The 57,358-nt window shown below is 71.4% G+C and carries 50 protein-coding genes, 1 pseudogene and 1 riboswitch (1 of these 52 only partly in view); of the genes and pseudogenes, 37 read left to right on the top strand and 14 right to left on the bottom strand.

What is annotated here, in order from left to right; all coding sequences use genetic code 11:
• Window positions 1-137: 137 nt before the first annotated feature.
• Complete coding sequence (locus ACFY1U_RS38885; protein ID WP_390698749.1) at window positions 138-599, bottom strand: hypothetical protein; 462 nt, start codon at window positions 597-599, stop codon at window positions 138-140.
• Between the two features lie 188 nt (window positions 600-787).
• On the opposite strand from ACFY1U_RS38885, the gene ACFY1U_RS38890 reads away from it, so the two are divergent.
• The 13 genes from ACFY1U_RS38890 (at window position 788) to ACFY1U_RS38950 (ending at window position 15,720) form a co-directional block, all read left to right on the top strand.
• Window positions 788-1,792, top strand: a complete 1,005-nt coding sequence (locus tag ACFY1U_RS38890; protein WP_055705497.1) for a substrate-binding domain-containing protein — start codon at window positions 788-790, stop codon at window positions 1,790-1,792.
• A gap of 5 nt (window positions 1,793-1,797) precedes the next feature.
• Window positions 1,798-2,868, top strand: coding sequence for an ABC transporter permease (locus ACFY1U_RS38895; protein ID WP_390698750.1), 1,071 nt, complete (start codon window positions 1,798-1,800; stop codon window positions 2,866-2,868).
• Between the two features lie 5 nt (window positions 2,869-2,873).
• Complete coding sequence (locus ACFY1U_RS38900; RefSeq protein ID WP_351476461.1) at window positions 2,874-3,785, top strand: ATP-binding cassette domain-containing protein; 912 nt, start codon at window positions 2,874-2,876, stop codon at window positions 3,783-3,785.
• A 116-nt stretch (window positions 3,786-3,901) separates the two neighbouring features.
• Complete coding sequence (iolC, locus tag ACFY1U_RS38905; protein ID WP_390698751.1) at window positions 3,902-4,879, top strand: 5-dehydro-2-deoxygluconokinase; 978 nt, start codon at window positions 3,902-3,904, stop codon at window positions 4,877-4,879.
• A gap of 4 nt (window positions 4,880-4,883) precedes the next feature.
• Entirely contained in the window at window positions 4,884-5,756 is an 873-nt protein-coding gene (locus ACFY1U_RS38910; RefSeq protein WP_390698752.1) for an aldolase, read from the top strand.
• Window positions 5,753-6,625: a 5-deoxy-glucuronate isomerase gene (iolB, locus tag ACFY1U_RS38915; RefSeq protein WP_390698753.1), complete on the top strand. Its 873-nt coding sequence runs from the start codon at window positions 5,753-5,755 to the stop codon at window positions 6,623-6,625. The genes ACFY1U_RS38910 and iolB overlap by 4 nt, the downstream gene beginning before the upstream one ends.
• The gene (gene iolD, locus ACFY1U_RS38920; RefSeq protein ID WP_390698754.1) at window positions 6,625-8,508 is read left to right on the top strand and encodes a 3D-(3,5/4)-trihydroxycyclohexane-1,2-dione acylhydrolase (decyclizing); all 1,884 of its coding nucleotides are present in this window, start codon (window positions 6,625-6,627) and stop codon (window positions 8,506-8,508) included. The genes iolB and iolD overlap by 1 nt, the downstream gene beginning before the upstream one ends.
• A 29-nt stretch (window positions 8,509-8,537) precedes the next feature.
• Entirely contained in the window at window positions 8,538-10,040 is a 1,503-nt protein-coding gene (locus ACFY1U_RS38925; protein WP_390698755.1) for a CoA-acylating methylmalonate-semialdehyde dehydrogenase, read from the top strand.
• Between the two features lie 30 nt (window positions 10,041-10,070).
• Entirely contained in the window at window positions 10,071-11,054 is a 984-nt protein-coding gene (locus ACFY1U_RS38930) for a TIM barrel protein (RefSeq protein ID WP_390698756.1), read from the top strand.
• A gap of 225 nt (window positions 11,055-11,279) precedes the next feature.
• Window positions 11,280-12,062: a TIM barrel protein gene (locus tag ACFY1U_RS38935; protein WP_390698757.1), complete on the top strand. Its 783-nt coding sequence runs from the start codon at window positions 11,280-11,282 to the stop codon at window positions 12,060-12,062.
• 96 nt (window positions 12,063-12,158) lie between these two features.
• Complete coding sequence (locus ACFY1U_RS38940) at window positions 12,159-13,202, top strand: Gfo/Idh/MocA family oxidoreductase (RefSeq protein WP_390698758.1); 1,044 nt, start codon at window positions 12,159-12,161, stop codon at window positions 13,200-13,202.
• A gap of 172 nt (window positions 13,203-13,374) precedes the next feature.
• Window positions 13,375-14,415, top strand: coding sequence for a LacI family DNA-binding transcriptional regulator (locus ACFY1U_RS38945; RefSeq protein WP_390698759.1), 1,041 nt, complete (start codon window positions 13,375-13,377; stop codon window positions 14,413-14,415).
• A 606-nt stretch (window positions 14,416-15,021) separates the two neighbouring features.
• Window positions 15,022-15,720 (top strand): IS701 family transposase, encoded by a 699-nt coding sequence (locus ACFY1U_RS38950; RefSeq protein WP_390698760.1) that lies wholly within the window; start codon window positions 15,022-15,024, stop codon window positions 15,718-15,720.
• A gap of 295 nt (window positions 15,721-16,015) precedes the next feature.
• On the opposite strand, the gene ACFY1U_RS38955 is transcribed toward ACFY1U_RS38950, so the two are convergent.
• From ACFY1U_RS38955 to ACFY1U_RS38965, 3 genes are all read right to left on the bottom strand, one after another.
• Window positions 16,016-17,194: an acyl-CoA dehydrogenase family protein gene (locus tag ACFY1U_RS38955; protein ID WP_390698761.1), complete on the bottom strand. Its 1,179-nt coding sequence runs from the start codon at window positions 17,192-17,194 to the stop codon at window positions 16,016-16,018.
• A 144-nt stretch (window positions 17,195-17,338) separates the two neighbouring features.
• Window positions 17,339-18,094 (bottom strand): CbtA family protein, encoded by a 756-nt coding sequence (locus tag ACFY1U_RS38960; RefSeq protein ID WP_390698762.1) that lies wholly within the window; start codon window positions 18,092-18,094, stop codon window positions 17,339-17,341.
• A 25-nt stretch (window positions 18,095-18,119) separates the two neighbouring features.
• Complete coding sequence (locus ACFY1U_RS38965) at window positions 18,120-18,341, bottom strand: CbtB-domain containing protein (protein WP_115912179.1); 222 nt, start codon at window positions 18,339-18,341, stop codon at window positions 18,120-18,122.
• Window positions 18,342-18,377: 36 nt separating this feature from the next.
• Window positions 18,378-18,531: riboswitch (cobalamin riboswitch) on the bottom strand.
• A gap of 106 nt (window positions 18,532-18,637) precedes the next feature.
• Between ACFY1U_RS38965 and ACFY1U_RS38970 the strand changes: the two genes are divergently transcribed.
• Entirely contained in the window at window positions 18,638-19,210 is a 573-nt protein-coding gene (locus ACFY1U_RS38970; protein WP_390698763.1) for a histidine phosphatase family protein, read from the top strand.
• A 3-nt stretch (window positions 19,211-19,213) separates the two neighbouring features.
• Here ACFY1U_RS38970 and ACFY1U_RS38975 read toward each other — a convergent pair whose 3' ends face one another.
• Window positions 19,214-19,585, bottom strand: a complete 372-nt coding sequence (locus ACFY1U_RS38975) for a ferredoxin (protein ID WP_390698764.1) — start codon at window positions 19,583-19,585, stop codon at window positions 19,214-19,216.
• Window positions 19,586-19,694: 109 nt separating this feature from the next.
• Between ACFY1U_RS38975 and ACFY1U_RS38980 the strand changes: the two genes are divergently transcribed.
• Entirely contained in the window at window positions 19,695-20,060 is a 366-nt protein-coding gene (locus ACFY1U_RS38980; protein ID WP_390698765.1) for a DUF6479 family protein, read from the top strand.
• Window positions 20,061-20,609: 549 nt separating this feature from the next.
• On the top strand, window positions 20,610-20,978 hold the full coding sequence (locus ACFY1U_RS38985; protein WP_390698766.1) for a hypothetical protein: 369 nt from the start codon (window positions 20,610-20,612) through the stop codon (window positions 20,976-20,978).
• A 464-nt stretch (window positions 20,979-21,442) separates the two neighbouring features.
• On the opposite strand, the gene ACFY1U_RS38990 is transcribed toward ACFY1U_RS38985, so the two are convergent.
• A complete protein-coding gene (locus ACFY1U_RS38990; protein ID WP_390698927.1) occupies window positions 21,443-22,753 on the bottom strand; it encodes a chloride channel protein in 1,311 nt (436 codons plus the stop codon).
• A 253-nt stretch (window positions 22,754-23,006) separates the two neighbouring features.
• Between ACFY1U_RS38990 and ACFY1U_RS38995 the strand changes: the two genes are divergently transcribed.
• Both ACFY1U_RS38995 and ACFY1U_RS39000 read left to right on the top strand, forming a co-directional pair.
• Window positions 23,007-24,398, top strand: a complete 1,392-nt coding sequence (locus tag ACFY1U_RS38995) for a glutamate decarboxylase (RefSeq protein WP_390698767.1) — start codon at window positions 23,007-23,009, stop codon at window positions 24,396-24,398.
• 200 nt (window positions 24,399-24,598) lie between these two features.
• Window positions 24,599-25,276, top strand: coding sequence for a hypothetical protein (locus ACFY1U_RS39000; RefSeq protein ID WP_390698768.1), 678 nt, complete (start codon window positions 24,599-24,601; stop codon window positions 25,274-25,276).
• A gap of 57 nt (window positions 25,277-25,333) precedes the next feature.
• On the opposite strand, the gene ACFY1U_RS39005 is transcribed toward ACFY1U_RS39000, so the two are convergent.
• The 3 genes from ACFY1U_RS39005 to ACFY1U_RS39015 form a co-directional block, all read right to left on the bottom strand.
• A complete protein-coding gene (locus ACFY1U_RS39005) occupies window positions 25,334-26,944 on the bottom strand; it encodes an MFS transporter (protein ID WP_390698769.1) in 1,611 nt (536 codons plus the stop codon).
• Between the two features lie 134 nt (window positions 26,945-27,078).
• A complete protein-coding gene (ppdK, locus tag ACFY1U_RS39010; RefSeq protein WP_390698770.1) occupies window positions 27,079-29,787 on the bottom strand; it encodes a pyruvate, phosphate dikinase in 2,709 nt (902 codons plus the stop codon).
• A 9-nt stretch (window positions 29,788-29,796) separates the two neighbouring features.
• Window positions 29,797-30,699: a universal stress protein gene (locus ACFY1U_RS39015; protein ID WP_390698771.1), complete on the bottom strand. Its 903-nt coding sequence runs from the start codon at window positions 30,697-30,699 to the stop codon at window positions 29,797-29,799.
• Window positions 30,700-30,863: 164 nt separating this feature from the next.
• Between ACFY1U_RS39015 and ACFY1U_RS39020 the strand changes: the two genes are divergently transcribed.
• The 12 genes from ACFY1U_RS39020 (at window position 30,864) to hypE (ending at window position 42,389) form a co-directional block, all read left to right on the top strand.
• Window positions 30,864-31,694, top strand: coding sequence for a universal stress protein (locus ACFY1U_RS39020; RefSeq protein ID WP_390698772.1), 831 nt, complete (start codon window positions 30,864-30,866; stop codon window positions 31,692-31,694).
• An 86-nt stretch (window positions 31,695-31,780) separates the two neighbouring features.
• Window positions 31,781-32,287 (top strand): hydrogenase maturation protease, encoded by a 507-nt coding sequence (locus ACFY1U_RS39025; protein WP_390698773.1) that lies wholly within the window; start codon window positions 31,781-31,783, stop codon window positions 32,285-32,287.
• Complete coding sequence (gene hypF / locus ACFY1U_RS39030) at window positions 32,284-34,575, top strand: carbamoyltransferase HypF (protein WP_390698774.1); 2,292 nt, start codon at window positions 32,284-32,286, stop codon at window positions 34,573-34,575. Before ACFY1U_RS39025 ends, hypF begins: the two co-directional genes overlap by 4 nt.
• A 6-nt stretch (window positions 34,576-34,581) precedes the next feature.
• Window positions 34,582-34,839 (top strand): HypC/HybG/HupF family hydrogenase formation chaperone, encoded by a 258-nt coding sequence (locus tag ACFY1U_RS39035; RefSeq protein ID WP_390698775.1) that lies wholly within the window; start codon window positions 34,582-34,584, stop codon window positions 34,837-34,839.
• Between the two features lie 249 nt (window positions 34,840-35,088).
• On the top strand, window positions 35,089-36,219 hold the full coding sequence (locus ACFY1U_RS39040; RefSeq protein ID WP_390698776.1) for a 4Fe-4S dicluster domain-containing protein: 1,131 nt from the start codon (window positions 35,089-35,091) through the stop codon (window positions 36,217-36,219).
• Window positions 36,219-36,683, top strand: a complete 465-nt coding sequence (locus ACFY1U_RS39045; protein ID WP_390698777.1) for a Crp/Fnr family transcriptional regulator — start codon at window positions 36,219-36,221, stop codon at window positions 36,681-36,683. The genes ACFY1U_RS39040 and ACFY1U_RS39045 overlap by 1 nt, the downstream gene beginning before the upstream one ends.
• Window positions 36,680-37,486 carry an FAD/NAD(P)-binding protein gene (locus ACFY1U_RS39050; RefSeq protein ID WP_390698778.1) on the top strand — a complete coding sequence of 269 codons (807 nt, stop codon included), beginning with the start codon at window positions 36,680-36,682 and terminating at the stop codon, window positions 37,484-37,486. Before ACFY1U_RS39045 ends, ACFY1U_RS39050 begins: the two co-directional genes overlap by 4 nt.
• A 1-nt stretch (window position 37,487) precedes the next feature.
• A complete protein-coding gene (locus tag ACFY1U_RS39055) occupies window positions 37,488-38,255 on the top strand; it encodes an oxidoreductase (protein ID WP_390698779.1) in 768 nt (255 codons plus the stop codon).
• The gene (locus ACFY1U_RS39060) at window positions 38,252-39,625 is read left to right on the top strand and encodes a Ni/Fe hydrogenase subunit alpha (RefSeq protein WP_390698780.1); all 1,374 of its coding nucleotides are present in this window, start codon (window positions 38,252-38,254) and stop codon (window positions 39,623-39,625) included. Before ACFY1U_RS39055 ends, ACFY1U_RS39060 begins: the two co-directional genes overlap by 4 nt.
• Window positions 39,618-40,238 (top strand): CBS domain-containing protein, encoded by a 621-nt coding sequence (locus ACFY1U_RS39065; protein ID WP_390698781.1) that lies wholly within the window; start codon window positions 39,618-39,620, stop codon window positions 40,236-40,238. Before ACFY1U_RS39060 ends, ACFY1U_RS39065 begins: the two co-directional genes overlap by 8 nt.
• Before the next feature lie 16 nt (window positions 40,239-40,254).
• Window positions 40,255-41,358, top strand: a complete 1,104-nt coding sequence (gene hypD / locus ACFY1U_RS39070) for a hydrogenase formation protein HypD (RefSeq protein WP_390698782.1) — start codon at window positions 40,255-40,257, stop codon at window positions 41,356-41,358.
• Entirely contained in the window at window positions 41,355-42,389 is a 1,035-nt protein-coding gene (hypE, locus tag ACFY1U_RS39075) for a hydrogenase expression/formation protein HypE (RefSeq protein ID WP_390698783.1), read from the top strand. Before hypD ends, hypE begins: the two co-directional genes overlap by 4 nt.
• A gap of 17 nt (window positions 42,390-42,406) precedes the next feature.
• Here the strand turns inward: hypE and ACFY1U_RS39080 are convergent, their stop codons facing one another.
• The 5 genes from ACFY1U_RS39080 to ACFY1U_RS39100 all read right to left on the bottom strand — a co-directional run bounded on the left by ACFY1U_RS39080 (window position 42,407) and on the right by ACFY1U_RS39100 (window position 49,276).
• Window positions 42,407-43,015 (bottom strand): TetR/AcrR family transcriptional regulator, encoded by a 609-nt coding sequence (locus ACFY1U_RS39080; RefSeq protein ID WP_390698784.1) that lies wholly within the window; start codon window positions 43,013-43,015, stop codon window positions 42,407-42,409.
• A 25-nt stretch (window positions 43,016-43,040) separates the two neighbouring features.
• Entirely contained in the window at window positions 43,041-45,101 is a 2,061-nt protein-coding gene (locus ACFY1U_RS39085; RefSeq protein ID WP_390698785.1) for a discoidin domain-containing protein, read from the bottom strand.
• A gap of 212 nt (window positions 45,102-45,313) precedes the next feature.
• On the bottom strand, window positions 45,314-45,823 hold the full coding sequence (locus ACFY1U_RS39090) for a flavodoxin domain-containing protein (protein WP_390698786.1): 510 nt from the start codon (window positions 45,821-45,823) through the stop codon (window positions 45,314-45,316).
• 16 nt (window positions 45,824-45,839) lie between these two features.
• Entirely contained in the window at window positions 45,840-46,571 is a 732-nt protein-coding gene (locus tag ACFY1U_RS39095) for a CBS domain-containing protein (RefSeq protein ID WP_390698787.1), read from the bottom strand.
• A gap of 11 nt (window positions 46,572-46,582) precedes the next feature.
• Complete coding sequence (locus tag ACFY1U_RS39100; protein WP_390698788.1) at window positions 46,583-49,276, bottom strand: GNAT family N-acetyltransferase; 2,694 nt, start codon at window positions 49,274-49,276, stop codon at window positions 46,583-46,585.
• 316 nt (window positions 49,277-49,592) lie between these two features.
• On the opposite strand from ACFY1U_RS39100, the gene ACFY1U_RS39105 reads away from it, so the two are divergent.
• The 7 genes and pseudogenes from ACFY1U_RS39105 to ACFY1U_RS39135 form a co-directional block, all read left to right on the top strand.
• Complete coding sequence (locus ACFY1U_RS39105; RefSeq protein ID WP_390698789.1) at window positions 49,593-50,474, top strand: universal stress protein; 882 nt, start codon at window positions 49,593-49,595, stop codon at window positions 50,472-50,474.
• Window positions 50,475-50,504: 30 nt separating this feature from the next.
• The gene (locus ACFY1U_RS39110; protein WP_390698790.1) at window positions 50,505-52,829 is read left to right on the top strand and encodes a heavy metal translocating P-type ATPase; all 2,325 of its coding nucleotides are present in this window, start codon (window positions 50,505-50,507) and stop codon (window positions 52,827-52,829) included.
• A 370-nt stretch (window positions 52,830-53,199) separates the two neighbouring features.
• Entirely contained in the window at window positions 53,200-53,490 is a 291-nt protein-coding gene (locus ACFY1U_RS39115; RefSeq protein WP_390698791.1) for a hypothetical protein, read from the top strand.
• A gap of 13 nt (window positions 53,491-53,503) precedes the next feature.
• Window positions 53,504-54,643, top strand: coding sequence for a site-2 protease family protein (locus ACFY1U_RS39120; protein ID WP_390698792.1), 1,140 nt, complete (start codon window positions 53,504-53,506; stop codon window positions 54,641-54,643).
• A 292-nt stretch (window positions 54,644-54,935) separates the two neighbouring features.
• Window positions 54,936-55,100, top strand: a pseudogene (locus tag ACFY1U_RS39125) (CBS domain-containing protein); the annotation flags it as partial.
• Window positions 55,101-55,245: 145 nt separating this feature from the next.
• Entirely contained in the window at window positions 55,246-56,271 is a 1,026-nt protein-coding gene (locus ACFY1U_RS39130) for a 6-phosphofructokinase (protein ID WP_390698793.1), read from the top strand.
• Between the two features lie 691 nt (window positions 56,272-56,962).
• On the top strand, window positions 56,963-57,358 hold the 5' end (the start) of the coding sequence (locus ACFY1U_RS39135) for a GAF domain-containing protein (RefSeq protein ID WP_390698794.1). It continues 498 nt past the right edge of the window; 396 of the gene's 894 nt are visible here — the first part of the coding sequence; the start codon lies at window positions 56,963-56,965; the stop codon falls past the right edge of the window.

Genomic DNA, 57,358 nt, shown 5'->3' on the forward strand with positions numbered 1-57,358 from the left:
GGATACCACCTGCAGTTAGCCGCGCCGAAGTGATGTTCCAGGTACGGCCGGCACACGTGGAGAAGCTGTCGCTGCCCCAGACGCTCTCCTCCTAGGACAGCGCGACCGTGAATCACTCCGCTGGCTACCGGGTGATTTCAGATGTCTCGGAAGTCGCCGACCAGACCTACGAATACGGCATCGTCACCCTTGACGGCGCCTCCTCGTGCTCCGTTGAGGGCACCACACTGCTGAACCACCTTGGCGACGCCGTCCGTGAAAGATCCGACACCGTTGTCATCGGAGGCATCGCGGTGCCGGGAGATCGGCCGACAGGTCGACCCCGTTGGGCATCGGCACCCGTAGCTCCGCTCGACCACGACATCCCGGGTCAGAGTGGGGGACAGCTTCAGCCGGCGCTCGACGAGATGGCCGATCAGGTTCACCACTGACGCTTCGTCCGTCAGCGCGGTCCTTTCCGGACGCCGGATCGAGCGGCATGAAGAGGAGCGCACGCCCGACATCCTCGAGATCACGTCGGCGGCCAGGCAGTCCATATTGTCGATACGTCCTGACAAACCTCTTGACACCGCCGACAGGGCATTCGATAGTACGGGCATCTAGAACGTACTAGTAGCACGTTCTAGAGGCTGCCGAGCCGCCCACACCCGATGGCTGCCGCAGACGACACGTTCCGCCGCACACGGCGTTCTCATCAACCGCTCGCCCGCGTCACTCGGCCGGGCGCGGCCCTCCCGAGGCCGGAACCCCATTCCCACCCTGATCAGCACAGCGAGGTGCAAGGGACATGCACAGACACCACAGAGCCGCCGCACTGGCCGCCACCGTTCTCACCGGCGCTCTTCTCGCCACCGGCTGCTCCAGCAGCTCAGGCGGCAAGAAGTCCGAGGAGACCGCGAACGGCGCGTCGGCGGGCAAGGCCACCACGCCCCGCATGACCGTCGCGCTGGTCACCCACCAGGCCCCCGGCGACACCTTCTGGGACACCGTCCGCAAGGGCGCCGAGGCCGCCGCGGCCAAGGACAACATCAAGCTCATCTACTCCGCCGACCCCAACGCGGGCAACCAGGCCAACCTGGTGCAGAACGCGATCGACCAGAAGGTCGACGGCATTGCCGTCACGCTGGCCAAGCCGGACGCCATGAAGTCCGTCCTGGCCAAGGCGGAGCAGGCCGGCATACCCGTGACCGGCCTCAACGCCGGCCTGAGCCAGTGGAAGAGTCTGGGCCTCCTGGAGTACTTCGGCCAGGACGAGACCGTGGCGGGCGAGGCGTTCGGCAAGAAGCTCAATGACATCGGCGCCAAGCACGCCGTCTGCGTCGTCCAGGAACAGGGCAACATCGCCCTGACCCAGCGCTGCGACGGCGTGAAGAAGACCTTCTCCGGCAAGACCGACGTCCTCTACGTCAACGGAACCGACATGCCGTCGGTGAAGTCGACGATCACCGCCAAGCTCTCGGCAGACAAGTCCATCGACGAGGTGGTCACGCTTGCCGCGCCGATCGCGCTGACCGCCACGCAGTCGGTCTCGGACGCCGGCAGCAAGGCGAAGGTCGCCACCTTCGACCTCAACAAGGACCTCATCAAGGCCATCCAGGAGAACTCCATCCAGTTCGCCGTCGACCAACAGCCCTACCTCCAGGGCTACCTGGCCGTCGACGCGCTGTGGCTCTACAAGAACAACGGCAACTACAGCGGCGGCGGTGAACAGCCCGTGCTGACCGGCCCTGCCTTCGTCGACAAGTCCAACGTCGACAAGGTCGCCGCCTTCGCCGCAAAGGGAACCCGGTGACGAGCATGACCCAGCATGCCGAGCCGGCGGTGACCTCACCGCCGGCCCCCGGCCCCAAGGACACCGACGGGCGCAGCGCCGAACGGTCCATGATCGTAAGGCTGTTGGCCCGCCCCGACGTGGGCGTCTTCCTCGGTGCCGTGGCCGTCTACGTGTTCTTCCTGATCGCGGCGCCGCCGGTGCGCGACGCCAGCTCGATGGCGAACATCCTCTACCAGTCCTCCACCCTGGGCATCGTGACCGTCCCGGTGGCACTGCTGATGATCGGCGGCGAGTTCGACCTGTCGGCCGGCGTCGGGGTGATCACCTCGGCGCTGACCGCGAGCATGACCGCCTACCAGCTGAGCATGAACGTCTGGGTCGGCGTCATCGCCGCCCTGATCGCGTCGCTGGCGATCGGCTTCTTCAACGGCTGGATGGTCGTCAAGACCGGCCTGCCCAGCTTCCTGGTCACGCTGGGCACCTTCCTGATCCTGCAGGGCGTCAACCTCGCGGTGACCAAGCTGGTCACCGGGAACGTCGCCACCGACGACATCAGCAACATGGACGGCTTCGACCAGGCCAAGAAGGTCTTCGCCTCCAGCTTCGACATCGGCGGCGTCCAGGTGAAGATCACCGTCTTCTGGTGGCTGCTGTTCGCGGCGATCGCCACCTGGGTGCTGCTGCGCACCAAGTACGGCAACTGGATCTTCGCGGTCGGCGGCAACAAGGAGTCGGCCCGCGCGGTCGGCGTTCCGGTCGCCTTCACGAAGATCTCGCTGTTCATGCTGGTCGGCGTCGGCGCCTGGTTCGTCGGCATGCACCAACTGTTCTCGTTCAACACCGTGCAGTCCGGCGAGGGCGTCGGCATCGAGCTGATCTACATCTCCGGCGCGGTGATCGGCGGCTGCCTGCTGACCGGCGGCTACGGCTCGGCGATCGGCCCGGTCTTCGGCGCGTTCATGTTCGGCATGGTGCAGCAGGGCATCGTCTACGCCGGCTGGAACCCCGACTGGTTCAAGGCCTTCCTCGGCGTGATGCTCCTTGGCGCCGTCCTGATCAATCTGTGGGTCCAGCGCACAGCGACCCGGAGGTGACCCGAATGACAACCAACGAAACCGGCACCCACGGCGCTGTCCTCGCGGACAGGGCCCCCGAAAAGGACTCCCCGGTCGTCGAACTGCGCAACGCGGGCAAGGCGTACGGCAACATCCGTGCCCTGCACGGGGTGAGCCTGACGGTGCATCCCGGCCAGGTGACCTGTGTGCTCGGCGACAACGGCGCCGGCAAGTCCACTCTCATCAAGATCATCTCCGGACTGCACCAGCACACCGAGGGCGAGTTCCTCGTCGACGGCGAACCGGTGCGCTTCTCCACCCCGCGCGAGGCGTTGGACAAGGGCATCGCGACCGTCTACCAGGACCTCGCCGTGGTCCCGCTGATGCCGGTGTGGCGCAACTTCTTCCTGGGCTCCGAGATGACCAAGGGCCCCTGGCCGATCCGCCGCCTGGACATCGAGGCGATGAAGAAGACCGCCGACGAGGAACTGCGCAACATGGGCATCATCCTCGACGACCTCGAACAGCCCATCGGCACCCTGTCCGGCGGCCAGCGCCAGTGTGTCGCGATCGCCCGCGCCGTCTACTTCGGCGCCCGCGTCCTCATCCTGGACGAGCCCACCGCCGCGCTCGGCGTCAAGCAGTCCGGTGTCGTCCTCAAGTACGTGGCCGCCGCCCGCGACCGCGGACTCGGGGTCATCTTCATCACCCACAACCCGCACCACGCCTACATGGTCGGCGACCACTTCAGCGTGCTGCGCCTGGGCACCATGGAACTCTCCGCCGAGCGCAGCCAGATCACGCTCGAGGAGCTGACCAACCACATGGCGGGCGGCGCCGAACTCGCCGCGCTCAAGCACGAGTTGTCCCAGGTCCGCGGCGTCGACGTCGAGGAACTCCCCGAAGAGGCCGACCTCACCGCACCCGTGGCAGTCATCAAGGAAGCCGCCTCCTGACAACCGTGGCGGCCGGCCCCGCCCACACGTCTCCGCCACCGACGGGCGCAACCGGCTGAGACGCCGAGTCCACCTCTCCACCCCCGGAGTCTCCTGAGCGAAGGGAAATCAGTGTCATGCCGTTCGAAGTGCTGACCATTGGCCGCGTGGGAGTGGATGTCTATCCACTTCAGACCGGCGTGGGGCTGGCGGAGGTCACCTCGTTCGGCAAGTATCTCGGGGGTAGCCCGACCAATGTGGCGGTGGCCGCGTCCCGGTACGGGCACTCCTCGGCTGTGATCACAAAGACGGGCAGGGACCCGTTCGGGGACTTCGTCCGGCAGGCACTGGAGAGCTACGGCGTCGACAGCCGGTTCGTCGGTACGTCGGACATCGCACCCACGCCGGTGACCTTCTGCGAGATCTTCCCACCGGATGACTTCCCGCTGTACTTCTACCGGCTCCCGAAGGCCCCCGACCTGGACATCACCGCTGGTGAGCTGGACCTGGGGGCAGTACGGGACGCGGCGGTCCTCTGGGTGACAGGTACCGGGCTCAGCGAGGAACCGAGCCGCTCGGCCACGTTGGCCGCCCTCGCTCACCGGGGCAAGGCGGGGACGACGGTCTTCGACCTGGACTGGCGGCCGATGTTCTGGGCCGACCCGAACCAGGCGCGCGGGTTCTACGCGCAGGCCCTGCGGCACACGACGGTTGCTGTGGGCAACCTTGACGAGTGCGAGGTGGCCACCCGTGAGCGTGAGCCGTATGCGGCGGCGAAGGCGCTACTGGCCGCCGGAGTGGAGCTGGCCATAGTCAAGCAGGGCCCCAAGGGGGTCCTGGCCATGGACCGGGACGGTGCTACCGCCGAGATCCCGCCGGTTCCGGTGGAGGTCGTCAACGGGCTCGGCGCCGGAGACGCCTTCGGCGGCGCGCTGTGCCACGGCCTGCTGTCGGGCTGGGACACCCGCCGCACCGTGATCTTCGCCAACGCCGCCGGCGCCATTGTCGCGAGCCGACTTTCCTGCTCCGACGCGATGCCGACCGAGGCCGAGGTCGACGCCAAGCTCGGCGAGGCGGCCGGAACATCCACCAACGACTCCCAGCAAGAGGTGTGACGACGTGCTGTCCGAGAATGTGAGCCGGATCGTGAACGCCCGGGTGGGCGACCCCGGCGCCGTCGCGGCCGCCGCTGCGCGCCGGGTGAAGGCTCCCTCCCTGCTCGGCGAGCACGGCAAGGCGATGATCATCGCCGCCGACCACCCTGCCCGCGGCGCCAACGGCGTCGGCGGGGACCCGAATGCGATGGCGGACCGGTTCGAACTGCTGGAGCGCCTGTGCACCGCGCTGGAACGGCCCGGCGTGACCGGTGTCCTGGGAACCGCGGACATCCTCGAGGACCTGCTGCTGCTCGGCGTGCTGGAAGGCAAGAGCGTCTTCGGCTCCATGAACCGGGCGGGCCTGGCCGGGTCGGTGTTCGAGATCGATGACCGGTTCACCGGCTACGACGCCGCCACGATCGCCGCGATGGGCTTCGACGGCGGCAAGATGCTCACCCGCATCGCGCTGGGCGACCCCGCCACACCGGTCGCCCTGGAGAACAGTGCCCGAGCGATCGACGAGCTCAATGACCGTCAGCTCATCGCGATGGTCGAGCCGTTCCTGTCCGCCTGGCAGGACGGGAAGATCCGCAACGATCTGTCCACCGATGCCGTCGTCAAGTCCGTCACCATCGCCTCGGGGCTCGGCCGGCGTACCGCCTACACCTGGCTCAAGCTTCCGGTGGTGGAGGACATGGGACGGGTGCTGGCCTCTTCCACCCTCCCGGCGCTGCTGCTGGGCGGCGAGGTCAAGGACGCGGACGCGGCCTTCGCCTCATGGGGCAAGGCGTTGCAGCAGCCGACCGCGCAGGGGCTCGTCGTGGGCCGGTCTCTGCTCTACCCCTCGAACGGTGACGTCGCCGGTGCGGTGGACAAGGCGGTGAGCCTGCTGTGAGCAAGTACCACCTGCCGTCGGGGGCTTCTTCCGATGGCCCCTATGACCTCCTGGTCACGCCGGAGTCGGCGGGCTGGGGATACTCCGGCCTGAGGATCCTGACCCTCAGGCCTGGCGAGGCACACGCCGTGTCCACCGGCGACTCCGAGTTCCTGGTCCTGCCGCTGACGGGCTCCTGCACCGTCAGCACGGCCGACAGCGTCTTCGAACTCACCGGTCGGACAGGCGTGTTCGCCTCGGTCACCGACTTCGCCTACCTCCCCCGCGAGTCGGAGGCCCTGATCAGCAGTGCGGCCGGCGGCCGGTTCGCACTGCCCAGCGCCCGTACCGGGCGGAGCTCACTCTCCGCCCGGTACGGGTCCAAGGAGAACGTGCCCGTGGAGCTGCGCGGTGCCGGGGCCTGCTCAAGGCAGGTGAACAACTACTGCCTGCCGGGTACCTTCGAGGCCGAGCAGCTGCTGGTCTGCGAGGTCCTCACACCCGGCGGCAACTGGTCGTCGTATCCGCCGCACAAGCACGACCAGGCCCGGCCCGGCCAGGAGTCGGAGCTGGAGGAGATCTATTACTTCGAGGTCTCCGGCGGCGAGAGCGGCTTCGGCTATCAGCGGGTGTACGGGACCAACGAGCGGCCGATCGACGTGCTGGCCGAGGCGCGTTCCGGGGACGCGGTGCTGATCCCGCACGGCTGGCACGGTCCGTCCGTCGCCGCGCCCGGCTACGACCTCTACTACCTCAACGTCATGGCCGGTCCCGGCCCAGACCGTGCCTGGCTGATCTGCGACGACCCCGCCCAAGGCTGCGTGCGTTCGACCTGGGACGCCCAGGACATCGATGACCGGCTGCCGTTCGGCGCCGAGGAGAACCACTGATGAACACGATCAGACTGACCACGGCTCAGGCCCTGGTGCGCTTCCTGGCGAACCAGTACAGCGAGCGCGACGGCCAGGAGCAGCGCCTCATCCCCGGGGTGTGGGGCATCTTCGGCCACGGCAACGTGGCCGGCATCGGCCAGGCGCTGCTGCAGGCGGCCACGACCGGCGAGGCCGACCTGCCCTACTACCTCGCCCGCAACGAGCAGGGCATGGTCCACGCCTCCGTCGCCTACGCGAAAATGCGCGACCGGCTGGCCACCTTCGCCTGCACCGCCTCCACCGGCCCCGGCTCCACCAACATGATCACCGGCGCGGCGCTGGCCACCACGAACCGGCTGCCGGTCCTGCTGCTGCCCTCTGACATGTTCGCCACCCGCGCCGCCGACCCGGTGCTGCAACAGCTGGAGGACACCCGCGGCGGCGACGTCACCGTCAACGACGCCTTCCGCGCCGTATCCAAGTACTTCGACCGCATCTCACGCCCCGAGCAGCTCATCCCGGCCGCCCTCGCGGCCATGCGGGTGCTGACCGACCCGGTCGAGACCGGGGCCGTCACCCTCGCGCTGCCGCAGGACGTGCAGGCCGAGGCGTACGACTGGCCGCTGTCGTTCTTCCGGCGGCGGGTGTGGCACGTGGGCCGCCCGGTGCCGGAGGCGGCCGCCGTCGAGCGGGCCGCCCGTCTGCTGCGCAATGCCCGCAAGCCGCTGATCGTGGCGGGCGGCGGTGCCGTGTACTCCGGTGCGGAGACCGTGCTGCGCGCGTTCGCCGAAGCCACCGGGGTCCCGGTCGCCGACACCCACGCCGGCAAGGGCGCCGTCCCCTGGGACCACCCCTACGCCGCCGGCGGCATCGGCTCCACCGGCTCGTATGCCGCCAACGAACTCGCCCGCGAGGCGGACGTGGTGCTCGGCATCGGCACCCGCTACTCCGACTTCACCACCGCCAGCCACACCGGCTTCGGCAATCCGGACGTCGCCTTCGTCAACCTCAACGTGGCCCGCCTGGACGCCGTCAAGCACTCGGCGGAGCCGTTGGTCGCCGACGCCCGGCTCGGCATCCAGGCCCTCGCCGGAGCGCTGGACGGCTGGGAGGTCGAGGAGACCTACCGCCGTCACATCCGCCGGCTGATCGCCCGGACGCGGCAGATCGAGGACGAGTGCTTTGCTCCCGAGCGGAACACCGGTGATCTGCCCGCCCAAACGCAGATCCTCGGCGCCCTGAACGAGGTCCTCGGCGACCGTGACGTGGTCATCAACGCTGCCGGCTCCATGCCCGGCGACCTGCAGCAGCTGTGGCGCGCCAGAGACCCGAAGGCCTACCACGTCGAATACGCCTATTCCTGCATGGGATATGAGGTCGCCGCCGGTGCCGGTGCCAAGATGGCCGACCCGACCCGCGAGGTCGTCGTGCTGGTCGGCGACGGCTCGTACCTGATGATGGCCCAGGAGATCGTCACCATGGTCTCCGAGGGACTGAAGGTCATCATCGTGCTTGTCCAGAACCACGGCTTCGCGTCGATCGGTTCGCTGTCGGAGTCACTCGGCAGCCAGCGCTTCGGCACCAAGTACCGCTTCCGCGACGGTGATTCGGGCCTACTGGATGGCGACGTCCTCCCGGTCGACCTCGCCGCCAACGCCTCCTCCCTCGGCGCGGACGTCCTGCACGCCACGTCGGTGGAGGAGTTCCGGGCGGCGATGGAGAAGGCCAAGGCCGCCACCCGCACGACCGTCGTCCACGTCGAGACCGACCTCTACGGCCCCAACCCGCCTGGCCACGGCTGGTGGGACGTCCCCGTCAGCCAGACCTCCGCCCTCGACACCACGCGCTCCGCTTACGAGACGTACGCCGCTCAGAAGCAGAACCAGCGCCACTACCTGTAAGTCCCGTCCCCGCAAAGGAAACCCGCACCGTGACCACCATCCAGCACTGGATCAACGGCGCTCCCGTCCAGGGCACCGCCACAGCCACCCAGCCGGTCTTCAATCCGGCCACCGGCGCCGAGCAGGCCCAGGTCGTCCTCGGCGGCGCGGCCGACGTGGACGCGGCCGTCCAGGCTGCCTCTGCCGCCTTCGAGACCTGGTCGGAATCGTCGCTCACCCAGCGCACGCAGGTGATGTTCGCCTTCCGCCAGCTGCTCCTCGAGCACGAGGAGGAGCTGGGCAGGATCATCTCCGCCGAGCACGGCAAGACCGTCGACGACGCCCGCGGCGAGATCACCCGGGGCCGCGAGGTCGTCGAGTTCGCCTGCGGCCTCGGCGACATCCTCAAGGGCTCCTTCTCCGACCAGGTCTCGCGTGGCGTGGATGTGCACAACTTCCGCCAGCCCCTCGGCGTCGTCGCCGGCATCACCCCGTTCAACTTCCCCGCGATGGTGCCGCTGTGGATGCACCCCATGGCCATCGCCACCGGCAACACCTTCATCCTGAAGCCGAGTGAGCGCGACCCGTCGGCCGCGAACTTCGTCGCCGAGCTGTACAAGAAGGCCGGACTGCCCGACGGTGTCTTCAACGTGGTGCACGGTGGCAAGGACGCGGTCGACGCGATCCTCACCCACCCCGGCATCGAGGCCGTCTCCTTCGTCGGGTCGACGCCGATCGCCAAGTACGTGCACGAACAGGCCACCGCGCACGGCAAGCGCGTCCAGGCCCTGGGCGGCGCCAAGAACCACGCCGTCGTCCTGCCCGACGCCGACCTCGAGTTCGCCGCCAACCACATCACCGCCGGCGCCTACGGCTCTGCCGGCGAGCGCTGCATGGCCGTCTCGGTCGCCGTCGCCGTCGGCGACGCCGCCGACGGACTCGTGCAGGTGCTGGAGCGCAAGGCCCGCGAGGTGAAGGTCGGCCCCGGCGACCAGCCCGGCACCGAGATGGGGCCGCTGGTCACCAAGGCCGCCCAGGAGCGCGTCGAGAGCGCGGTCGGCGTCGCCGCCACCCAGGGCGCCACCGTCGTCGTCGACGGCCGCGGTCTCAAGCTCGACGACCCCGCCTACGCCGAGGGCTTCTTCACCGGCCCCTCCCTCCTGGACCACGTCACCACCGAGATGGCGGCGTACAAGGAGGAACTCTTCGGCCCGGTGCTGGCGATCCTCCGAGTCGAGACCCTGGACGAGGCGATCGACGTCATCAACGCCAACCCCTACGGCAACGGCACCGCCCTGTTCACCGCCTCCGGTGAAGCAGCCCGCCGCTTCCAGCGCCACATCAAGGTCGGCATGATCGGCATCAACGTACCGGTGCCCGTCCCGATGTCCTACTACTCCTTCGGCGGCTGGAAGGACTCCCTCATCGGCGACTCCCCCATCCACGGCCCCGAAGGCATCCGCTTCTACACCCGCCCCAAGGTCGTCACCACCCGCTGGCCCCAGCCCAAGCAGCAGGTCAGCGCGGGCTTCAACTTCCCCACCTCCAACTAAGTTTCCGTGCCGCACTCCGAAGGACACACCATGGCAACGGCGCCACCTCCTTTCCGCACCACTGCGGGCAACCTCTGCCTGGGGTCGGCCCCCGACTCGTGGGGCGTCTGGTTCCCCGAGGACGAGCACCAGGTGCCGTACACCCGCTTCCTCGACGAACTCGCCCAGGCCGGCTACGAGTGGCTGGAGCTCGGCCCCTACGGCTACCTCCCCACCGACCCGCAGCGCCTCAAGGACGAACTCGACGCCCGCGGCCTGCAGGTCTCCGGCGGCACCGTCTTCGGTGCGCTGCACCGCCCCGAGGCCTGGGACGACATGCTCACCCACGTCCGGCAGATCGCCGGCCTGACCGCCGCCGCCGGCGCCCACCACCTCGTCTTCATCCCGCCCATGTTCCGGGACGAGAAGACGGGCGCGTTCACCGAGTCGCCCGAGCTGACCGCCGAACAGTGGGCGGGCTTCGGCAGGGCCGCCGACCGGCTCGGCAAGCTGCTGCTCGACGAGTACGACGTACGCCTCGTCATCCATCCGCACGCCGACAGCCACATCCAGACCCAGCCCGAGATCGAACGGCTGCTGAACGAGTCCGACCCCCGCTACACCAACCTCTGCCTGGACACCGGCCACGTCGCCTACGGCGGCGGCGACAACCTCGACCTCATCCGCCGCTTCGGCGAACGCGTCGGCTACGTCCACATCAAGCAGATGGACCCCGCCGTCCTGGCCCAGGTCGCCGCCGAAAACCTCTCCTTCGGCGAGGCCGTCAAGCGCGGGGTGTGCGTCTCCCCGCCCGCCGGCGTGCCCAACCCCGCCGACATCGTCACCGCACTCGCCACCCTCGACGCCGAGCTGTTCGTCATCGTCGAACAAGACCTCTACCCCTGCGCACCCGAAGTACCGCTACCCATCGCCGTCAGCACGCGCGAGCACCTGGCCGGCTGCGGCCTGACCGGCACCCGACGCCCGAGGCTGACGCTCCCTGCCGACGAGCGGCCGAGCAGAGCCCCCGAGTAACCAAGCCACCGGCTCGCGCGGTGGCCGGCCCATGGGGATCCCCGGCGCAGTTGACGCGCCGTGGCGGGCTTCTACGCGGTGCTGACGGCTTCCGCGCGAGATTGCTAGAACGTTACAGGCTTCATGGCCACCGGACACTTGACAGCGACTCATGGTGACTGGCGTACTGGTCAGAGTATATAGAACGTTCTAGTTCCCGGTCGTCCGGAGATGAGGAGAACCACGATGTACGCACTGGCGGTCTGTGCGGAGATGGTCTTCCGCGACCTTCCGATCGAGGAGCGGGCACGGCGTATCCACGAGGCCGGTTTCCAGGTCGAGATCTGGGACTGGACGAACCACGATCTCGATGCCCTCGCCCGCTCGTCCGCCGAGATCGTCTCGATGACGGGGTACGTGAGCGGCAGCCTCACCGATGACGACGGCGCCGCCGAACTGCTGCGCACGGCCGAGGAGTCGCTCAAGGCGGCCGAGCACCTGGGCTGCACTCGCCTGAACCTCCACGGAACCGGTCTGGACGGCCAGGGGCTGCCCGTGGTGCCGGTACCCGGGGAGCCCACCGGCGCGATGTGGATGGCCGCGCACCGCACACTCACCCGGATCGCCGAGCTCGGCGAGAACGCCGGGGTCATCTTCACCCTGGAGAATCTCAACACAGCCGTCGATCACCCCGGGGTGCCCTTCGCGAAGGCTGCCGACACCCTGGCGCTGGTTGCCGCCGTGAACCGGCCCGGTCTGCGCATGAACCTGGACCTGTACCACGCCCAGATCGGCGAGGGGAATCTGATCGAGCTGGTGCGCAGCGCCCACCGCGCGGGACTCATCGGTGAGATCCAGGTGGCGGACGTGCCGGGCCGCTGCGAACCGGGCACGGGAGAGATCAACTACCCGGCCATCGCCCGCACCCTCGCAGACATCGGCTACGACGGCACCGTCGCCATGGAGGCATGGGCCTCCAGCGACAGCGAGGCCGCTCTGGAACGCTTCCGGGCCGCCTTCACCGTCTGACAGGAGCGGCCGCGGGACATCTGCCCCGCCCTCGCGTCCGCGCACCACGGCAGCCGCCACCACCGAAGCCACGACGTAGATCACGGAGTATGTGCCATGACCTCCCCCCAGTCCCTCGCGGTCGGCCTCATCGGCGCCGGACGCATGGGCTCCTTCCACGCCGAGACCCTGGCCCGCCGCCTCCCCGGGGTACGACTGGCGGCCATCGCCGATCCCGCACCCGGGGCCGCGAAGGCTCTGGCCGATCGTCTCGGCTGCCCCAAGACGTACACGGAGATCGGTGACCTGCTCGACGACCCCGAGATCGAGGCGGTCGTGATCGTCACGCCCGCCCGCACCCACGCCGGACTCATCGAGGCCGCGGCACGCGCCGGCAAGTCGGTCTTCTGCGAGAAGCCGATGGCCGTCACCCTCGACGAAGCCGACCGCGCCATCAGCGCCGCACATGAGGCGGGCGTGGTGCTCCAGGTGGGCTTCAACCGCCGCTTCGACGTCGGCTTCCGCGCCGCCCACGAGAAGATCACCGCCGGTGACATCGGTACCCCGCAGCTGCTGCGTTCCCTCACCCGGGACCCCAACCTGCACGACCCGTCGCGCATCCCGCCGTGGACGATCTTCCTGGAGACGCTCATCCACGACTTCGACGTCCTGCGCTACCTCAACCCCGGCTCAGAGCCCGTCGAGGTCTTCGCCATGGCCGACGCCCTGGTCCGGCCCGACTTCAAGGACCACGGACTGCTCGACACGGCCGTGGTGACGATCCGCTTCGACAACGGCGCCATCGCCACGGCGGAGGCCAACTTCCAGGCGGTGTACGGCTATGACGTCCGCGGTGAGGTCAAGGGCTCGACCGGCATGCTCACCCTGGGTGATCTGCGCAGCAGCCACCTCACGTCCTACGGTGCGGCCGGCGCTGCCGCCGAGTGCGTCAGCTACGACCAGGATCTCTTCCACGCGGCCTACGTTGCCGAACTGGCCGAGTTCACCGACAGCGTCCGGGACAAGCGTGCTCCGTCGGTGACCGGCGAGGACGCTCGGGCCGCGCTGGGCATCGCCCTCGCCTCGATCGGTTCGATCGCCACGGGCGGTGCGGTCAGCGTGGGTGACGTCAGGGAGAGCCCGGTGACAGTGCGGCCGTAGCACCGAGCACACGACGCCGACTCGGCGGCGCCTTCTCCAGCCCGAGCGGCCGCCGCCAGGGTCGTACCTCTCCCGTCACCGTGCCGTTGCCGAGCCCCCTCCTGAAGCAACGCCCACGTGGAACGTTCTACAATCGGTCCCCAACAGACGAGACCGACCAGGAGAGGACAGCATGCCTGCGACCCCGGCGGTCCCGGACGGGAAGCGGCCGACGCTCGCCGACCTGGCGACGCGGGCAGGTGTGTCCACCGCGCTGGCCTCCATCGTGATGCGCGGGGCGAAGGGGGCCAGCGCCGCCACCCGCGAGCGTGTCCTGGAGGCCGCGCGGGAGATCGGCTACCGCCCGGACGCCCGGGCGAGACTGCTGCGCAGCCACCGCTCCCACCTGCTCGGCGTGCAGTTCGGCCTCCAGCATCCCTTCCACGCCGACCTGGTCGAGGGCATCTACGCCACCGCCGAACCAGCCGGATACCAGATCGCGCTGAGCGCCGTGACCGCCGAACGGGGTGAGCAGCGTGCCGTCGAAACCCTGCTCGACGACCGCTGCGAGGCGCTGATCCTGCTAGGCCCACAGGCCCCCGCCTCACGGCTGACGGAGCTCGCGGCGCATTTGCCGGTCGTCTCTGTGGCTCGCCACCTGCGGCCACCCGTCCCCGGCCTGGAGGTCGTACGGACCGCCGACGACAAGGGCGCCCGCCAGGCGGTCGACCACCTCGTGGCGCTGGGCCACCGTGCCATCGCCCACATCGACGGCGGCAAGGCACCCGGCGCAGCCGACCGGCGGCGCGGCTACCGCACCGCCATGAGCCGCCACGGTCTCACCGAGCACATCCGCGTCGTGCCCGGGGGCCTCACCGAGGCAGAGGGCGCCGAGGCCGCCCAGGTTCTCGCCGCTTCCCACCCGCGCCCCACCGCGGTCCTCGCCTTCAACGACCGCTGCGCGACCGGTGTCCTCGATGTCTTCCTCCGCAGCGGCATTGCCGTCCCCGGCGCCATCTCCGTCGTCGGCTTCGACGACAGCCATCTGGCCCGCCTGGCCCATATCGACCTCACCACCGTCGGGCAGGACATCCCCCGCCTCGCCCACCTCGCCGTGGACCGGGCCATCGCACGCCTGGACGGTCGCGACACCGGTACCGGGGAACAGGTGGTGGCTCCACACCTCGTGGTCCGGGGGACGACGGCCCCGCCCTCTACCGCACCGGCCACCTGAGCGTCGTCTGGGTCATCCTCGCACCGCACACAGTCCCACGCGCCTCCAACTACCTGAGGAATGGGGTACAACGGCGAACTCGGCGACTTTCTCCGCTCCCGTCGCCCCCTCCTCACCCCGAACACCGCCGGACTGCCACCGGGCGCGGGGCGCGCCGGGTGCCCAGGCCGTGAGGAGGTCGCGCCCCTGGCGTGTGTCACCACCGACTACACCCCCTGGAGCCGGGCCGCCACCCGCACCTCTCCGAAGCCGTCCCTCCGTCCCCCACGCCCTGCGTCTCGACGACGAACGCGGCTACCTCTTCGCCCTCACCCGCCCCGCGTCCCACCGCCCCGTAGCGCCGACGCACGCCCCGAGCGGAGCGGACCCGGTCCGCGGCCCGCCAGAGGCTGGAGTTCACCGCGCTTCGAGGCATTCCCGGTGACCAGGTGCGTGCTCGGCGGACGCGGCACGGAGCAAGAAGTGCCCGACACATTCATCACCTCACAGACACTCCCCACGTCGCCTTCCGCTGGCCCAGTCGCACCTAGGGACTTTCGTTTGGATCATCGTGCGGACCAAAGGAAGATGCCTGCGATGTAGAGCGATTGCTATCTGCGGGGGCTGATGCTGGACGGCCGGCGCAAGTCGATCCAGCCGATGGCGCAGCGGCTGCCGGACGGGAACATGCAGGCCCTGGAGCAGTTCGTCAACCAGTCGCCGTGGCAGTGGACGCCGGTGCGGCGGCGGATCGCCGAGCGGCTGGTCCAGGTCGTCAAGCCCGAGGTGTGGGTCATCGACGACGTCGCGTTTCCCAAGTGCGGGCGGGCGTCGGTGGGGGTGGCCCGGCAGTACTGCGGGGCACTGGGGAAGCGGGCAACCTGCCAGGTCGCCGTCAGTGTGCATGCGGCCACGGATACCGCCTCCTGCCCACTGGAATGGGAATTGTTCCTACCCGAGGAACGGGCGCACGACACCCGGCGTCGCACGGCTGCGGGCGTGCCCGATGAGGTGGGGCATGTGCCCAAGCCCCGCCTGACCCTGGGGCTGCTGGAGAGGCTGGCGGGTTGGCTTCCGTCGGTGCCGGTGATTGTGGCCGACTGCGGATACGGCCGCAGTGTCTGCTTCCGCCTGGCCCTGGAGGAACGCGGCTGGTCCTACATCGTCGCTGTCGAGCCCAAGGAGATCGCCCGCCCGGCCGGTGCCAAGCCGGAGCTGCCGCCCTACCAGGGATGGGGCCCGCCCACGTTGCCGCGCTATCGCGAGCCGGCCCGCCCCCTGCACCAACTGATCGATGCGCACACCCGCTTCGAGGACGTCACCTGACGAGAGGGCAGCAGGGCTCAGTCATCCACCGCCCTCGAACGGCCGCTGCCGATGGTGTACGCCCACGGGCAACCTCGGACGCGGCGCCAGCGGAGAACTTCAGCCTGGCAGGCGGCAAGTTCTCGATCTTGAGTTGGAGCCGCCATCGCCGCGAAGTCGCAGTCGACGGCGTTTCCAGTGCTCGCGGCGAAGTGCCAACTGCCGCATCACGGCTCGGCCGTCATCCTGATCCCACAGAATCACGGTGCCAACTATCCTCGGTATGTGACAACTAACGTCTGTGGTCACATGCAGGCTAACGCCGCACCCTCGGCATCCCCAGGCCGATCCACGAGATGATCTCCCGCTGGATCTCGTTGTTGCCGCCGCCGAAGGTGAAGATGACCGCCGAGCGGTAGCCGCGCTCCAGTTCGCCGTGGAGCACCGCACCGGCGGAGCCCTCCTTCAGCGCGCCCGCCGCACCGACGATCTCCATCAGCCAGGCGTAGGCGTCCCGGCGCGCCTCGGACCCGTAGACCTTGACCGCGGAGGCGTCCTGAGGGGTGAGGGTGCCGTTCTGGACGGCGTGCACCATCCGCCAGTTGAGCAGCTTCATCGCGTCGAGCCTGGTGTGGGTCTGGGCGAGGCGGCGGCGCACCCAGGGCAGGTCGATCACGCGGCGGCCGTCGGCGAGTTTGGTCTCCGTCGCCCAGCGCTGCACGTCCTGCAGGGCGCGGATCGCCATGGTGCCGTGCGCGGCGAGGGTGACGCGCTCATGGTTGAGCTGGTTGGTGATCAGCCGCCAGCCCTGGTTCTCGGCGCCGACACGGCGGGAGACGGGGACGCGGATGTTCTCGTAGTAGCTGGCCGTGGTGTCGTGCGAGGCGAGGGTGTTGATGAGGGTGCAGGAGTAGCCGGGGTCGGTGGTGGGGACGAGGAGCATAGTGATGCCCTTGTGGGACGGGGCCTCGGGGTCGGTGCGGGTCGCCAGCCACACCCAGTCCGCGGTGTCGCCGTTGGTGGTCCAGATCTTCTGCCCGTTGACGACGTATTCGTCGCCGTCGCGTACGGCGCGCGTCTTCAGCGATGCGAGATCCGTCCCCGCGTCGGGCTCGCTGTAACCGATCGCGAAGTCGATCTCGCCGGCGAGGATCTTGGGCAGGAAGTATGCCTTCTGCTCGTCCGTGCCGAACTGCATGATCGTCGGGCCGACCGTGTTCAGCGCCATCAGCGGCAGCGGTACGCCTGCCTGGGCGGCCTCGTCGAAGAAGATGAACTGCTCCATGGCGGTCAGCCCGCGCCCGCCGTACTCCTTGGGCCAGCCCACGCCGAGCCAGCCGTCCCTGCCCAGGCGCCGGACGGTCTCGCGGTAGAAGCGTTTCTGGGCGGCCGGGTCGCCGTGCCGGGCGTAGGCGTTGTCCGGCACCAACTCGGCGAAGTATGAGCGCAGTTCGGTGCGCAGCCGCTGCTGCTCGGGTGTGTATTCGAGGTGCACGGCGCCTCCAGGCTTCCCAGGCCGGTCCTGACGGCGCACACCGTAGAACGTGTTCCAGAAATTGGGAATGGCGAGGGGCAGGGAAAGGGCCCCGGTCGACGACCGGGGCCCTTCGCCTTGTGCCGAGAAAGCTGGTGGAACCGGTCAGTGGGCGACGGGAGTTGGCCGGGCGGCACCGTTCGTGGGCACCGGTTTCGGGGCGAGCACCCGCTCCGCCAGCACCCCGAAGACCAGCCCGAAGGAGGTCCACAGGGTCAACTGGACGGCCAGGGCCGCCAGTCGGAACTGCCACAGCAGGGTGGCGGAGAAGTCCTTGGGGACCTCGTTGAAGGACGGCAGGAACGCGTACGCGAGCCCGATGGCGAGAACGAGGAACGCGCCCGCGGCGAGCGTGGCGTTCCAGTTGCCCAGGCGGGGCGCGAGGCGCTTGCCCAGGATGACGGTGGCGACGGCCAGCAGCACGCTCAGTACCACCATCAGGAAGTACAGGGTGGTGCGTTTGCCGATGGTGTCGGGGTCGCCGACGGACGGCGGGTTGGCCGGGTACTTCAGGAACGGCACGACGTACACGGTGACCAGACCGGCGGCCGCCAGGAGCAGCGCGCTCGCGCGCGGCCCGAAGCGGCCGATGCGGCCGAGCGCGAAGCAGTACGCGAGGGCGGCGATGCCGCCGAACGCGACGCCGTAGACGAGGACACCGGTGGACAGGCCCGCGGTGGACTGCATCGTGCGGCTGACGACTTCCATGCCGTGCTCGTGCGAGTGCGCCTCCTCGTAGGCGATGGCCGCATCCACGCGCGGTTCACCGAGGAAGTAGGCGACGATCAGGGCGAGCAGGCCCGCGGCGAGTCCCGCGAGCATGCCGCGCACCAGGAGGTTGCGGACGGTTGCCGAGTTCATGGGCGGCTGTGCCTTCTCGCCGCCCTCAGTGGCAGGGGAAGCCGAGCAGGTGGCGGGCGTCGTGCACCCACTCGTGCACGTCGGATCCGTTCATCACGGAGGTGGCGCCCTGCTCGGCGCCGACGAAGTAGAGCAGAACCAGCATCAGGATGCCGAAGAAGACCGCCCAGGGGACGATCGCGCCGATCGGCAGCTTCGCCGGTACGGCGGTGGGGGTGGTGGTCGGCTGAGCGACAGACTGCGCCATGGCAGGCCCTCCTGGGGAACTCGCGTCCCGTCTCGGTGGTGCACGCGACGACGGGGCGGGTCTGACTCGCCCGGCACACACCCAGGGTGCGTGCCCGGCATACAGTGGCGCGACCGTGCCGGAATTCCACCGGCTTCCGCTGTGCCGTCGTCAATATCCACGAGACCGTACCGCGAAGCAGAGGTGGGGCCAAGGGCGCACAGGACGGCCGTGAGCGCCCCTGGTGAGCCGTTTTCGCCGCCCGATCATGGTCGGTTCAAGGATTTCGAAGCGATGTCGAGCGCGGGAGCGGACACATGACGAGCCGAGTGATCTTGATCTCACCTGCGATCACCGCGGCCCTCAGGGAGGCCCGCTTCGACGACGGCTGCCCGCTGGACGCCTCCGGGCTGCGGCAGGCACGGGCGGCCGCCGGCACGCTCCCGGCGGGGGAACGGGTGTGGGTCTCCCCCACCGTGCGCTGCCGCCAGACGGCGGGCGCTCTCGGCCTCGACGCCGTGGACGCACCGGAGTTGGCGGGCTTGGACGCGGGCCGCTGGCGTGGGGCGACACTCGCGGAGGTCAGCGAGCGTGAGCCGGAGGCGCTGGCCCGCTGGCTGTCGGATCCGGGGGCCGCGCCGCACGGCGGGGAGTCGGTGGCGGCGCTCTGCGACCGGGTGGCGGGCTGGCTGGAGAGGGTCGCGCAGACGCCGGGCCGGACCCTCGCCGTGGTCGAGCCCGAGGCCGTACGGGCCGCGGTGGTCCGGGCGCTCGGGGCGCCGGAGTCGGCGTTCTGGCGCGCGGACGTCCCGCCGCTGACGGCGATCGAGCTCAGCGGCAGGTCCGGGCGCTGGAACGTGCGGCTCGGGCAGCCGGTCGGCGCGCCGTGAGCCTCAGTTCAGGGTGGCGAGGAATTCCGTGCAGGCCTCGGCGCACTGCCGGCAGGCCTTCGCGCCGTCCTCGGCGCCCGGCTGCCGGTCGAAGGCATGCGCGCACTCCAGGCACACGGTGCGGCACCACTCCACCTGGATGCGGATGGCGGCCTCGTCCAGGCGGTTCTGCTCGGACAGCACACGACAGGTCGCGTCGCACACCTCCGCGCACATGATGCCCTTGCGTCGTACGAGTTCCTGCTCCTCCGTGCCGTCCGGGTCCACGAGGCTTGCGCGCAGAGCACACGAGCGTGCGCACTCGGTGCAGGCCTGCGCGCAGGCGAAGCGGTCCTCCAGGAACCGGAAGAGCTCCTGCTGGGTCGTCGAAGTCACACCTGGCGGGTTGCCGTCGTCAATCGCCTCAAACACCGGGGCCGCGATCCGGTCGGCCCGGTCCTGGCCGGGTCGGTTCGCACCGGGTCCCATGGGTACCCGCGAGCCCATGAGCACCTCATGGATGGACATCGCCGCAGGCCGCGGCGCACTCGGAATCGGCATGGTCGTCGTGGGGGTGGCGGTCGTGGCCCTGCTGATCGGTGCCTTCTGGCTGGGCGCCCGCATCCGCCGCCGCGAACCCGCTCCGCCCCGCCCGGAGGATCAGCCGCAACTGCCGGACGACGGGCCTGTCCGCGAGGTTCGGGAGAACCGTGAGCCCGCCGAGATCCCCCGCAGCGAGCAACGGCTGACCCCGCACGAACTGCCCGGTCACGGCAATTCGCCGAGCAGGACCAGCACGTCGCAGGCGCGGCGACGCTGGCGCGAGGGCAACAGCGGGGCCTTCGGCAGCGGCGGGCCGGGCGGCCGCTGACGGCGGCGGCCACCGTCTGCACCGACACCGGAAGCACGTGAGAGCCATGGACTCCGCGGCTGCCGTGGAAGTCCAGGAGCTGCTCGGATACGAGCGCGAACACGGCGACCGGCTCCCGCTCACGGCCTGCTGTCGGCCCGCTCGGAGCAGTTGCGCGGGCGCGGAGCCGATGTAGGGCGGCCCTGGTGCGCTGAGCGCGCCCCCGTACGGCACCCCCGGCCGACGGGGCCGGGGGTGCCGTAGGGCGATCAGCGGTGAGCGTCTCCGCGCAGGGGACGAGCGCCCGGAGCCGACCTCGCGGTGCCAGGCTGCAGAACGGGGCCGCGCCACCGAGAGCCGGTACTTCTCCCGCCGCCCGTGCTGTGCGCCTCACCTTGATCACCTCGTCCAGATCTCCGCTCCGGCCGGCGAGGCCGCCGGCGATCCGCAGCCGGATTTCATTCAACTGGTCGCGCACGAGATGACTCAGACCGGTGGTCACGGCAGCGTGGCCGAAGAGGCCGCCGCAGGCTTCTCGCCGACTTCCCGCACAGACGAGGACCCGTCACCATGATCTGTCGTCGCCATGTCGGCCGCCGGGCCGGAGCCGTCGTTCTCCTGCTCGCCGCAGCGGGCTGCTCGGACTCCGCCATGGGGCAGCTCGTCTACACGACACCCGCGAAGCGGGAGGTGAAGCTCCAGAGCCCGGCAGTCGAGGGATGCCATCGTCTGCCGGGCGGCGCCCACAGCGTGGTCAACTACACGCTCTACGACATCCGGCTCTACACCAACGCCCACTGTGTGCTGACACCGGCCGGTCAGGACCAGAGCGGTCAGATCGGCGGAGAGAGCTTCTATCTCGCGACACAGGCATCCGTCGCCTACACCCCCGGCCAGTCGCCGTGGCTGAGCTACTACGTCATCCCCGGTACCAGCTGAGTTCGCGACCGACGACTCTGAAGGCAGCACGCCGCAGGGCGGCGGCAAAGGGTGCAGCCCACACGTTCTCGACGACCAGCAGGCCGGCGGAGTCACCGGCCCCCACGGCCGCGGGGCCTCCTGCGGATCGTCCTGCCTTTGAGGCTGCGGTCCGCCAGGTCGGCCGGCAGTGAGCGAGCCTCACCCGACCGAGGTCATCGGCTCCAGGCCTGCCATCGAGTCGCGGACACTGCCCGACCGGCACACGGGATGTCGCGTCGTGCGACGGCGCGCGGCACCTGAGGTCGGCGTCGAGCGCCCTCAGTCCCGCGGCAGCCGAAGCGCCGGCGGCGCTCCGGAGCGGAGCGGACAGGTTGCCCACCGCGGCGCCCCGGCGGCCCTCCCCTGACGAGGGGCGGGGCTCGGGCGGCACGTTCGCGGACCGACTGGCCCCGGCGACTTCCCGCAGGCGTCCGCCCGCTCGCTCATGACGGCCGCGACGCCTCTGGACGAGACGATCGGCCGGCCGGCGGCTCGCGGAACGCGGGGATCCCCGGCCCCTGCGGCAGCAGTTGAACCACGACGAAGGACACCACTGCGGCCAGCACCACCAGCGCCACCGTTTCCACGTTGCCCAGCAGGAGCACGACCAGGACCACGCTGCTCACGGGCAACCGCAGGGCCGCGGTCACCGACGCCGCCATCCCGACCGCCATCGCCGGCACCAGCCCCAGACCGGGCAGCGGCGACAGCAGGACGCCGGCCGCCCCGCCCAGGAACAGGGCGGGGAAGACGGGTCCACCGCGCAGGCCGCCCAGACAGAAGGCGTACGCGAGGGCCTTGAACACGAGCACCGCGACAAGGGCGCCCACCGACCAGGCATGCGGGTGCTGCGCCAGGACGGCCAGTACGGACTCCCCGGACAGGGCGGCCTCGGCCGGCGAACGGCCGGTGACGATCGCGTAGACAGTGATGCATGCCGCCGCTGCCAGCGCGCACAGGGTGGTGTTCCGTACGGTCCGGGTCGTCACGAAGCCGGCCACGAACCTTCCGCCCACGAAGACCCAGTGGATGAGGAAGGCGAGGGCCGGCGCGATCGGCAGAGCCCACAGGACGTCCGCCCAGTCGAGAGGCGTCGGAGTGGGCAGCCCGATGTTCAGACTCCCGGTCTGCAGGCCGGTCCAGTGCACGAACCCGGTGAAGATCAGGTCCCCGACACCGCTGGCCAGCAGGGCCGGAAGCATCACCGCGAACAGCTGCGGCCCGCCCGCCCCGGCCACTTCCATCAGGAGCACGGCCCCCACCACCGGGTTCCCGAAGAGCGCCGAGATGGCCGCCGCGGCGCCGGCCGCGCCGAGCATCGCCGTGCTCGCCTCGGTCCGGGGTGCCCGGACCAGCCTCGCGAAGAACAGCGCCAGACCGCCGCCCAGGGCGATCAGCGGCGCCTCGGGACCCAGTACGACGCCCAGCGGCAGTCCGACCAGCGCGGCGACGAGGACACCGGGCAGCGCTTTCTCCGTGACCCCGCCGGAGTGCAGACCGCCCGCCGGGATGTGTCCGCCCCGCCCGGGAAGTCGGGCGACCACCAGACCCACGGTCAACCCGGCCACCGCCATCAGGGGCAGCGCCCACCACCAGGGCGCCTGCTTCCAGCCCAGGTCCTTGGGCCAGTCGGTCCAGATCAGCCGCTCCAGCTGGTGGAGCGCCACGAGGAACCAGAAGGCGAGCAGCGCCACCGGAACGCCGATCAGCCCGCAGAGCACCATCGTCCTGCGGTATTCGGGGCGGCGCACCATCTTCTGCAGCTGGTCCGCCTCAGGGGGCTGGTTCCCCGGCGCGGACACGACCGCTGCCGATCTCGTCCCGGTGATGGGTCCTCCTGAGGTCAGGACACGAGAGGCGATTCAACCCATAACCCAACAATGTTATCTATTCGGTCATTCATTGGCCGCTGCCACGTCGGCCCGGGATGGCCTACGCCCTCATGCGGAACCCGGAGCCGATCCGTAGCGTCTGATGCGGATCCGAGACCGATATGTGAGGTGACTGGTGGCTCTGCACAACGCCCGGCAGCCGGCAGCCGATCCGGCCGTCGACATCTTCGCCTCGCCGCTCAGCGAGCGGCCCCTGCCCAAGCGGTCGATGCCGGAGTTCGCCTCGCCGCCGCCCGTGGTCTTCCAGCTGCTGCGCAACGAGCTGCTCCTGGACGGCAACGCCGCGCAGAACCTGGCCACCTTCTGTACCACCTGGACGGACGACGAGGTCCGCCGACTGATGGACCTGTGTCTGGACAAGAACATCGTCGACAAGGACGAGTACCCGCAGACGGCGGAGATCGAGTCGCGCTGCGTCAACATCCTCGCCGACCTCTGGCACGCGCCGACCGGCACCGGGGGCGATGCAAACGCGGTGGGGTGCTCGACCACGGGGTCCAGCGAGGCCGCCCTGCTCTGCGGCCTCGCCTTGAAATGGCGCTGGCGCGACCGAAGACGGGCCGCCGGGCTGTCCACCGACCGCCCGAACCTCGTGTGCGGGCCGGTGCAGGTGTGCTGGGAGAAGTTCGCCCGGTACTTCGACGTGGAGCTGCGGCAGATCCCGGTGGAGCCGGGGGCGACCGGCCTGCAACCGCATCAGCTGCGCGAGTACGTCGACGAGAACACCATCGGCGTCGTCGCGATCCTCGGCGTCACCTACACCTGCACCTACGAGCCGGTCGCAGAGATCACGGCCGAGCTCGACCGACTGCAGGCGGAGACGGGCCTCGACGTTCCGCTGCACGTCGACGCGGCCTCCGGCGGATTCATCGCGCCGTTCCTCCACCCCGATCTGGCCTGGGACTTCCGGCTGCCCCGAGTGGCGTCCATCAATGCCTCCGGCCACAAGTACGGCATGGCACCGCTCGGCGTGGGCTGGGCACTGTGGCGCGACAAGTCCGCCCTGCCGAAGGACCTGGTCTTCCACGTCGACTACCTGGGCGGCGACATGCCGACCCTGGCGCTGAACTTCTCCCGCCCCGGCGGCCAGGTCGTGAGCCAGTACTTCATGTTTTTGCGCCTCGGCCGTGAGGGGTACCGACGGGTCTACCAGTCCTGCGCCGACACCGCGCAGCACCTGGCCCGCCTGATCACGGACATGGGTCCCTTCACACTCCTCTACGACGGCGCAGAGGCACTCCCGGCCGTCTCCTACACGCTGACCGACCCGGCGGCGACGAGCTGGAGCCTCTACGACCTCTCCGACCTGCTGCGGATGCGCGGCTGGCAGGTGCCCTCCTATCCGCTGCCGCCGAACCGCCAGGAGACGGTCATCCAGCGGGTCCTGGTCCGGCACGGTGTCGACCGCGACGAAGTCGAGCTCCTCGCCGACGACATGCGCAGAGCGATCAAGCACCTCGATGAGGGCCACCCTCGCGACGCGGACCGCACCGGCTTTCACCACTGACGGCCAGGACGGCTTGCAGGAGGGCAGGGGTGGACGGGGGCTCCAGGTGGTCCGGCCGCCCCTCTCACAAGGCGGGGCCGGCATCCGGTCCGGCAGCGCCGACCCTCACTCGGGCCCGCGGGGACCGACTGCCCCTGGGCGCGGGACCGGGCGGGCGTTTCGCCCGGGAGACGGCCTGCCCGGCGGTCTGGGCTCGGATCGTGGAGCAGCGGGAGCAGCACGCCGAGGGCGTTGGACCGTTCACCACCCGGCTCACCTGGCGCGTGGCCGGAGGCGGCGAGGCGGTCTGGGAGTCGCGGCCCGTGCGGCGCCGCGGCGTGCTCACCCTGCGCCCACCGGGTGAGGCGGGCGGGCGGCACGCCCGTGCCGACGAGGTCTCGGCCAGGCGCATGCGCAGGCTCAACGCCGTCGCCGCGATCGCCTTTGTCATCGGCGGGGCGCTGTTCTCGGCCGGCGCCGCCGTGGCCCAGTTCGGCTCCGGCGACGCCACCGAGTGCGCCTCGGTCTACTTCGTCGGCGGACTGTTCTTCACCACGGGCGGGTACGCCTCGCTGCTCCAGGTGATCAACGCGCCCCGTCACGTGATCGGCGGCACGGCGTTGGTCGGCCGCCGCTGGCGCTGGTGGAGCTTCGAGCCCACGCGGGTTGACTGGCTGAGCGTTTTCCTCCTGTTCGCAGGCACCCTGGTCTTCGGTGTCAACCTGCTGAATTCCTTCCTCCCGCTCGGATCCGGCCTGTTCATGGTCTCGGCGCTCGCCGCGTACACCCGCCCTGCCACCGACAGCCCCGTCAACATCGACGTCGCCAACTGGGGCACCCTCACCGGCGCCCAGTGCTTCTCCGTCGGCGGTGCCCTCCAGATGTTCGAACGCCCGTAGAACGCCGTGGAACCCACACCAGGTTGACGGACTCGGTGAACGTCCGCCCGCCGGGGGCTACGTCGAGCGGGGCTGAGCCGTCGGGATCCGTTGGGTGAAGAACAACGCGAGGAGCGAGGTGAGAGCGAGGATCGCGAGTGCGGCACGCAGGCCGTCCAGCCGTGCGGCGGCGTTCGCGTCCAGCGCGGCCCGGGTCACCTTCGTGCTCGTGCCCGCCTCGTCGAGAGCCGCCGTGAGCTGAGCGTCCGACAGGAAGGGCACGCCACTTTCGAGTTCGACGCTCGCCTCGCTCTTGACCTGGGCCGGGATCTCGGGGTTCTGCTCGACGTTCGCGAGGAACGAACTGGTCAGCACGGCGATCAGTACCGACCCGGCCAGTGCCGTACCGATCGATGAGCCCAGGTTCGTGACCGCGTTCTGGACGCCGCCCACTTCCGCGCTCCGCTCGTCCGGCACCGCGGAAACGGTGACCGAGCCGAGCTGGGACGCCAGCGCGCCCATGCCCAGCCCGATCAGCAGGAGGGGAACGGTGACGACTTCCGCACCGGCGTCGGCGTCGAGCGCGGCCATGAGGACCACCGCTCCCGCGAACAGCGAGAGGATCCCGAGCCGTACCACCCGCCGCGGCGAGACATCCGGGAGGAAGCGCGGGATGAGGATCGCGGCGGCCAGCAGCGTCAGCGAGAGCGGCAGGATGCGGGCGCCGGTCTTGAGTGCGGACAGGCCGAGGGCCACCGACAGATAGAGGGGTACGACGAAGAAGACCCCCATCTGCACGAGGTACTGGAAGAAGAACATCGTCAGCCCGCCGGTGAGTTGCCGGTTCTGCAGGAGGCCGGGGTCCACGAGTGGTTCCCTGCGCCTCTCCACGAGGCGTGCCTCCCAGCGGAGGAACAGCCAGATGAGGAGCAGCCCCGCCAGCATCAGCCAGACGACCAGTGAGACCCCGAGCCAGGAGGGCGCGTCGGGCTTCGGCTGGAACCAGCCCCATTCGTCCGAGCGGAGTACGCCGTAGACGAAGCTCCCGAGCCCGGCTGCGGACAGCACCGTGCCGACGACATCGATGCGGGAGCGGCTTCCGATCGGTGCGTCGGCGACACGGCGGCCGAGGGCCAGGATGGCGAGAACGATGACGACTTCACCGGCGAACACCCAGCGCCAGGAGAAATATGTGGTCGCGACACCTCCGACGAGCGGACCGAGGGCGATCGCAACGGCTCCTGCGGCCGTGACCAGCCCGTAGGCGGCGGGACGGCGTTCGACGGCGAAGTTGCCGGCGACGAGCGCCACGATCGCGGGCAGGATGAGCGCCGCCCCGAGGCCCTCCAGGAGCGACCAGCCGACCAGGAGCACCGACAGGTTCGGGGCCAGCGCCGTGGTCAGGGATCCGCACCCGTAGACGACACAGCCGGTCATGAAGGCGCGTTTGTGACCGATCAGCGCGCCGACCTTGCCGCCGGGGATCATGAACATCGCCATCACCAGGGTGTAGGCGGTGATCGCACCCTGGACCCCGGTCACGGTCGTACCCACGTCGTCGGCCACCGTCGCGATCGAGACGTTCATGACAGAACTGTCCAGTGCCATCAGGAACTGGCCGGACGCGAGTGTCAGCAGGACGAGCCGTGTGGCTGCCGAGCTCTCGGAGCCGCTTTCCCGTGGTGCCATGCGCGCATCGTCTCAGCGGCCGGGGCGATGGACCCTCGACCCGCGACTCGACCCGCCACGGAGGTCGACCGGTTGGCGGCGAGCCGGCCGAACCCCGACGTCAGTCACCACCGACGGCAGCCCCGGCGCATGCGTCACCGGCTGTCGCTGGGCGCGGTGGTGTCCATCAGGGACGCGCGGCCCGCCTCCAGCCGGGCCGCCGGGATCCGGAACGGCGAGCAGGAGACGTAGTCCAGTCCGACGCGGTGGAAGAAGTGGATCGAGTCGGGGTCGCCGCCGTGCTCCCCGCACACCCCGGTCTCCAGGCGGGGGTTGACGGCGCGGCCCGCCTCGACGCCGAGCTCCACCAGCCGGCCGACGCCCTCCTGGTCGATCGTCTCGAAGGGCGACACCGAGAAGACGCCCTCGTCGATGTAGAGGGGGAAGAACGACGCCTCCGCATCGTCGCGGGACAGGCCCCAGGTGGTCTGGGTGAGGTCGTTGGTGCCGAAGGAGAAGAAGTCGGCCGCCTCGGCGATGCGTCCCGCGGTGAGCGCGGCGCGCGGCAGCTCGATCATCGTGCCGATCGGGCAGTCGAGCCTCAGACCGGTCTCGGTCTCCACCTCGCCGAGCACCAGTTCCGCCTCGGAGCGGGCCAGCCTCAGTTCCTCGACCGTGCCGACCAGCGGGATCATGATCTCGGCGCGCGGGGTGCCGCCGGCACGCAGCCGCTCGACCACGGCCTCGGCGATCGCCTGCACCTGCATGGCCATCAGGCCCGGCACGGCCAGGCCCAGGCGGACCCCGCGCAGGCCCAGCATCGGGTTCTGCTCGTGCATCCGCTCCACGGCGGCGAGCAGTTCCCTCTCGTGCGGGTCCGGGTGCTCGGTGCGGGCCAGGCGGACGGCCAGTTCGGTGCGGTCGGGCAGGAACTCGTGCAGCGGCGGGTCGATCAGCCGGATCGTCACCGGCAGCCCGTCCATCGCCTCGAGGATGGCGGTGAAATCGGCCCGCTGCAGCGGCAGCAGGGCGTCCAGGGCCCGTTCGCGTGCGACGTCGTCGCGGGCCAGGATCATCGCCTCGACCAGTTCCCTGCGCTCACCGAGGAACATGTGCTCGGTGCGGCACAGACCGATTCCCTGCGCGCCCAGTGCGCGGGCGCGGACGGCGTCCTCGGGTGTGTCGGCGTTGGCCCGCACCTGCAGGCGGCGCCCCGAGTCGGCGCGGGCGAGAGCACCCAGCACGGCGTCGGTGAGCGTGTCCGTGGCGGTTTTGGTCTCCAGGGCGCGTCCGACGGGGGACGCGGTGAGGGGCAGGGCCCCGAGGTGCACGGTGCCCGCCGTGCCGTCGACGGAGACGATGTCGCCCTCGCGGACCACGGCTCCGGACGGAGCGGTGAACTGCCGCGCGAGCGGGTCCACGGCCAGCTCCTCCGCGCCGCACACGCACACCTTGCCCATGCCGCGCGCGACGACCGCGGCGTGGCTGGTCTTGCCGCCGCGGCTGGTCAGGACGGCCTGTGCGGCGATCATGCCGGGCAGGTCGTCGGGGGTCGTCTCGCGGCGGACGAGGACCACCTGCTCGCCGGCCGCGGCACGCCGTACGGCCTCGGCGGAGTCGAAGACGACGGCGCCCACCGCGGCGCCCGGCGAGGCGGGCACGCCGTGCGCGAGGGGCACGTCGGTGGTCTTCACGTCGAAGCGGGGAAACATCAGCCGGGTCAGCTCGGCGCCGTTCACCCGCACCAGCGCCTCGTCGGCGCTGATGGTCCCTTCCTCGCACAGGTCGTGGGCGATGCGGAAGGCGGCCTCCGCCGTGCGCTTGCCCACCCTGGTCTGCAGGATCCACAGCTTGCCGCGTTCGACGGTGAACTCGACGTCGCACAGGTCGCGGTAGTGCTGCTCCAGGGCGCGCAGATGGTCGCCGAGCTCGACGTAGGCGCGGGGGTCGAGCGACCTGAGCTCGCGCAGGGGCAGCGCGTCGCGCACGCCTGCGACGACGTCCTCGCCCTGCGCGTCGGGCAGATAGTCGCCGTACATGCCGCGTTCTCCGGTGGCGGGGTCGCGGGTGAAGGCGACGCCGGTGCCGGAGTCCTCGCCCAGGTTGCCGAAGACCATGGCCTGCACGTTGACGGCGGTGCCCAGGTCTTCCGGGATGTGTTCGCGGTGGCGGTAGACGTGGGCGCGTTCGGTGTTCCAGGAGTCGAAGACCGCACGGACCGCGCGGGCGAGCTGGTCGGCCGGGTCCTGCGGGAAGTCCTCGCCGGTCTCCTCGCGGATGATGGCCTTGAACTCCTCGGTGAGCGCGGTGAGTTCGCCGACGTCGAGGCCGTGGTCGTCCGCGCTGGGGGTCCCCCCGGTCGAGCGAAGCCGAGACTGGGGGCGCGCGGCGATGGCCTGCTCGAACAGGTCGCCGTCCACGCCCATCACGGTGTGTCCGAACATCTGGATGAGCCTGCGGTAGGAGTCCCAGGCGAACCGCTCCTGCCCTGATGCCTTGGCGAGCCCGTTGACGGACTGGTCGTTGAGCCCGATGTCGAGGATGGTGTCCATCATGCCGGGCATGGAGAAGCGGGCGCCCGAGCGGACGGACACCAGCAGGGGGTCGTCGGGGGCGCCGAGGGTCCGCCCCATGGCCCGCTCCAGACCGGCCAGGGCCTGGGCCGCCTCGACGCCGAGTTCGGGCGGCTCCTCGCCCGTGGCCAGGTAGACCTTGCAGGCGTCGGTGGTGACGGTGAATCCGGGCGGGACGGGCAGGCCGATCCGGGTCATCTCGGCGAGTCCGGCGCCCTTGCCGCCGAGCAGGTCCGCCATGTCGCGGCCGCCCTCGGCGAATCCGTACACGTACTTCGTCGGCTTGGTCATCGCGGCCTCTCAGTCATGGGGTACGACGGCCACGGGGCAGCCGACGTGGTGGATGGCGGCGTGGGCGACCGGGCCGGTACGGGGGAGGGTGGGCCGGCCGGTCGTGCGGCGGCCCACGACGAGCAGGCTCGCCCCGGAGGCGGCCCGCACCAGCACCGATGCCGCGCGGCCCTCGGTCACGGTCTCGACGACCCGTACCTCGGGGTATTTCTCGCGCCACACCTGCAGGACGGCGGTCAGGAAGCCGAGCCACTCCTCGGCCCGGTCCGGGCGGTTCACCAGGCCGATGTCCCCGGAGCCGAGCCCGATGGGTGAGGGCTGCTGCCAGGCGTGCACGGCCTTCAGCCGCGAGCGCCGCAGCCGGGCCTCCTCGAAGGCGAACTCGATCACCTCGTCGCAGGGGTCCGCGAGGTCGATGCCGAGGACGACGTCCCGGTACCCGGTGCGGGTGGACTCGGCGCCGTCGTCGTCCGCCAGATGCTCGTCGGCGGCCTCCTCGCCGGACCGGACGAGGACCACGGGCCTGCCGGCTCCCGCCACCACGCCCAGGGCGACCGAACCGACCAGGAACCCGGTGAAGCCGCTGAGACCGCGCGAACCCACCACCAGCAGATCGGCCTGCTCGGCCGCCTTCAGCAGGGCGGCGGTCGCGGGGCCCTCGACCTGCTCCTGGTCGAGCTTCACGGCGGGGCAGGTGCGGCGGATGCGATCCTCCGCCTGGCGCAGGGACCGCTGTGCGAGGTGGCGCTGGGCTGCGGTGGCGATCTCGCCGTCCTCCTGACGGGGATGCCAGTTCCAGGCGTGCACGAGCCGCAGCGGCCGGTCGCGGCGTACCGCCTCCCGGGCTGCCCACTCGGCGGCTGCGAGACTCTCGGCGGATCCGTCGACTCCGGCGATGACGGGCGGAAGCATGATGCGCACCTCCTGCGCTCGGTCTGCTCCTCACCGCCAGCTTCGTACCGTCGCCTACCGGCGGGTATGGGCCGCCAGGTCTCCAACCGGGTCCGTTCGGCCCCTGCGCACGCCCGGGGCGGACGGCGAGGGTGGGAGGACCCCGGCTCGGAAGGCGGCACACCATGCAACGAGTGATCATCGCCGGTGTCGACAGGTCGGCATGCAGCCGTGCCGCGGCCGAGTGGGCGACACGCGAGGCGCTGCGGCGCGGGATGCCCCTGCGGGTGGTGCAAGTGGTACCGCCGGCCCCCTTGGACCCGGTGGAGCAGTGGCCGTACCCTCCGGCGGCCGTGGCGGACCACGTGGTGGCCGAACTCGTCGAGCGGCACCCGGCGTTGCGGGTGCGCGGCGAGAGCCACACCGGGATGCCCGCCCCGGTGCTGCGGGCCGTGGGCGAGGAGGCGGAGCTGCTCGTGATCGGCCTGCGCGGCGAGGGCGGTGGCGCGGGGACCACGGTGGGCACCACCGCTGCGGCCCTGGCGGAGGAGTCCCCCGGACCGGTGGTCCTGGTCCCCGGCCCGCCCGTCGACCAGCCTCCGCCGCGCCCGTCCGCCGGCGTGACCGTCGGCGTCGACGTCCGGGACCCGGCCGGCGGCGCGCTCGACTTCGCCTTCGAGGCGGCCCAGCTGCGCGGCGCACGGCTGCATGCCGTCCACGCCTGGAAGCTGCCCGCGTCCGCCGCCGCTTCGCCCTTCCCCGTGCTGGAGGAGGACCGCGCCACCTGGGAGGACCACGAGGTGCAGCTGCTGTCCGACGTACTGCGGCCGTGGCGCACGAAGTACCCCGACGTCGACGTCCTCGAGGACGTCATGCTGTTCCCCCCGGTGGAGGCGCTGGTCCACGCCGCGGAAGGTGCCGAACTGGTGGTGGTCGGTCGGCGTTCCGCCCCTGGTGCCACGCTCCGGGAGCTGCTGGAGCGCACCGGTCGCCCGGTGGCCGTCGTCCCCGCATGATCAGGGGAGGGTCGGCCCCGGCCCTTGGGTCGTTCGGCCCCTGTGGGGCCGGATGGCGTCGGCGCACCGTGAGGACCATGAGGGCCATGAGGACGCCCACTCGGATCGCCGTCATCGGCGTCGGCAATGAGTTCCGGCGCGACGACGGCGTGGGCTGGGCCGTCCTCGCCCGGCTGCGGGAGCGGGCCGCGCGGCAGCCGCTGCCGCCCGGGACCGTGCTCGCGACCTGCGACGGCGACCCCGGACGGCTGATCGGGCTGTGGGAGGACGCGGATCTCGCGGTGGTCGTCGACGCCGCCCACGCGCACCCCGGCGTGCCCGGCCGCGTGCACCGCCTCGAACTCTCGGGCGGCCTTCCGGCGCAGCCGCAGACGACCAGTTCGCACGGCCTCGGCCTGGGCGAGGCCGTCGAACTGGCCCGTGCACTGGGCGTGTTGCCCGGCCATCTCGTCGTGTACGCGGTGGAGGGCGCCGAGAGCTCACTGGGCACCGGCCTCTCCCCCGCCGTCGAGGACGCCGTGGAACCCCTCGTCCGGGCCGTCGAGTCCGAGCTCGACCGGCACCGGGAGAGCGCGGCCAGGAGGCCGGCATGACGGTGCGGCGCTTCCATGTCGAGGGGATCGTCCAGGGCGTCGGCTTCCGCCCGTTCGTGTACCGCACCGCGTCCGCGCTCGGCCTGGACGGCTGGGTGGCCAATGTCGACGGGCATGTGGAGGGCGAGGTCGCCGGACCGCTCGGCATCATCGACGAGTTCGCGGCCCGGCTGCGCACCGACGCGCCGGCCCTCGCCCGGGTGCGCCGCGTCCGGCTGAGCGACGAGGGCACACCTGAGCAGGCGTATGGCCGGGGTTTCCAGGTACGACACAGCGCGCCCTTCGGCGTGGACGCCGCACCGCGCGAGATCCCACCCGACGCGGCGATCTGCGAAGCCTGCCTGGCCGAGCTGCACGACCCCCGCGACCGCCGCCACCGCTACCCGTTCATCAACTGCACGGACTGCGGGCCACGCGCCACGATCATCGACGACCTGCCCTACGACCGGATCCGCACCACCATGCACCGCTTCCCGCTGTGCGCCCGGTGCGCCGCCGAGTACGCCGATCCGGGCGACCGGCGCTTCCACGCCGAGCCCGTCGCCTGCCCCACCTGCGGCCCCCGGCTGGCCTGGGAGGACCTGCGCGGAGAAGACGCTTTGCGGGCAGCGGTGAAGACCGTCGAGGCGGGCGGGATCGTCGCGCTGAAAGGTCTGGGCGGCTACCAGCTCGTGTGCGACGCGGGCGATCCGGCGGCCGTGTCGGAGCTGCGGCGCCGCAAGCACCGTCCTACGAAACCGTTCGCCGTCATGGTCCGCGACCTCGGCACGGCCGCCCGGCTGGCGCAGGTCGGCGCCACGGAGGAGCAGGCGCTGACGTCCCCGGAGCGCCCGGTGGTGCTGCTCGCCCGGCGCCGGTGGCACGGCACCGCCCCGCTCGCCCACGAGGTGCACCCCGGTCTGATCCGCGTGGGCCTGTTCCTGCCCACCACCGGCCTGCACCACCTCCTCCTCGACGAGCTGGCCCGTCCCCTCGTGGTGACCAGCGGCAACCTCAGCGACGAGCCGATCGCCGTCGACGACGCGGAGGCCCGGCGCACGCTGGCCGGTGTCGCGGACGGCTTCCTCACCCACGACCGGCCGATCCGCTCCCGCTACGACGACTCGGTGGTGCAGTTCACCGGGCGGATCCGGATCACGGTCCGCCGGGCCCGCGGGCTCGCTCCCGCCCCCTTGCCGCTGTCCGTGGGTGAGCCGGTCGCCGGGGCCGGTGCCCAGCTCAAGCACAGCTTCACCCTGGCCGCCGACGGCCGGGCCCATCTCGGCCCGCACACCGGAGACCTGGCCGACCTGGCCGCACACGAGGCGTTCCTGGCCTCGTACGAGCACCTCAAGCGGCTCACCGGCATCGAACCGGCGGTCCTCGCCCACGACCTGCATCCCGGGTATCTGTCCACGCAGTGGGCCGAGGCACAGCCGCTGCGCCGCATTCCGGTGCAGCACCATCACGCACACGTGGCCGCGTGCGCGGCCGAGCACGGCGTGCAGGGAGACTTCCTCGGTGTCGCCTACGACGGCCTGGGACTGGGCGACGACGGCACGCTGTGGGGCGGCGAGATCCTCGTGGCCGATCTGAGCGGCTACCGTCGCGTGGGCAGGTTCGCGACCGCGCCCCTGCCCGGCGGCGACGCGGCGGTACGCCATCCTTCCCGCACGGCGCTGGGCCAGCTGTTCGGCGCGGAGACGCTGGGCTGCCCGCGCCCGTATCCCTGGCTCACCCGGGCCTTCACGGACCGGCTCGATCCGGCCGAGGTCGCCGCCGTGCGCGCGATGGTCGCTCGAGGCGTGAACTGCCCCCGCGCCTCCAGCGCCGGACGGCTCTTCGACACGGTCGCCGCGCTGCTGGGGCTGTGCGACCGGGCCCGTTACGAGGGCGAGGCGGCCGTCCTGCTCGAAGCGGCCGCGGGTGCCGAGCACGCCACGGCCCTGGCCCATCGGGTGGTCCGGGCGCAGGGCCTGTGGGTGTACGACTCCACGCCGACGCTGGCCGATCTGCTGGAGCGGCGGCTGGGCGGGGAGCCGGTGGCCCGGCTGGCCGCGGCCTTCCATCTGACGCTCGGGATCGTCACCGCGGAACTCGTCGCGCGGGCCGTGGCCGAGGGCGCGCCGCGCACCGTCTGTCTCAGCGGTGGCTGCTTCGTCAACCGCCGTCTGCTGACGGAGGTGCGGCGGCGGCTGCACGCGCAGGGGCTGCGGGTGCTGGTCGGCGGTCAGGTCCCGGTCGGGGACGGCGGCATCAGTTACGGCCAGGCGGCGGTCGCTGCCGCACGGCTGGCCGGGGAGAGGTGAGCGCACATGTGCCTGGGCATCCCGGGACGGGTCCTGGAGATCCACGACGACGCGGGGCTGCGGATGGCCACGGTGGATTTCGGGGGGATACGGCGCGAGGTCTGTCTGAGCTGCACGCCGGAGGCGGATGTGGGGGCGTACGTGATCGTGCACGTCGGATTCGCGATCACCTTGGTCAACGAGGCGGAGGCCGAGCGGACCCTCGACGTGCTGCGGGCCATGGCGGGGGCCGTTGAGGGAGAACTGGGCGAGGCCCTTCCGTAGCGCCCGGTCGGCAGAGCGCTGTGCGGCAGGCCGCATCTCGGCCACAAGCCACGTGCCGGCCGCAGGTCGTCGTGGCGTCTGGGCTTGGCTGGGTGCGCCCACGCGGTGGAGCCGCACATCGATGCCCCGCGCCCTTTCGGGGCGTTTCGGGGGTCCGGTCGGCTTGTGCGGCTGGGCCAGTTGGCCCCTGCCTCAGGTGGCGGGCGCCGTCAGAAGCTGAGAGTGGAGTCAGCGACGAGGAGGAGCGACATGAGCGCAGCCCCGGCCGTGCTCGATCGGGACGGGCTCAATGCCCTGGTCGCGGTGCTGGTGGCGGACGGACGGACCGTCGTCGGGCCGACCGTCCGCGACGGTGCGATCGTGCTGTCCGAGCTGACCTCGGCGGATGCCCTGCCGTACGGCTGGGGTGTCGAGCTGGAGGCCGGGCGGTACCGGCTGGTGCCGCGCGAGGACGGTGCCGCCTTCGCGCACAGCGCGGGCCCGCAGTCCTGGAAGAACTTCCTGCACCCGCCCCGGGAGCGGCTGTGGAGTGCCGACCGGACGGAACAGGGCGAGGTGACGTTCACCGCGCAGGAGCCCGCGGCCCCGGCGTACGCCTTCCTCGGTGTCCGGCCGTGTGACCTGCGGGCCATCGCCATCCAGGACCGTGTGCTGACCGGCGGCCGCTACGAGGACACGGGCTACGGCAGGCGCCGGTCCGGCGCGCTGCTGATCGCCGCCGAGTGCACGGAGCCCGGCGCCACCTGCTTCTGCGTCTCCACCGGCGGCGGACCCGCCGCCGACCCCGGCTACGACCTCGCGCTCACCGAGGTGGTCGACGAGGACGGGCACCGGTTCCTGGTGCGCGTGGGCAGCGAGGAAGGCGCCCGGCTGCTGGAGCAGGTCCCGCACCACGGCGCCGACCTGGTCACGGAGGCCACCGCCCGCGCCTCGGTGGACGCGGCCCGCGACCGGATGGGCCGCTCGCTGCCCCCGGTCGACCTGCGTTCCCTGATGGGCGCGAGCCTGGACGCCGAACGCTGGAACGACGTCGCCGAGCGCTGTCTGACCTGCGGCAACTGCACCATGGTCTGCCCGACCTGCTTCTGCACCACCACGGAGGAGGTCACCGATCTGACCGGTGACCACACCGAGCGCTGGCAGCGCTGGGACTCCTGCTTCGACCTGGACTTCTCGTATCTGCACGGCGGCTCGGTGCGCCACTCGCCCCGCAGCCGCTACCGGCAGTGGCTCACCCACAAGCTCTCGACCTGGCACGACCAGTTCGACACGACCGGATGCGTGGGCTGCGGGCGCTGCATCGCCTGGTGCCCGGCCGGCATCGACATCACGGAGGAAGTGGCCGCCCTGCAGGCCGAACGCGGAACGGAGTCGGACTGATGCCCCCCTCGATCGCCCTGCGCATGAACCACGCGCTGCCCGCCGAGCACCGCGAGCGGCTGCTGCGGGTCGGCCGCGAGGCCGTCTTCCCGCAGGGCAGCCGCCTCTTCGAGGAGGGCGGGCACGCGAACCGGTTCTGGATCATCCGCAGTGGGACGGCCGCCCTCGACATCCACGTTCCCGGCCGCCGCCCGCCCGTCGTCGAGACGCTCGGCGTCGGCGATCTCCTCGGCTGGTCCTGGCTGTACGAGCCGTTCGTCTGGCAGCTCGGCGCAGGGGCCGTCACGCCCCTGCAGGCCTACGAGTTCGACGCCGTAGCCGTCCGTCTGATGTGCCTGGACGACCCCGGGTTCGGGCTTGCCGTGGAGCACTGGGTCGGCCGGGTGCTGGCCCACCGGCTGAACGCGGCCCGCGCCCGGCTGGTCGACCTGTACGGCATCTACGACACGAAGGACGAGCGATGACCGCGCTGCCGGTGCCCCACCGGGTGGTCGCCCGCCGGGCGGAGACCGCCGACACGGTCACGCTCCGGTTCGAACCGGTGGGCTCCGCACTGCCCGACTTCCTGCCGGGGCAGTTCGCGATGGTGCACTCCTTCGGGCGTGGCGAGATCCCGGTGTCCGTCAGCTCCGTGCAGGCCACCGGCGGTCTCGCGCACACGATTCGCTCGGTGGGCGCGGTCTCCGACGGGCTGTGCGCGGCCCGGGTCGGCGACGTCGTCGGCATCCGCGGTCCTTACGGCACCAGCTGGGAGTCGGCGCGGGCGCGCGGCCGTGACGTCGTGATCGTGGCGGGCGGCATCGGTTTCGCCCCGCTGCGGCCGCTGATCCTGGCGGTGCTGGCCGAGCCGGCCGCGTACGGGCGGGTGAACGTCCTGATCGGTGCGCGCACCCCGGGCGATCTGATCGCCCGGGCGGAGGTGGCGGGTTGGGCCACCGCGTACACCGGTGTGACGGTGGACCAGCCCGAGGTCGACTGGCGGGGCGACGTGGGCGTGGTCACCCAGCTGCTCGGGCGGGCGCAGTTCGAGCCGGAGGAGACGACGGCGTACGTGTGCGGTCCCGAGCCGATGATCCGGGCCACAGCCCGCGAACTCGCCCACCGCGGGGTGCCCCGCGACCGCATCCGGGTCTCGCTGGAGCGGAACATGCGGTGCGCGACCGGGCACTGCGGGCACTGCCAGCTCGGTCCCCTGCTGGTGTGCCGGGCGGGTCCCGTCGTGGGATGGGAATGCGCGGAACCCCTGCTCTCCGTAAGGGAGTTGTGAGATGACCGCCACGAAGACCAGGCCCCGGCTCGCGGTGTTCAAGCTGGCCTCCTGCGACGGCTGCCAGCTCACCCTGCTGGACTGCGAGGACGAACTCCTGGCGCTGGCGGGCGAGGTGGACATCTCGCACTTCCTGGAGGCGTCCAGCGCGGTGGAAGCGGGTCCCTACGACCTCTCCCTCGTCGAGGGTTCGATCACCACGGCCGAGGACGCCGAACGGATCCGGGCCATCCGCGCCGCCTCGCGCCACCTGGTGACCATCGGGGCATGCGCCACGGCCGGCGGCATCCAGGCCCTCAGGAACTTCGCGGACGTCGACGAGTTCCGGCGCACGGTCTACGCGCACCCCGAGTACATCTCCACCCTCGCCACCTCCACCCCCGTCTCGGCCCATGTGGACGTCGACTTCGAGCTGCGCGGCTGCCCGATCGACCGCAGGCAGCTCATCGAGGTGATCACCGCGTTCCTCGCCGGCCGCAAGCCGGACGTGCCGAACCACAGTGTGTGCTTCGAGTGCAAGCGGCGCGGCACGGTCTGTGTGACGGTCGCCCACGGCACGCCGTGCCTCGGCCCAGTCACGCACGCCGGGTGCGGAGCGCTCTGCCCGGCGTACCACCGCGGCTGCTTCGGCTGCTTCGGCCCGTCCGGGTCGGTGAACCTGCCCGCACTGATCCCGCTGCTGCGCCGCGACGGCCTCGACGAGGACGAGGTGGTGCGGTTCCTGCACACCTTCAACACGGTGGCCTTCGAAGAGGAGTTGGGCAAGTGACGCACCGCGGATCCCGTGTCCTGCACGTCGGCTCGCTGTCCCGGGTCGAGGGCGAGGGCGCCCTGCGTCTGAACGTGCACGACGGCACGGTCACCGACGCACGGCTGGAGATCTACGAACCGCCGCGCTTCTTCGAGGCGTTCCTGCGCGGGCGTTCGTACACCGAGCCGCCGGACATCACGGCGCGGGTGTGCGGGATCTGCCCGGTGGCGTACCAGATGAGCGCGTGCGCGGCGATCGAGGACGCGTGCGGGGTGACGGTCGACCCGGTGATCCGGGACCTGCGCCGGCTGCTGTACTGCGGCGAGTGGATCGAGAGCCAGGTCCTGCACATCTATCTGCTGCACGCCCCGGACTTCCTCGGCCGGGCGAGCGCGATCGAGCTGGCCCGCACCCATCGGGCGGAGGTCGAGCGCGGGCTCAGGCTCAAGAAGGCGGGCAACTCCCTGATGGAGCTGATCGGCGGGCGGGCCGTGCACCCCGTCAACGTACGGCTGGGCGGCTTCCACCGGGTGCCGACGCGCGCCGAACTGCGGCCGCTCGCCGAGCAGTTGAAGCAGGCGCTGGACGACGCGTGGGAGACCGTGCGCTGGGTGGCCGGCTTCGAGTTCCCGGATGCCGAGGTCGAGGCCGATCTGCTGGCGCTCGCCGCTCCGGACACGTATGCCATCGAGGGCGGCACCCCGACGGTGCTGCGCGCGGACGGCTCCACCGCTTCCTTCCCGGTGGGGGAGTTCACCGAGCGTGTCGCCGAGACCCATGTGGAGCACTCCACCGCGCTGCACTCGCGGCTGGACGGACGGCTGCATCTCACCGGCTCCCTCGCCAGGTTCGCGATCAGCGGCGCGCGGCTGTCGCCCGTGGCGCTGGAGGCGGCCGTCGAGTCGGGGCTGGGCGATCCGCGCGAGGGCGCCGTGTGCCGCAATCCGTTCCGGTCGATCCTGGTGCGGGCGGTGGAGAGCGTGTACGCCGTCGCGGAGGCGCTGCGGATCATCGACGCCTACGAGCCGCCCAAACAGCCGTACATGGACGTGCCTCCGGTCGCGGGCGTCGGCCACGGCGCCACCGAGGCACCCCGCGGACTGCTCTATCACCGCTACGAACTCGACGCCGACGGTCTGGTGACCAGTGCGCTGCTGGTACCACCGACGGCACAGAACCAGGGTGCGATCGAGGACGACCTGCGTCGGCTGACCCAGCGTGCGATCGGCGAACGCGACCCGGACGACGCCGAGTTGACGGCCCTGTGCGAGCGGGCGATCCGCAATCACGACCCGTGCATCTCGTGCTCCACCCACTTCCTCGACCTGACGGTCGTCCGTACCTCGTCGGACACCTCGCCAGACATTCCGGGAGGCTGCGATGCCTGAATCTCCGTACACCGTGAGCGATGTGATGACGCACACCGTCGTCGCCGTCGGCAGTGAGGCGCCCTTCAAGGAGATCGTCGAACTGCTCGACCAGTGGAAGGTCAGCGCCCTGCCGGTCCTGGCGGGCGAGGGCCGCGTCGTGGGGGTGGTCTCCGAGGCGGATCTGATGGCCAAGGAGGAGTTCCGGGACACCGAGGAGGGTGATCCGGAGATCCGGAGGAAGGCCGGCGCGATCACCGCGGGCGAGCTGATGAGCGCCCCGGCCGTGACCGTGCACGCCGACGCCTCGCTGGCCGAGGCCGCCCGGATCATGGCCCGCCGGCATGTCAAGCGGCTGCCCGTCGTGGACGGGGTGGGCCTGCTGCAGGGCGTGGTCAGCCGCAGTGATCTGCTGAAGGTCTTCCTCCGTGACGACGAGGAGATCGCCCAGGAGATCCGGCACAGCGTGCTGGGCCAGCTCCCGGTCACCGCTCCCCTGACCGTCAGCGTGAAGGAGGGCGTCGTGACGCTGGGCGGCTCCCTGCCCGACCGCATGCTCGTGCCCGTGGTGGCGCGGGCGGTGCGGGCGGTGGAGGGGGTCGTGGACATCCGGCTCGATCTCACGCATCGATGACGCACGCGGAGGGCCGATGAAGTACCTCGACGAATACCGCGACCCCGTCCTCGCCCGGCGACTGCTGGACGAGCTGCGGCAGACCGCCACCCGGCCCTGGCGGATCATGGAGGTGTGCGGCGGGCAGACCCACACGCTGGTGCGCCAGGGCATCGACGAGCTGCTGCCCGCCGGGATGCGGATGATCCACGGACCCGGCTGTCCGGTCTGTGTGACCCCGCTGGAGACCCTGGACCGGGCCATGGCCATCGCCGCCCGGCCCGGCGTGATCCTCACCAGCTTCGGCGACATGCTGCGCGTGCCCGGCACGGACACCGACCTGCTGTCGCTGCGGGCGCGGGGCGCGGACGTACGCGTGGTCTACGCCCCGATGGACGCCGTACGCCTGGCCGCCGACCGGCCCGACCGGGAGGTGGTCTTCCTCGCGGTCGGCTTCGAGACGACCGCGCCGGCCAATGCGATGGCCGTACTGCACGCGGCCCGCCTCGGGCTGACGAACTTCTCGATGCTGGTCAGTCATGTCCTCGTGCCGCCCGCCATGACGGCGCTGCTCGACGACCCCGACTGCGAGGTGCAGGCGTTCCTCGCGGCCGGGCATGTGTGCGCGGTCATGGGCTGGACCGAGTACGAGCCGATCGCCGACCGCTACAAGGTGCCCATCGTGGTCACCGGCTTCGAGCCGCTGGACCTCCTGGAGGGCATCCTGATGGCCGTACGCCAGCTGGAGGCCGGCCGGGCCGAGGTGGAGAACCAGTACGTGCGCGCCGTGCGCCGGTCCGGCAACACCGACGCGCAGGACGCCGTCCGGGCGGTCTTCCGGGTCACCGACCGGGCCTGGCGGGGCATCGGGGCGCTGCCCGACAGCGGTCTCGAACTCGCCGACGAGTACCGGCAGTTCGACGCCGCCCGCCGCTTCGACGTGGGCGGGCTGTGCCCCGTCGAGGACGCGGAGTGCATCGCGGGCGCCATCCTCACCGGGGCGAGGCTGCCCACCGACTGCGCCGCGTACGGCACCCGTTGCACCCCCCGCCATCCCCTGGGCGCGCCGATGGTGTCGTCCGAGGGCACCTGCGCCGCCTTCCACGCGGCCGGACGTACTCCGGCGAGGAGCACGGCATGAGCATCCAATGCCCCACCCCGAACCACGAGGACGAGGTCGTCCTGCTGGGCCACGGCGCCGGCGGACGTCTCACCGCGGAGCTGCTGGATCAGCTCGTGCTGCCCGCCGTGGGCGGCGGCACGGGCCCGCTGGAGGACGCCGCGCTGCTGCCCGGCCATCCCGGCCTGGTGATGAGCACCGACAGCTTCGTCGTCAGCCCGCTGTCCTTTCCCGGCGGGGACATCGGATCCCTCGCCGTGCACGGCACGGTCAACGACCTCGCGATGCGGGGCGCCTGGCCGCTCGCCCTGTCCGTGTCCCTCATCGTCGAGGAAGGGCTTCCCCTCGCCGAACTGCGCTCCGTCATGGCCTCGTTGGGCAAGGCGGCGCAGGACGTGGGCGTGCCCGTGATCACCGGGGACACCAAGGTCGTGGGCCGTGGTGCGGCCGACCGGCTGTTCATCAACACCACCGGCGTGGGTCAGCGGCACGAACTGCTGTGCCCGTCGGCCGCGTTGGCCCGGCCGGGCGACGCCATCCTGCTGTCCGGGCCCGTCGGACTGCACGGCACGACCGTGCTGAGCACCCGTGAGGGACTCGGCTTCGAGAGCGACATCGCCTCCGACACGCGGCCGCTGCACCGGCTGGTGCGCGCCCTGGCACCGCTGGGCGCCGCGATCCATGTGCTGCGCGACCCGACCCGGGGCGGACTGGCCGCCGCACTCAACGAGATCGCCCGGGACTCGTCCGCCGCCGTGGAGATCGAGGAGAGTGCCGTCCCTGTGCCGCAGGCGGTGGCCTCCGCCTGCGACCTGCTCGGCCTGGACCCGCTGGTCGTCGCCAACGAGGGATGCCTGGTCGCCTTCGTCGACGCCGGCGCGGCCGAACGGGCGCTGGCCGCCCTGCGGTCGCTGCCGGAGGGGGCGCAGGCGGTGCGGATCGGCGAGGTGCTGCGGGAGGGGCCGCGCGGGCGGGTCACCCTGCGGACACTGGTCGGCGCCCGGCGCATCGTGGACATGCCGCTGGGCGAACAGCTCCCCCGGATCTGCTGACGCCGGATCTTCTGAGGTCAGGCACGGCGAACGTCGTCGTGGACCAGGCCTGCGATGTGGGTGGTGACGGTGTCGAGGATGTCGGTCCAGGCCGATTCGTCGCCCAGGACGAGGTAGTTGAGGGTCAGGCCGTCGGTCATGGCGGCCAGGTAGCGGGCCAGCACCGTTGCCGGGACGGCGAGTTGAAGGTCCATGGTGCGGCGCAACCCGTCGATGAGCTCGGTGTAGGCGGCGCCGTACAGCTCGTACTGCCGTCGCGCCAGGTGCTCGCATCCCGGCTCGCGCAGGGCGTACTGGGTGAGTTCGTAGGTGAGCATGTGCTCGTCGGGGTGGGCGCGGACGTGGTCCCAGTACGCCTGGAAGCCGGCCCGGACGGTCTCCACGAGCGTGGCCCTGGGCCGCAGGGCCTGCTTCACCACCGTCACCGAGTGGTCGGTGAGGGTCGTGATGACGGCTTCGACCAGCGCCTGCTTGGAGTCGAAGCAGTAGTGGAAGACGCTCAGGGACACGCCCGCCTCGGCGGCGATGGACCGGGTCGTCGTCCTGGCGACGCCGTCCCGGGCCATCGCCCTGATCGCCGCTTCCGTCAGCTGTCTGCGCCGCTCGGCCGACGGCATGCGTGCCATGTGCGTCCTCGGGGGGTGAGGGACCTCAGGCGCTGTGGACGCCCACTTCGTACAGCGAGTATCCCCAGTCGGTGCCGCGCTGCAGGCCGTGGATGCGGACATAGCGGGCCGGTGTGCCGGTGAAGCGGGCGGTGTCCAGGCCGCCGTCGCCGGAGGTGGTGGACCAGACGGTCTGCCAGTCGGTGCCGTCGGTGGACAGTTCGATGCGGTACGACTTGCCGTAGGCGCGCTCCCAGTTCAGCGTGACCCGGCTGACCCGGTGGGTTGCGCCGAGGTCCACCTGCCACCACTGGTCGTCGCTCCAGTCGCTCGCCCAGCGGGTGCCGCCGTCACCGTCGACGGCCCGGCCCGGCTGGTAGCTGGTGAACGGGTTCCACTCCGACGAACTGGCGGTGGCACTCGCGCCCTTGGCGAGGTCGACCGATGCCTGGTGCTGCTCGGTCGCCCCCCAGGTGTCGAGGTAGGACTCGGCGCCCCGCATCAGGTCGTTCACCACGCCCTGGCCGCCGCCCCGACGGATGTCCTCGATCCAGTCGGGGATCATGCCGACGTGGGCGGCGCCGTCGGTGTTGAAGTCGAAGGTGCGCTCACCGGTGATCTGCCGGTCGATGACCGAGCCGCCGTCGGCACTCTTGAAGGGATAGATGACCTTGTTCGGGGCGTCGGCGCCGCGCGGGGCCGGGTGGTCTCCGATGCCGTTGAAGTCGGTGCCGTAGCCGTAGCCCACGTGGTACTTGTCGCGCAGCGCCTTGGTGCGGGCGGCCTCCGCCACGAACCCCTGGGAGCCGTGCATGTACTGGGCGACGAAGCCGCCGAGGGAGTAGACGCGCTCCGTCCAGTTCAGGTCCATCCAGCTGTGCGAGGAGAGCACGCCGGGGTAGGAGGCGGCCTCGAAGATGTCCAGGGCCTGGCCGACCGCCTTGACGCTCATGTGGTCGATCTCCAGCATCATCTTGCGTTTCATCATGCCGCGCACGGCGTAGGCGCCGAGGTCGGTCAGGCCGCGTTTGTTGCACTGGGCGTCGGAGCCGTACGAGGGGACGTCCACGCCCGCCGGCAGGTCCTTCTCCGCGGCGGAGGAGGCGGTGCCGATGGGGTTGTCGTGCTGGGGGCCGGTGCACTTCTCGGTCTGCCAGAAGGTGCCGGTGGACAGGAACTGGCCGACGTTGATGGCCGTTCCGAGGCCTCCCGAGTCGAAGCGGACGCCGCACAGCGCGTTGTCGAACTTGTGGCACAGGAACATCGAGCGCACACCCAGCCCGTACAGCTCGTCCAGGCCCCTGTCGATGTCGGCCTTGCTGCACTGCGGTATGTCGAGGATCTGCTTGCAGCCGAACGGCTCGGAGGTCTCCACGCCCAGGACGACGGCCAGCTTGCCCTGCTTGATCACCTCACGGGCCTGTGCGCTGTCGGTGACGATCCGGAACCAGCCCTTGCCGGGGCCGCCGTACATCTTGTCGATGTAGTCCTGCAGTTGGTACGTCAGCCTCGCCTGCAGGCGGATGGAGGTCATCTCGTCGCAGCTGCGGTCCTTGAAGGGGTAGACCGAGCAGATCATGCCGTTGGTGACGAGGTCGTTGACCAGCACCCGCTGCCCGCCGCGCCAGGCCCGCTCCAGCCAGGCGTAGTAGTTCGCCTGATGGGTCATCGAGTCGTACGCCGGCCAGTCCTTGAAGGTCGGCCAGCCGACCGGGTCGTGCCTTCCGTCGCCGCCGTGGGTGATGTAGTCGAAGATCGCGAGGGAGCCGTCGGGGTAGTGCTCCGGACAGTCCTTGAGCGCGTCTGCGACCCCGGCATCGGAGAACACCTTTCCGCAGATCAGCCGGCCTCCGAAGGCCTCGTTGGAGAACAGGTGGTTGTGCGCGTCGACGAATCCGCGGACGTCGCCCGCCCCATCGGTGCCAGTGAAGGGCTCACCGGTGACGTTGATCTGGGCGTCCGGGGCCGGGCGCGAGGCCGGGATCCACCAGTCGTCGGCGGCCGCGGAACTCGGAGTGGGGCCGAGGGTGAGGGCCAGGAGGAAGAGAAGCAGCGACACCACGGTGACGTTCTTGCGTTTGCGGTACGAGCGTCGAGTCGGCGTCACGGCCCACGTCCCTCGGTCGGCGGGATCGCGCGGTTGACCAACCCATAAGGTTGTCATGACCAGCGCAATATATGGGACGAGGATCGGGGCGGTCGCCTTCCGAGTCAAGAGTCCGGGACGCTTGACCTGATGCCGCGCGACTCCCGCCGGCCATGCGCCACGAGGCCGTGCCCCTCAGCTGCCCGCACCGCATTCAGTGCGCATCCCGCTGGTCAGTTCTTCGCCCGTTCCGCCACCAGTTCGCCCGCAACACGTGCCGACCATGCCTCGATCTCGGGGAAGTTGCGGAAGTCCCCGCCCTTTCCGTTGCGTACGATCATCTTGGCGATCCGGCCCTTGGCGCCCTCCTGCAGGCAGCCGCCGAAGGTCACGTGCCCCCTGGCGTCGAGCCGGGTCATCGTGCGGCGCACACCCGGCACGGGCGGGATGTCCCGCTCCGAGGCCGAGGCGTCGAGAGGGCCGCTGCTGAAGAACCACAGCGGGCGCTCGGCCAGTGCGCGGCGGTGCCGGCGCACGAACCGGCGGGCGTCCTTGTGCCAGCGTCCGGCGTACAGCCCGCCGCCGACCACGACGGCGTCGTACCCCGTCAGATCCACGACGGCCCCGGCCGACAGGGCGGCAGCCGTGAGTCCCTCCTTGCGCAGGACCTCGGCCACGGCCTCGGCGATCCGCGCGGTCGATCCGTTCGTCGTCCCGTAGGCGACCAGCACGTTGCCCGGCATGGCGGTCCGCCTCCTCTCACAGCTTGCGCAGCCAGTCGTCGGCCACGCCGTGCAGGGCCTGCTCCTGGGGCTGGATCCTGGCGTCGTCCAGCCGGTAGGTGAGCTTGTCGACGACAGCGACGACGCCGTCGATCTGCCGGGTCATGGAGACGGCGATCTCCGTCTCGCTCTTGCGTTCCATCTGGCCCGAGAGCGTGACCACTCCCTCCACCACCTGGACGTCGATGCTGCGCGGCGGCAGCCACAGCGCGCGCACCAGCACCTCTTCGACGACCTCGGTGCGGATGTCCGCGTCGGGCCGCAGGAAGACCTGGAGCAGGTCGCGGCGGGTGACGATGCCGACCAGCCGGTGCTCCTCGTCGAGGACGGGCAGCCGCTCGATGTGGTGCTGCGCCATGGTGCGGGCCGCCTCGACGATGGTGTTGTCGGCATGCACCGTCAGGGGCGGCTCGGTCATCAGCTGACCGGCCGTGCGGGCCCCCGCCTTCGCGGCCCGCTGCCGGGACGCACGGGTCACCGAGGCCGGCCAGTGGCGCTTCTTCGGCTCGTACGGGTCCGGCGTCTGGGCCTGCCGGACCATGAGATCCGTCTCGGAGACGACACCGATGACCTTCTCGTCCTCGTCGACCACCGGCAGTCCGCTGATGCGGTGCTCGCCGAGCAGCCGCGCCACCTCCTTGAAGGGAGTGCCGTATGTCGCGCGGACGACGTCCGTGGTCATCACGGAGCCGACCTTGTTGTGCTTCATGACGTTCCTCCTCAGCGCAGGCGGCGCAGATACGGGTCGTGGGGCCGGCGCGGCAGCAGGCGCACCCGTGCATCGAGCACGGTCACTCCGCCCGGTGTCGCGAGTACGGGGTTGAAGTCGGCCTCGGCGAGCTGCGGCAGGTCGCTCGCCATCCGGGACAGGCGCAGCAGCAGCTGTTCGAGACCCTCGAGGTCGACGGGCCGCGCACCGTTCGCACCGAACAGGAGCGGGGCACAGCGCGGGGCCGTGATCAGGTCGTGCACGTCGTGGTCGGTGAGCGGGGCCAGGCGGGCGGCATGGTCGGCGAGCACCTCGGTGGCGGTGCCGCCGAGGCCGAAGAGCACGAGCGGGCCGAAGACCTCGTCCTGGACGACGCCGGCGAACAGTTCGGTGCCGCGGTCGGCGAGCGGCTGCAGCACCACGCCCGTCAGCAGGCCGGCGAACCGGGTCTCCAAGTCGCGGAAGGCGGCGCGCACTTGGGAGTCGCCGCGCAGGTCGAGATGGACGGCGTGTTCGGCGGTCTTGTGCAGCAGGCCGGGCCAGTGGCCCTTCATGACCACCCGGCCGTCGGCGCCGCGCAGCCGGTCGGCGGCGAGGACGGCGTCGTCCTCGGTCTCGGCCCAGGCCCACGGCAACTGGGGTATGCCGTAGCAGTCGAGGAGTGCGGCGCACTCGCGCGGGCCGAGCCAGCCGCCGTCCGGGTGTGCGTCGAGGTAGGTCTCGACGGTGGAGCGGGCGCGTGTCGTGTCGACGCCGTGGAGGGCGGGGACCGTCCCGGCGGGGCGGGCGAGCCATTCCGTGCGGCGCACGGCATGGGCCAGCGCCCGTGCCGCCGCCTGGGGTTCGGCGTACGAGGGGACGGTGCCGCCGTCGGTGGCGGGCAGCAGCTCCACGGGCAGCGCCTGTTCGAGGCGTACGGCGACCACCGGCTTGGGACGGGGTCCGGACAGCCGGGTCACGGCCCGTACGAGGTCGTCGCCGGTGGCCGCGGCCACGGCGGTGGGCACCAGGGCGACCAGGACGGCGTCGGCGTCGCCGTGCCGCATGAGGCGGTCGACGCACTGTGCGAGCTGGTCCTCCGAGACGGCCGCGGTGGCGTCGACGGGATTGCCGGCGGCGGCGCCGTCGGGCAGCAGGGCGAGCAGGTCGTCGACCAGGTGCGGGGTGGGCGCGGGCACCATCAGTCCGGCCTCGGCGCAGGCGTCCGCGGCGAGGACCCCGGCTCCGCCCGCGTTGGTGACGATCGCGATCCGGGGTCCGGCGGGCAGCGGCTGGGAGTGCAACAGGGCCGCGGTGTCGAGGAGTTCGCCGACCGAGCGGGTGGCGGTGATGCCGGCCTGGGTGAACAGCGCCGCGCGGGTCATGGTGCGGGTGGCGGCCGCGGCGGTGTGCGAGGCGGCGGCACGCCGGCCCGCGGCGGTGCGCCCCGCGTCGACGGTCAGCACGGGCATACGGCGCGCCACGCGGCGGGCGGTGTGGGAGAAGGCCCGGGGGTTGCCGAACGACTCCAGGTGCAGCAGCGCCAGGCGGGTGCGGCCGTCGCTCTCCCACCACTGGAGCATGTCATTGCCGCTGACGTCGTACTTGTCGCCGAGCGACACGAAGGACGACACGCCGATTCCCAGCCGGGACAGCCCGTCCAGGAGGGCGATGCCCACCCCGCCGGACTGCACGGCCACGCCGGCCGTGCCGGGGCGCGGGTGGTTCGCGGCGAAGGTCGCGTCCAGGCTCAGCTCGGGGTCGGTGTTGGACAGGCCCAGGCAGTTGGGGCCGACCAGCCGCATGCCGTAGGTGCGGCAGGCCGCCAGCAGGGCCCGCGCCTGGTCGGCGTCGAGCCCGGCGGTGACCACGAGCAGGGCCCGTACGCCCGCCTTGCCGCACTCCTCGGCGGTGGCGGGGACCGCGGCGGCGGGTACGGCGACGACGGCGAGGTCGGGGGTCCGGGGCAGGGCACTGACCGAAGGGTGGCAGGGCACGCCGAGGAGGGAGGTCGCGGCGGGGTTCACGGCGAACATGCGGCGGGTGTAGCCGCCGGCCTTCAGATGGTGCAGGATCGCCCGGCCCACGGAGCCCGGTTTGCGCCCGGCCCCGATGACGGCGATCGCCTGCGGCCGCAGCAGGGGGCCCAGGCTGAGCACATCGGCGGCCCGGCCGCGCTCCTCGACCGCCGAGAAGTAGGTGTCGTCCTCGTCGAGCGCGATGGTGCAGCGCACCTCGGGGCCCTCGAAGCGCCGGCCGATGTGCAGGCCGAGGTCGGCGAAGAGCCGGAGCACCTCGCGGTTCTCGCTGAGCGCGTCTGCGGTGAACGTGGTGACGCCCTCCGCGCGTGCGGCGGAGACGAGGTGTTCGACCAGGAGGGTGCCGACGCCGCGGTGGTGCAGCCCGTCGGCGACCGCGATGGACATGTCGGCCTCGGTGCCGAGGCCGCCGGTGTCGTACTCGGCGAGACCGATCACCTGGCCCATGCGCTCGGCCAGCAGCGCGCGGTATCCCCGGTGGGGCGCGGCACAGGCACGGTCGGCGGCCATCTCGGCGGAACGCGGGCTGAGACCGAAGAACCTCAGCCGCAGGTTCTCCGAAGACATCTCCTCGTACAGCCCCTGCAGTTGGTCGTGGTCGGCTGCCGCCACGGGACGGATGCACACCGTGGTGCCGTCCGCGAGCAGGGCGTGGACCGGGGGCGCGCTGGTCGTGTGGTCCGTCATCGCGGTCTCCTCCAGGTTTCTCTCCACCTCGAGCGTCCAGCGGAACGGGGCGGGGTCCCAGGGGCTGACCGGCGGTGACGAGGGGGCCGGTCGGCCCTCGGTGCCGGCTGCTCCACCGATCACCCGGCGCCGTCGGCCGGGCGGACCCCACCCACCTTCGAAAACCGGCGTCCGTCACGCGGCCTCCCGTCGCCGTGGGCCATACGGGCCCAAGGGGCGCACCGTCCGGCCCTCCCTCGCCGCTCGTGCGGCGACCAGCCTTGAGCGTGGGAGGCGGATGCGCGGCATTTCGCCGCGCCGACACCGGAGGTGCGCCATGACCGGACCTGTCGTCGTCGGAGTCGACGGCTCTCCCGCGAGCGTGACAGCCGCGTGGTGGGCGGCACGCGAGGCCGTGGACCGGCACCTGCCCGTGCTGCTGCTGCACTCCTGGACCACCCAGCCGCTCGACGTGCCCGTCGCGCAGGAAGCCCTCGACAAGCAGCGCTATGGAGGACGGGTGCTGCAGCGGCTGGAGGCCGAGCTGCTGCACCGGTACGCCGGCCTCTCCGTGGTGACGGAACTGGTGTCGGAGTCCGCCTCGAAGGCTCTCGTGGACGCGGGCGAGAGCGCGGCGCTCCTGGTGCTGGGCTCGCGCGGTCACGGCTCCGTGGCCGGCTTTCTGCTCGGCTCCGTCAGCCTGCACGTCCTGGGCGTGGTCCAGTGCCCGGCCGTGACCGTGCGGGCCGGCGATCCCGCCGTGGAGGACGGCTGGGGACACCCGGCGGCGATCGGGCGGCAGGAGGTCGTCGTCGGTGTCCAGGAACCTTCACCGGTGGCCGATCCGCTGCTGGAGTTCGCCTTCACCGCGGCCGAGTTGCACGGAGCCGGGGTGCGCGCGGTCCGGGCGCTGCCGCCGTCGTCGCTGGTGACGCATCCGCACGCGTCCCGCGCCGGGGAGAGCTACGAGGCGGACGAACGCGCGCGGCTCGCCGCGGACCTCGCGCCCTGGCAGGAGAAGTTCCCCGGCGTCGAGGTAGTCGAGCACGTCGCGCGGGGTTCCGCGTCCCAGGTTCTGCTCGCGGCGTCCGCGCGCAGCAGGCTCACCGTGGTGGGCCGCCGGCGCCGTCCCTCGCCGCTCACCTGGAAGCTCGGCCCCGTCGCGCACGCGGCCCTGCACCACCTGCCGTGCCCCGTCGCCGTCGTACCGCACGGCTGACCCGCACCGCCCGACCGATCGAGGCTTGTCATGGACCGAAGCAGCATGGGGAAACAGCAGCGGCGCCGGCTGTTCGGGGCGCCGAGGCTCGAACCCGTCCTGCTGGCCGTGACGGCGGCCGCACTCATCACGGGCGGCGTCGGCCGGCTCGCGGGCGCTCCTGGTCTCGCCGATCTGTGCTGGGCTCTGGGCACCGTCGCCGCCGTGGGGCCGTCGCTCGGCTGGGTGCTGGCCGACCTGCGGCGCGGCCACGCCGGCGTCGACGTGATCGCTGTGCTGGCGCTCGTCGGCACCCTGCTGGTGCACGAGTACCTGGCCGGAGCGCTCATCGCGCTGATGCTGGCGACGGGTCGCACCCTCGAGGCGGCGGCGCAGCGGCGCGCCTCCCGTGATCTGCGGGCCCTGCTGGAGCGTGCACCGCGCACCGCGCGGCTGCTCACCGACGACGGGGTGAGCACGGTCCCGTCGGAGCAGGTCGCCGTCGGCGATCTGCTGGTCGTCGGGCCCGGAGAGGTGGTGCCCGTCGACGGCCGGGTGGCCGGGACGGAGGCCGTGCTGGACGAGTCGGCGCTGACCGGCGAGCCGCTCACCGTGCGGCGCGTGCAGGGCGAGTCGGTGCGCAGCGGGGTGGTCAACGCGGGCAGCGCCTTCGAGCTGCGCGCCACCGCGGCAGAGCAGGACAGCACCTACGCGGGGATCGTGCGGCTGGCCCGGCAGGCGGGCGCGGAGTCGGCTCCCGTGGTGCGGCTGGCCGACCGGTACGCGGCCTGGTTCCTGCCGCTGTCCTTGGCGGTCGCCGGGCTGGCCTGGCTGCTGAGCGGTTCCGCCGTGCGGGCGGTGGCGGTGCTGGTGGTGGCGACGCCGTGTCCGCTGCTGCTGGCGGCCCCGGTGGCCGTCGTCTCGGGTCTGTCCCGGGCCTCCCGTCTGGGGGTGGTGATCCGCGACGGAGGGGCGCTGGAGAACCTCGGCCGGGCCCGGACGCTGCTGCTCGACAAGACGGGCACCCTCACGGCCGGCCGGCCCCGCGTTCTCGACGTGGTCGCGGCGCCGCGCTGGCAGCCGACCCAGGTGCTGCGGCTTGCGGCCTCCCTCGACCAGTACTCCCCGCACGTCCTGGCCGAGGCCGTGGTCGACGCGGCCCGCGAGCGGGGGCTTCGGCTGTCCGTGCCCGATGATGTGTCGGAGGAGCCAGGCCGCGGTGCGGCCGGCACAGTGGCCGGGCGACGGATGACGATCGGCCGCCGCGCCGAGGCCGCCGAACTGCCCGGCTGGGCAAGGGCGGTGGACAACCGGGCGGTCCTGGACGCGGCGGCCGTTGCCTGGCTCTGCGTGGACGGCAGTCCCGTCGGCGCGGTGCTCCTGCGCGATCCGCTGCGTGCGGACGCACCGCGCACGCTGCGCCGCCTGCGCGCGGCGGGCATCGAACGGCTCGTGATGCTCACCGGCGACCGTGCCGAGCCCGCGCGCGAGGTGGGCGCCGTCCTCGGCCTCGACGACGTGCGGGCCGGGCTCGCGCCCGCCGACAAGGTCGCCGCGGTGCGCGCCGAGCACGAGCGTGCCGTCACCGTCATGGTCGGCGACGGGGTCAACGACGCCCCTGCCCTCGCCGCAGCCGACATCGGCGTGGCGATGGGCGCCCGGGGCTCCACGGCATCCTCCGAGGCCGCCGACATCGTCCTGACCACCGACCGGGTGGACCGCCTGGCCGACGCCGTCGCGATCGCCGTACGGGCCCGGCGCATCGCCGTGCAGAGCGCACTCGGCGGCATGCTGCTGTCCCTCGCCGCCATGGTCGCGGCCGCCTTCGGCCTGCTGGCGCCTGCCGTGGGCGCTCTGCTGCAGGAGGGCATCGATGTCGCGGTGATCCTCAACGCGCTGCGCGTGCTGCGCGACGACCGGCGGGGCCGACCGCAGCTCACGCCCTCGGCCGAGGCCCTCATCCACCGGTTCGCCGCGGAACACGACGATCTTCAGGACGTCCTGGACGCCGTACGCGACGCCGCGGACCGGCTGTCGGACGGGGCGGGCCCGCAGTCCCTCGCCGCGGTGGGCGAAGTGCACCGGCTGCTCACCGAGCGCCTGCTGCCGCACGAGGACGCCGAGGAGCACCAGCTGTATCCCGCGCTCGCCCCGACCCTCGGCGGGCCCGAGGCGACCGTCACCATGAGCCGTGCGCACGCGGAGATCGCACGACTCGCCCGCCGCATCGCCACCCATCTGGCGCTGGCCCGCCGCGACGGCTCCTTGTCACCGGAGCAGCTCGACGACCTGCGGGCCTGCCTCTACGGCCTGCACACCGTGCTGCGCCTGCACTTCACGCAGGAGGAGGAGAGCTACTTCTCCCTCGCGCCCTGAGAGCCCCTGCGGCCACGCCCATCGAGGAGACGACATGACCGATCTCCCGCGAAAAACGGGCACCGCACGGCCCGTCCTCGACTGCGCCCATCTCGTACGGCGGTTCGGTGACCGTCACGCTCACCTGGCAGAACTCCGCCGGCCGGGTCCGTCGCACCCACCTGATGGTCCAGTCCGACCTGGAGTCGCGGCTGATCTCCGGCATCCGCGTCGACGGCTGACCCGGCGCCGGACAGGGCCGATGGGTCCTGTCGGCCGCCGAAAGGACCAGTCGGCCCATGCCGGGGCGGGGCGCCCTGTGCTCACGATGTCCGTACGGCCCCGCCCGAAACAGCAGGGCAGGGCATCGAGAAGGTGCCGGAGGTGGCCCATGAGCGCGGTTCCCTCACACCGGTCGTCCAGGCGCCCCGCGACCGTTCTGCACCTTCCCTGTGCCCGGCGCACCGTGGGTGTGGAGGCGGCGCTGCGGCTGCCCACCGTGATGGTGCTGGTGGTCGAGGACGCGTGCACGGCGATCGCCCTGCGGGACTGGGAACGGCGCGAGCCCTCCCACTGGCGCCCGTGGGCCCTCCGTCGCTGGGGCGCGGAGGGCAGGCGGCTGCGGGCCAAGGAGCTGAGGGTGAGAGAACTCGCCGCGCAGAGCCTGGACGCTCCCGACTGACCGAGGAGGTGCGGTGAGGGAGACCCTGCCGCTGGGGCGGATCGCCGGTGTCCGGGTCGGTCTGCACTGGAGCGTGCTGGTCATCGTCGCCCTCGTCACCGCCATGCTCGCGGGCGGCCGGTTCCCCGACGCCCACCCGGGCCACTCCGCGTTTGCGTACTCGGCCCTGGCGCTGCTGACGGCGCTGGCCTTCCTCGCCTCGCTGCTGGCCCACGAACTCGCGCACGCGGTCGTCGCACGACGCAACGGCGTCCAGGTCGAGGGCATCACCCTGTGGATGCTCGGCGGTGTCGCACGGCTGCGCACCGAGGCGCCCACGCCGGCGGCGGAGCTGCGTATCGCCGGTGTGGGCCCGCTGACCAGTGCGGTGCTCGGCGCGGCACTCACGGGCCTGACCCTGTGGCTGGACGCGCTCGGTGTCTCCGGCCTCGTCGTGGAGGCGGTCGCCTGGCTGGCCGCGATCAACCTCGTCCTCGCGGTGTTCAACGCCGTTCCCGCCGCTCCGCTGGACGGCGGCCGTCTGCTGCGGGCGTTCCTGTGGCACCGCACCGGCGACCCGGTACGGGCCACCCGCAGCGCCTCGGCGGCGGGGCGGGCCCTGGGCTGGTTCATGGTGGTCACCGGCTTCGCCGCGGTGCTGTTCCGCGGCAACCTGTCGGGGCTTTGGCCCGCACTGATCGGCTGGTTCCTGATCGCCGCCGCCACCGAGGAGGCCCGCCATGCCGAGCTGGGCGGTGTCCTGGCCGGTCTTCCCGTCCGGCAGGTGATGACCCGCGACCCGGTGACGGTTCCCGCCACGGCGACGGTCGCCGGATTCCTGGCCGAGGGCCCCTTCGGGGCCTACCGGCACTCCGCGTTCCCGGTACTGGCACCGGACGGCGCACCGGCCGGGCTGGTCACGGTCAGGCTCGTCAACCGGGTTCCCCTGCAGGCCCGTCCGACGACCACGATCGCCGACGTGATGCGCCCCCTCGCCGATGTCGCGACCGGGGCACCCGACGAGCCGGTCGTGGACCTGCTGCCGCGCCTCGAGACGAGCGCGGACCGTCGGGCCCTGGTCCTCGACGCGGGGCGCGTCGTCGGCATCGTCACGCTCGCCGACGTCAGCCGCGCGGTGTCCTGGCTGACGGCCACGACACGGCCGCGGGCGTGAGGCATCCGAAGACGGCCCGGCAGCAGGTCGGTGGCACACACGGTCCCCTGACCGCCTGCCTCCTCTCGCGGCCTGACCGTTCACCCGCCTTGTCCACGTGTGGAGCGTGCCGGTGGGCCACCTGGCCCGCCCGTACCTGGTCCACCGACGGCGCGACGCCACCCCGGACACTGTTCCGGCATCGTCGGCGCGTTCAGGGCCGAACAGCCCGGAGTCCGGGCCATCCGGCCCTGAACGGGGCCTGAGTGGCTCTCCTGCCGACGGCTTCGTGCTGCCAGGCTTGACAGGTGATCGTCGCGAGGGCGTCAGCGCCGAGGAGCTGATGTCGGCTCCAGCGGTGTGTGCACACCCGTAGGCGGCCCGCCGTATGGCGGACCACAACGTCAAACGGCTGCCCGTGGTGGATGAGGCGGACCGGCTCCTGGGCATCGTCAGCCGCGGTGACCTGCTGCGGATCGGAGCCTCCCCCTCAGAACCTGAGCCTCACGCACAGCCCTGCCCCGCGTGGGGCGCAAGGTCGCCCGGCGGACCGCCGTCGCCCATGATGGAAACGGAGTCGAACGGCGCGCTTGGAGTTCACGTCCGCGGAGGTGAGCGAAGCCATGAAGGTGGGAGTGCTGACCGGTGGCGGTGACTGTCCCGGTCTCAATGCCGTGATCCGCAGCGTGGTCCGCAAGGGCACCCAGGAGTACGACTTTGAATTCGTCGGCCTGCGGGACGGCTGGCTCGGTGCGCTCCGGGGCACTGTCGTGCCGCTCGGCATTCCCGAGGTGCGAGGGATCCTTCCCCGCGGCGGAACCATCCTCGGCTCCTCCCGCACCAACCCGTTCAAGCACGAGGACGGGGCGAAGCGCATCCGGGACACACTGGCCGCGCACGAGGTGGACGCGCTCGTCGTGATCGGCGGTGAGGACACGCTCGGCGTGGCCACCGAGCTGAGCCGTCAGGGGGTCCGTCTGGTGGGCGTGCCGAAGACCATCGACAACGACGTGTCCGGTACGGACTGCACCTTCGGCTTCGACACGGCCGTCGGAATCGCCACGGAGGCGATCGACCGTCTGCACACCACCGCCGAGTCGCACATGCGCACCCTGGTGGTGGAGGTGATGGGGCGGCACTCCGGGTGGATCGCACTGCGGGCCGGTGTCGCGGGCGGGGCCAACGTGATCCTCATTCCGGAGCGGCCGTTCGACATCGACCAGGTCTGTGCGTGGGTGCAGAGCAGGTTCAAAATCAACTACGCGCCGATCGTCGTGGCGGCCGAGGGGGCTCTCCCCAAGGAGGGCCAGATGATCGTCAAGGACCGGACGCTCGACGAGTTCGGCCATGTGCGGCTCTCGGGCATCGGCGAGTGGCTGGCCCAGGAGATCGGGGAGCGCACGGGCACGGATGCCCGCACCACGGTCCTCGGTCACGTCCAGCGCGGCGGCACCCCGAGCGCCTTCGACCGCTGGCTGGCCACGCGCTTCGGGCTGCACGCCGTCGACGCTGTCAACGACGGTGACTTCGGCAAGATGGTGGCCCTGCGCGGTACCGAGATCATCCGCATTCCCCTCGCCGACGCCACAGCGCACACCAAGCTGGTGGATCCGTCCCTGTACGACGAGTTCCAGGTGTTCTTCGGCTGAGCCTCTCCACCGTCAGCGGGTGTGCGGGCCGGCCGGCGCGGGTTTCGGCAGGACCACATCGGTGCGGGCTGTCACCTGCGGATACTTGTCCCGCAATATGCGCAGGGCAGCGGAGACCTCATTGGCCGGCCGGTGTGCGTCAAAGCCCACCACCACCTCGGCGGCACCACCTGGCACCCGTGGTCCCTCCCCTAAGTTCGCCCTCTTCGTTCGCGACCACGACTCACCGTCGACCAGCCCCCGCACTGGGCGAGGACGTCACCCCCCTCGCGTTCACGGCCATCTGCATCCAGGTCCTGCTGCCCGCGTCCCTCGCCCCGGCCGTGCGGCAGGCTCCGCACGCCGTGGGCGGCCGCTGCGCGTCCACAACACCCTGCACGTGCCACCGGAGATCACCCTTGGGTCCGGGGATCAGCAGAGACGCCGAAGACAGTGCAAGCCGGACAGCTCGCCGGACCTCACGGCCCTGCCCTGGAAGGGCCGGACTTCGAGTGGCCGGCGGGTGAACAGAGACGGGTACGCCTGTTCGGTACGGTCTCGCCGACGTAGCCTGATGACAACGGGAGAAGGACCCGAGCGAAGGCATGTGGTGCGCATGTCCGTGAACACCTCCCAGAACCTCCCAGGACGGCTGCATGAGGTGACGGCGTCGTACCGTTCGACGTGGCTGCAACCACCACACGGAGACGGGTTGGCCCGCAGGATCGACCATCTCGGCGCCTACCTCGACCTGGCCCTGGACGAGCCCGCTGCCGTCCAGAAGGTGCAGGACGCGGCGGCCGAACTGCGCGAGGTTCCCCGCCTGAGCGGCGCTCTTCCCATGATCACCGACACGGCGGTGGCACTCATGGGCGCGGATTTCGGGAACATCCAGGTCATCGACCCGCGCGACGGTTCGCTCGTCCTGGTCACCCAGTCAGGCTTCCGCGACGGGTTCATCGATCACTTCTCGGTGGTCCGCGACGCCAGTTCCGTCTGCGGCCAGGCCGCCCGGCAGAGCGCCCAGACGGTCGTGGCGGACGTACGCGCCGACCGGGCCCTGGAACCGCACCAGAAGGTCTTCCGTGCCGCCGGCGTCCGCGCGGTG

Origin of the sequence: Streptomyces sp. NPDC001351 (assembly GCF_042896045.1) — a bacterium.
Classification (GTDB): Bacteria; Actinomycetota; Actinomycetes; order Streptomycetales; family Streptomycetaceae; genus Streptomyces.

Coding starts and splice junctions, on each gene's coding strand:
- ACFY1U_RS38885 (WP_390698749.1), bottom strand. CDS start 599: ATGCCCGTACTATCGAATGCCCTGTCGGCGGTGTCAAGAGGTTTGTCA.
- ACFY1U_RS38890 (WP_055705497.1), top strand. CDS start 788: ATGCACAGACACCACAGAGCCGCCGCACTGGCCGCCACCGTTCTCACC.
- ACFY1U_RS38895 (WP_390698750.1), top strand. CDS start 1,798: ATGACCCAGCATGCCGAGCCGGCGGTGACCTCACCGCCGGCCCCCGGC.
- ACFY1U_RS38900 (WP_351476461.1), top strand. CDS start 2,874: ATGACAACCAACGAAACCGGCACCCACGGCGCTGTCCTCGCGGACAGG.
- iolC (WP_390698751.1), top strand. CDS start 3,902: ATGCCGTTCGAAGTGCTGACCATTGGCCGCGTGGGAGTGGATGTCTAT.
- iolD (WP_390698754.1), top strand. CDS start 6,625: ATGAACACGATCAGACTGACCACGGCTCAGGCCCTGGTGCGCTTCCTG.
- ACFY1U_RS38930 (WP_390698756.1), top strand. CDS start 10,071: ATGGCAACGGCGCCACCTCCTTTCCGCACCACTGCGGGCAACCTCTGC.
- ACFY1U_RS38935 (WP_390698757.1), top strand. CDS start 11,280: ATGTACGCACTGGCGGTCTGTGCGGAGATGGTCTTCCGCGACCTTCCG.
- ACFY1U_RS38940 (WP_390698758.1), top strand. CDS start 12,159: ATGACCTCCCCCCAGTCCCTCGCGGTCGGCCTCATCGGCGCCGGACGC.
- ACFY1U_RS38945 (WP_390698759.1), top strand. CDS start 13,375: ATGCCTGCGACCCCGGCGGTCCCGGACGGGAAGCGGCCGACGCTCGCC.
- ACFY1U_RS38950 (WP_390698760.1), top strand. CDS start 15,022: ATGCTGGACGGCCGGCGCAAGTCGATCCAGCCGATGGCGCAGCGGCTG.
- ACFY1U_RS38960 (WP_390698762.1), bottom strand. CDS start 18,094: ATGAACTCGGCAACCGTCCGCAACCTCCTGGTGCGCGGCATGCTCGCG.
- ACFY1U_RS38965 (WP_115912179.1), bottom strand. CDS start 18,341: ATGGCGCAGTCTGTCGCTCAGCCGACCACCACCCCCACCGCCGTACCG.
- ACFY1U_RS38970 (WP_390698763.1), top strand. CDS start 18,638: ATGACGAGCCGAGTGATCTTGATCTCACCTGCGATCACCGCGGCCCTC.
- ACFY1U_RS38980 (WP_390698765.1), top strand. CDS start 19,695: ATGAGCACCTCATGGATGGACATCGCCGCAGGCCGCGGCGCACTCGGA.
- ACFY1U_RS38985 (WP_390698766.1), top strand. CDS start 20,610: ATGATCTGTCGTCGCCATGTCGGCCGCCGGGCCGGAGCCGTCGTTCTC.
- ACFY1U_RS38990 (WP_390698927.1), bottom strand. CDS start 22,753: ATGGTGCGCCGCCCCGAATACCGCAGGACGATGGTGCTCTGCGGGCTG.
- ACFY1U_RS39005 (WP_390698769.1), bottom strand. CDS start 26,944: ATGGCACCACGGGAAAGCGGCTCCGAGAGCTCGGCAGCCACACGGCTC.
- ppdK (WP_390698770.1), bottom strand. CDS start 29,787: ATGACCAAGCCGACGAAGTACGTGTACGGATTCGCCGAGGGCGGCCGC.
- ACFY1U_RS39015 (WP_390698771.1), bottom strand. CDS start 30,699: ATGCTTCCGCCCGTCATCGCCGGAGTCGACGGATCCGCCGAGAGTCTC.
- ACFY1U_RS39020 (WP_390698772.1), top strand. CDS start 30,864: ATGCAACGAGTGATCATCGCCGGTGTCGACAGGTCGGCATGCAGCCGT.
- ACFY1U_RS39025 (WP_390698773.1), top strand. CDS start 31,781: ATGAGGACGCCCACTCGGATCGCCGTCATCGGCGTCGGCAATGAGTTC.
- hypF (WP_390698774.1), top strand. CDS start 32,284: ATGACGGTGCGGCGCTTCCATGTCGAGGGGATCGTCCAGGGCGTCGGC.
- ACFY1U_RS39035 (WP_390698775.1), top strand. CDS start 34,582: ATGTGCCTGGGCATCCCGGGACGGGTCCTGGAGATCCACGACGACGCG.
- ACFY1U_RS39040 (WP_390698776.1), top strand. CDS start 35,089: ATGAGCGCAGCCCCGGCCGTGCTCGATCGGGACGGGCTCAATGCCCTG.
- ACFY1U_RS39045 (WP_390698777.1), top strand. CDS start 36,219: ATGCCCCCCTCGATCGCCCTGCGCATGAACCACGCGCTGCCCGCCGAG.
- ACFY1U_RS39050 (WP_390698778.1), top strand. CDS start 36,680: ATGACCGCGCTGCCGGTGCCCCACCGGGTGGTCGCCCGCCGGGCGGAG.
- ACFY1U_RS39055 (WP_390698779.1), top strand. CDS start 37,488: ATGACCGCCACGAAGACCAGGCCCCGGCTCGCGGTGTTCAAGCTGGCC.
- ACFY1U_RS39065 (WP_390698781.1), top strand. CDS start 39,618: ATGCCTGAATCTCCGTACACCGTGAGCGATGTGATGACGCACACCGTC.
- hypD (WP_390698782.1), top strand. CDS start 40,255: ATGAAGTACCTCGACGAATACCGCGACCCCGTCCTCGCCCGGCGACTG.
- hypE (WP_390698783.1), top strand. CDS start 41,355: ATGAGCATCCAATGCCCCACCCCGAACCACGAGGACGAGGTCGTCCTG.
- ACFY1U_RS39080 (WP_390698784.1), bottom strand. CDS start 43,015: ATGGCACGCATGCCGTCGGCCGAGCGGCGCAGACAGCTGACGGAAGCG.
- ACFY1U_RS39090 (WP_390698786.1), bottom strand. CDS start 45,823: ATGCCGGGCAACGTGCTGGTCGCCTACGGGACGACGAACGGATCGACC.
- ACFY1U_RS39095 (WP_390698787.1), bottom strand. CDS start 46,571: ATGAAGCACAACAAGGTCGGCTCCGTGATGACCACGGACGTCGTCCGC.
- ACFY1U_RS39100 (WP_390698788.1), bottom strand. CDS start 49,276: ATGACGGACCACACGACCAGCGCGCCCCCGGTCCACGCCCTGCTCGCG.
- ACFY1U_RS39105 (WP_390698789.1), top strand. CDS start 49,593: ATGACCGGACCTGTCGTCGTCGGAGTCGACGGCTCTCCCGCGAGCGTG.
- ACFY1U_RS39110 (WP_390698790.1), top strand. CDS start 50,505: ATGGACCGAAGCAGCATGGGGAAACAGCAGCGGCGCCGGCTGTTCGGG.
- ACFY1U_RS39115 (WP_390698791.1), top strand. CDS start 53,200: ATGAGCGCGGTTCCCTCACACCGGTCGTCCAGGCGCCCCGCGACCGTT.
- ACFY1U_RS39130 (WP_390698793.1), top strand. CDS start 55,246: ATGAAGGTGGGAGTGCTGACCGGTGGCGGTGACTGTCCCGGTCTCAAT.